This window comes from Bradyrhizobium sp. 137 (assembly GCF_023074095.1).
GTDB lineage: Bacteria > Pseudomonadota > Alphaproteobacteria > Rhizobiales > Xanthobacteraceae > Bradyrhizobium.
The window spans coordinates 57466-115136 of the sequence record NZ_JADPKU010000046.1 but is presented as its reverse complement, the minus strand read 5'-3'; the positions used below and the strand labels follow the sequence as shown (position 1 = coordinate 115136).

Here is a 57671-nt window from a genome sequence, read left to right as displayed (position 1 = left end):
CCACGACGATGCGGAGGTCTTCAGCGGCAATGCCGGCGAGCCGCAGTGCGGCGAGCTTGGCAATAGCGTAGTCTTCGCAATCGCCGGCGCCGCGCTGGAAGGTCGCAAGCGGCGAGCTCCAGACGTCATTGGTGCCGTCATTGACGGCCCGGATGGCGAAGTTGACGGCGCGGTTGGCCTCGCCCAGCCGCGCACGGCCGTCGCGATCACGAGCCTGGTCGACGATGGCGAGCAGCTTCAGGGCCGCAGGCGATGCGCAATTGTCCCGATCGCCATCGCACAGCGCGAGCTGCACCATGTCGTCGTCGAGCTTGTCCTTCAGCGCGAGCCATTTCCGTTGCAGGCCGCCCGACGAGATGGCGAAGGCGAACACGCCGAAGGGCTCGGCGGATTTGCGCACAAGGACGCCGGCGCCGGGCGACAGCAGCGTGCCGGCGCGAAGCTCGGCGGCCGATCCGAGCAGGACCAATCCGCACATAACAAGGATTGCGCGCCAAGCGCGCCAGCGACCAGCGGTCTCCATCTGACATCCCCTTCCGGGCTTCGCGAGATCCCTCTCGATCTCGACGTGCCGGCTTTGTTGCTTTCGGGCAGATAGTGCGAGATGGGCCGTTTTGTTCTGCTTAACGCGCCCGGCAGGGGTCACAAAACCGGGGAACAGGCTGAAACGCGCCTGCTCATATTGCGTAAAATTTTACGCAGGCAAGGGGGACGCCACCCACGCGAGAATGGAACTAATTGCAGGTGCTGATCGTGCGCTCGTAATTTCACGCCCTATGCCTAACGACCCGCTATTTCACGCGTTCTGTTAACTGGATCACAGATTTGGTTCCATGTTTGCCCCAGTGTGCTGCCGGGTATTGGAATAGAAGATGACACAAGTATTCGTTGCCTACTCTATACTTTAGAATACGTGAGGATCGACGAAATTAGCTCCAACATGGGAAAATTATACTTCCAAATGTTTGCGGTATTGCCGCGCATCCTCCAGGAGACTTGGTTCAACGGGGCCTGTGCGGCTCGGTGGACGCCGAATCACACAAGCAATAGATGGTTTCGCTAAGGACTTGGTAATGCTATGCAAGCTTAGGCAGTCGATACTTACTTAGATTTTAACCCTTTTTACGGTGCCCGGTTGAATTACGCTGGCAAATTTGACGCCACGATCTCTTTGGACGGCCCGGGTTCCCGTTTACCCGCCGATGTCCATGTCGATTTCTCTGCCAAGCCCTTTGTCGCAAAGGCACATGGCAATGTGCCCGATGGCGCGTTCGTTGTTCCTGACCCTAGCCTGATCTTCAACGGCGAGTTCAAGCGCGCAGGTCTCGACCTCGTGCTGTCCCATGAGGGTCGCGAGTTCGTCGTTCACGATTATTTCAGGGGCGACAAGCGGGCAGCGATCGCCTCGCCGGACGGCGCCCATCTCACCGGCGACATCGTCAATACCCTCACGGGCCATGTACAATATGCGCAGGCTGCGCCCGGCACCGCAGCGGCCCAGGTCATCGGTCACGTCACAAAACTCTCCGGCAGCGCGTCCGCGATCCGTAACGGCGTGTCGGTCATCCTGAACAATGGCGACAATGTCGAGAAGGGCGACGTGGTCTCGACCGGCGCCGATTCGACACTCGGCATCACCTTCATCGACGGCACCGTGTTCGGCCTGTCCTCCAATGCGCGGATGGTGCTGAACGAGATGGTCTACGACCCCAACGGGTCGAGCAATTCCTCGCTGCTGAGCCTGGTCGCGGGCACCATCACCTTCGTCGCCGGCGAGACCGCTAAGCACGGTGACATGAAGGTCGACACGCCGGTCGCCACCATGGGCATCCGCGGCACTGCGGTGCTGACCCAGATCAACTTCGTCGTCCCTGCCGGTGGCGGCGATCCGCAGCCGCAGGCGAGCTTCCAGGTGCTGGTCGAGCCGAACGGCACCACGGGCTCGTACATTCTGTTCGACAAGATCACGCTGCTGCCGATCGCGACGGTCAACCAGGCCGGCCAGATGATCCAGATCAGCGGCGGCAACATCTCGATCACCAATGCGCTGATGTCGCCGGACGTGCAGAAGCTGATCACGGACGTGTTCACGCTGAAGTTCACCGATAACAACAGCAACACTAAGCTGACCACGAACTTCACCGACACGATCACGCAGACCAGCGACGGGATCTTGATCAAGACCCCGGCCGGCTACATCGTGACCGCGGTCTTCACGAACTTCAATCCGCAGGGACAGGAAGCCCCTAGCAACTCTACGCCCACGGCCACCCGTGTTCCCGGCCAGCCGCTGGTGCAAAGCCTCGATTCCAGCGGCAATGTGAAGACCGCGTTCGCGCTCACCGAGCGCGCGGACGCCACGGGCGACACAACGCATGCCGACACTGTCTCAGGCCGGATCACCTTCGTCGACCAAAACCTTGGCGACCGGCCGTCGGTGTCGGTGAGCCTCGCCGAGGCGCCGAACTACGTCTACAAGAACGCCGGCCAGCAGGACGTCACCGGCTCGCTCACCGCGCTCCAGAAGCAGGACATCGCGGCGACGCAGATCCAGATCAGTGTCGCCGCCGATGGCGGCAACACCAACAACGGCTCGGCGGTCTGGACCTACACGATCCCCGACAACGTCTTCGACTTCCTCGCGGCCGGTGAAACGCTGACGCTGACCTACATGGTTCGCGTCGATACCAATTTCGCAGTGAGCCCGGAGTCCAAGTTCATCCCGATCACCATCACGATCACGGGAACGAACGACAAGCCCACCGTGGCGACATCGGGTGGCACCGTCATCGAGAAGGTCGGGACCGGCAACCAGGCTCTGGACACCATCACGGGCACGGTCAGCTTCACCGACGTCGATCTGACGGACCGGCCGATCGTGAGCGCGGCGCTCTCGTCGACCCAGCCGTTCAAATATCTCGATGCCGAAGGCAACGATATCAGCGCGACGCTGACGGCGGAGCAGCGCGCCGCGATCGCCGCCGTCGAGGTGCCGCTGACCGTGGTGCAGGGCGCGGGAAACAGTAACAACGGTTCGGCCACCTGGACCTACAGCGCTCCCGACCATCTCTTCGATTTCCTCGCCGAAGGCGAAAAGCTGATCCTCAACTACGTGGTGCAGGTCGATGACGGGCACGGCGGTGTGGTCAGCACGCCGATCACCGTGTCCATCAACGGTGCGGACGTCAATGTCGAGGGCACAAACGACCTGCCGACGATCGTCGAAGACTCCACGATCCCAACCGGCGCGGTGATCGAGGACACGGCGGGGACGCTCGCGGCGAGCGGCACGATTACCTTCAACGACCCCGATCTCACGGACACGCACACCGCGAGTTTCGCGCTGAAGTCGACGACGTCGAGCTCGCATTTACCCGGCTTCAGCGACGGCACCTCGCATATCGGCACTTTCGCGCTTGCGGCGGTGAGCGAAAGTCCCGGCGTCAGCACGCGAGGGTCCGTGGGCTGGACCTTTACGCTCCACGATAACGATCCGGTGCTCCAGTCGCTGGCCGAAGGCCAGACCATCAAGCAGGTCTACACCGTTACGGTCGACGATCATCACGGCGGGACGGTCACCCAGGACGTCACGGTGACCATTACCGGGACCAACGATGCGCCGACCGTTACGAGCGATGCCGACGCGGCAAGGGGGAGCGTCACCGAGGATGCCAGCACGACGCTGTCAACCTGCGGCACGCTGGCGATCAAAGATCTCGATCTGATCGACACTCACACCGCGACGGCGGTGTTCAGGTCGTCGACGTCGAGCGCGCAATTGCCAGGCTTCGACGACAACACGCCTCTCGGGACCTTCACGATCGATCCGTCGGTGGCCGAATCCAGCAGCGACACCGATAACGGTGCCACGCTGGGCTGGCATTTCGTGCTCAACGACAACGACCCGGTGCTCCAGTCGCTGGCCAAAGGGCAGACCATCACTCAAGTCTATACCGTCACTTTCACCGACGATCACGGTGCACAGGTTTCTCAGGACGTTACGGTCACCATCACCGGCACCAATGACGCGCCGACGATGACCAGCAGTGCCGCGGACGCCGCCGGAGCTGTGACCGAGGATACTTGCGCGACGCTGTCGATCGACGGCACGCTCGCGATCCAGGATCTCGACCTGATCGACGTTCACACCGCGCAGACCGTGTTGAAGTCGTCGACGTCGAGCGTTCATCTGCCGGGCTTCGACGACGGTACGCCACTCGGGACCTTCACGATCGATTCCGCGCTCGCGGAGTTCAACACCGACACCGATAATGGCGCGACGCTGGGCTGGCACTTCAGCCTCGACAACAACGATGCGGTGCTCCAGTCGCTGGCGCAGGGCCAGACCATCACCCAGGTCTACACCGTCACCTTCACCGACGATCACGGCGCGCAAGTCTCGCAGGACGTGACCGTCACGATCAACGGCGGCAATGACGCACCGACAATCACCAGCGATGCCGCCGCGGCAACGGGCGCGGTCACCGAGGATGAGGGCTCGTCGCTGTCGGCATGCGGCACGCTGGCAATCCAGGACGTCGACCTGATCGACACCCATACGGCACAGTGGTCGTTCAAATCGTCGTCCGTCAGCTCGGCTCTGGCGGGCTTCGGGACCGGTTCGCATATCGGCACTTTCTCGATCGATTCGTCGGTGGCTGAATCCGGTAGCGACGCCAGCAACGCTGCGACGCTGGGCTGGCACTTCACCTTGGACAACAGCGATCCCGTGCTGCAGTCGCTGGCGGAGGGACAGACCGTCACCCAGGTCTACACCGTCACGTTCGACGATCATCACGGCGGCACCGTCAGCCAGGACGTCACCGTCACGATTACCGGCACCAACGATGCGCCGGCCGTTTCCTATGTGACGTCGGACTACATGAATTTCGACGGCGAGACGATCGCGGTTGGCGACGTGCCGACGGTCGCCACTGATGACGTCACGCTGGACGGTTGGGTGAATTGGAGCGGGGCCGCCGATCCCGGCGACGGCCAGATCCTGTTCTACAACGGTAACACCTCGACCACCGGTTTCGGTCTCCTCGGTACGGTCAACGACGATGGTACCCTGGAGCTGCAGATTCTCGCAGGCGGCGTCGATATCGAAGATACCGGCGTGGCGCTCACGGCGTCGCAGTGGCACAACATCGCGCTGACCCGCGACAACGGCACCTTCACGCTCTATCTGGACGGAAAGCTCGAATATTCGCAGTCATGGGCGTTCAATCCGATCGACGGCAGCCCGTCGAATCCGTCGGCGTCCTACATGATGATCGGTGCGGCTAGTCATGAATGCGGGCCCGGCTATAAGGGGGAGGGCTTCACCGGCTCGATCGCCGATGTCAGCGTCTGGACCACCGCGCTCACGCAGACGCAGATCCAGTCGATCGATTTCACCGGCCTCACCGGCAACGAGGCGAATCTTGCCGCGTATTATCAGCTCGGCGACGGCAACGGGACCACGGCCGCCAATACGGTCAACTCCGCCCACAGCCTCGCGATCGAGGGTACTGCGGACTGGGCCAGCGGGACCTCCGGGCCGGGCGGCGCCGTTGCCGGTCTGATGGAAACCAATGCCGGCCAGCTCTCGCATGGCGTGCTGACGGTCTCCGAGGTCGACGCGAGCGACCACGTCACGGTGTCGGTCAGCCAGGTGCAGGTCTCTCTCGATGGCGTGCCGCAAACCGGCTGCGTCGGCGGGCTGTCGCATGCAGATCTTTTGAACTATCTCACCGTGCCGTCCGGCGACATCCTCGATGGCACGGCCACCTATGCCCAGTTCTCCTGGTGTTTTAATTCGGGCAGCCAGGCCTTCAACTTTCTCGCCGCCGGCCAGACGCTGTCGCTGCAATACACGATCGTTCCGTCGGATGCCGAGGGCGCTGGCACAGGCGCAATCGTCACTGTCAACATTGCCGGCAGCAACGATGCGCCGACGCTGTCCGATCTTCACATCGGCCCGCTCACGGACACCGCCGAGGACGACACCTTCTCCAACCTCACCGGGCAACTGGCCGGCACCGACTCCGATAGCGGCGAGACGGCGACGCTGACCTTTGCCGTCCTGAACGCGGATCACCATGCCACGACGACGGTTGCGGGACTGTACGGTTCGCTCACGGTCAACCCGGACGGCAGCTACAGCTACGTTCCCAATGCAGGGGCCATCAACGCGCTGTCGGACGGGTCCTATGCGGATATTTTCATGGTCCAGACCACGGACGCGCATGGTGCCACCGGCACGGCAACGCTCACGGTAGACGTGACCGGCGCCGACGACGCCAGCGGCCCGGTCATCGACACCACGAGCTTCTACGTTTGGCACGACGACGAGAGCAACACCGACTTCATCACCGGTCTCTCGTTCATCGACACCGATGCCGACGCTGCGACGGATGAGTTCCAGATCACGACCGTAACTGCACATGATCCGGACAGCAGTGTCGCCCCGGGGGCGGCGTGCGGCTCTCTCGATGACATCAACTTGGCCCTCGCGGATGGGGTCATTGATGATCCGGGCCAAACGCCGCCGGACAACGATCAGATCACGCTGACGCTGAAGGACAAAACCACCGGCCTGTTCGATACCGTCCAGTTCATCTTCAACGAGGCGGGGGATACCAGCCAGGGCATCACCCTGGAGGGCACCGGCGGCAAGGACGTCATCTTCGCGACCGACACCGGCGACACGCTGATCGGAGGGGCCGGCAAGGATCAGTTCGTGTTCTCGCCGGGTTCGATTGGTTATGGCCCCGAAAACTCCAATACGGATTTCACGCACACCATCATCGATTTCACGAGCGGGCTGGACAAGATCGACCTGCGGCAGTTCTCGGACGTCAACTCCGTCGGCAATCTCACTATCGTCCAGCAGCAGGGCTCCGGCGACTCGCTGGTCAACTGGCATCAGCAGTTCACGCAGCCTGAGGGCGCGCCGGTCACGGAGAACGAGTCGCTGCTGCTGAAGAACGTGATCGCGGCAAATCTCAAGGCCGGCGATTTCATCTTCCACATGACCTGATCGCCGCCCGGGAGCTCCCGCCAGCCGGCTCGCGGCCTGGCCGCGTCAAAAAATCCATGATCCTCGGCCGCCAGGGCATAGTAAATCGCGCGCGGACGCTTCATGATCAGTGCGCACGGCAGGAGGCGGGACAGGAAGCCCGACCGGCATGAAACGTCTAAAAATCCTGCGGCGGTGGTTTGCGCGCAAGTTCGGCTTTGCGCGGCTGATGTGCCTCGCGCTGCTGGTCCTGTTTGCCGGCGCTCGTCTCTGGGATCCGCCGCCGATTGAGGAATTGCGGCTGCGCACGTTCGATATGTTCCAGCTGATCGATCCGCGCCACAAGACGGCGCGGCCTGTTACCATCGTCGACATCGACGACAAGAGCCTCGCCAAGCTCGGGCAATGGCCGTGGCCGCGCACGCGAATTGCCGATTTGATCCAGAACCTCACCAGTAATGGCGCGGTGGCGATCGGCTTCGACGTGGTGTTCTCGGAGGCCGATCGGCTCAATCCGGATCTGGTCGCGAACCAGATGCGCTATCTCGACGACGCCACCCGTGCCAAGCTTCGCGAGCTGCCGACCAACGACCAGATCCTCGCTGAGGCGATCAAGGGCTCCCGCGTCGTGCTGGGCGAGACCGGGCAGCCGGCGATCTCCTCCGAACTCGACAAGTCCCTGCCCTTCACCGGCGTCGCCACGGTCGGCGAAGAGGGCGCCGAGCGCTTCCTGTTCGAATTCCCCGGCCTCTTGCGCAACGTGCCGGCCATCGAAAAGATCGCCGCCGGCCGCGGCCTGTTCACGATCAAGACCGAGCGAGACGGCCTGATCCGCCGCGTGCCGATGGTGATGCGCGCCCAGGGCAACATCATGCCTTCGCTCAGCCTTGAGATTCTGCGCGTCGCCACGGGCACGCCGACGCTGCTGATCCGGACCGACAAGACCGGCATCAGGGCCGTGCGCCTCAAGGGCCTCGAGATCCCGACCGACAAGAACGGTCAGCTCTGGGTACATTATGCGCGGCAGGATCCCTCGATCTACGTCTCGGCGGCCGACGTGCTCGACAACACCGCGCCGCCCGCCAAGCTCGCCGGCAAGCTGGTGCTGGTCGGCACTTCCGCGGTCGGGCTCAACGACATCAAGACCACGCCGGTGTCCTCGACCATGCCGGGGGTCGAGATCCATGCCCAGGTGCTCGAGAGCGTGCTGAGCGGCGCCGTGGTCTCCCAGCCGAACTATGCGCTCGGGGTTGAGCTGATAGCGGCGCTAATCATCGGCCTCCTGGTCATCATCTTCGCGCCGAATCTCGGACCGGTGCGCCTGGTGCTCGTGGGCGCGACCTTCGCCGCCATTCTGGTCGGCGTGTCCTGGTTCTTCTACGCGAAGTACCGCTACCTCATCGATTTTACCTATCCCCTGCTGTCGACCACGGCGATCTATCTGACGCTGATTTTTGCCAGTTTCGTGCGCGAGCAGCGGCAGCGCGTGCAGATCCGCGGACAATTCGCGCAATACATGTCGCCGGTTCTGGTCGAGCAACTCGTACAGTCGCCGGAGAAGCTCGTGCTCGGCGGCGAGGAGCGCGAGATGACGATCATGTTCTCCGACGTGCGCGGCTTCACCACCATCTCGGAGAGCTACAAGCACGACCCGCAGGGGCTGATCGCGCTGATGAACCGTTTTCTGACGCCGCTGACCGACGTCATCATCGAGCGCAAGGGCTACATCGACAAATACATGGGCGACGCCATCATGGCGTTCTGGAACGCGCCGCTCGACGATGCCGAGCACGAGGTCAACGCCTGCGAGGCCGCGATCCAGATGCTGGAGCAGATCGACGCGGTCAACAAGGAGCGCGAGCAGGAAGCCGCCGACGGCGGCCACGTCTACATTCCGCTCAATGTCGGAATCGGCCTCAACACCGGCATCGGCGTGGTCGGCAACATGGGCTCCGATCTGAAGAAGAACTACTCCGTGCTCGGCGACAGCGTGAACCTCGCCTCGCGCCTTGAGGGGCAGACCAAGGCATACGGCTTCCCGATCATCGTCGGCTCAAGGACGGCGCTCGCGGCCAAGGACAAGTTCGCGATCCTCGAGCTCGACTTCATCATGGTCAAGGGCAAGACCGAGCCGGAGGTGATCTATGCCATCGCCGGCCGTGAGGACGTGATGCATTCGGGCGCTTTCCAGCGCCTGCGCAACATCACCATCGAAATGCTCGGCTGCTATCGCAATCGCGACTGGCAGGGCGCACTGGACGCGATCGAGCGCGGGCGCAAGAGCGAAGACGCCGACACGCTGGAGAAGCTGTTCAGGCTCTATGAAGCGCGGATCAGGGATTTCCAGCTCACGCCGCCACCGGAAGGGTGGACCGGGGCTTATGCGCTGCTGACGAAGTAGTAGCTCGCGTCACCGCTCCCGTAGGGTGGGCAAGGGCGCGAAGCGCCGTGCCCAGCACCTCTCCTTGGGTCCGCTTGAAGAGGTGGGCACGCTCGCTTTGTCCACCCTACGACAGCGGGGCTTGTCGCGCCTCACTCCACCCCGATCGTCGTCAAATCCTGGAACCAGTGCTGCGCCTGCACGAACTGCTTGATCTTCGGCGAGAGCGCGTGCGGATTGGTGTCGTGGACCACCCAGACCAGCGTGGCATCGTTCACGATCAGCGCATGCGCCTGCGCCAGCAGAGCGTCCTGTTTGGCGGAATCGAACGTCTGCTTGGCCTCGTCGATCAGTGCATCGACCTCAGGGTTCTTGTAGCCGCCCCAGTTGACGCCGACCGGCGCGATCTGCCCGGAATGGAAGAAGCGGACGATGGCGTAGAGCGGGTCGGAGGTGACATAGGCGATGTTGTTGGCGGTAATGCCGGCGTTCATCTCGTCGGCCGCGCCTTTGCGCCAGTGTGTATATAATGTCTCGAGCTCGACCACCTTGAAGTCGATCTCGATGCCGATCTCCTTGAAGCTCTGCTGCAGGAATTCATTCATCGGCAGCGACAGCATCTGGCCGGTGCCGCCCTGCGCAACGATGAAGGTGGTCTTCAGTGGCTTCGCCTTGGAGTAGCCGGCCTCTTCGACCAGCTTCTTGGCCGCGGCGAGATCATATCTCAGCTCGAAGCTCGGCTTGCCGAACCACGGGCTGGAGGGATCAACCTGACCCTTGGCAGGTTTTGCCAAGCCGTTCATCAGGGCGACCACCCCCTCGCGATCGATCGCGAGGTTCAGTGCTTTGCGCAGGCGGATGTCGGTCCAGGGCGAGCCCGGCAGCACGCTCAGATGATAGTTCCAGACATGCGGCGTGACGTTGTCGACGAGCTTCATGCCGGCCGCTTTCAGCTGCGGCACGGCGTCTGGCGCCGGCGTCTCGATCAAATCTACTTGGCCGGCAAGCAGAGCGTTGGTGCGCGTCAGCGCCTCCGGCATCGGCACCAGCACGATCTTATCGGCCTTCGGAATGCGCTTCTTGTTCCAATAGTCCGAGTTCTTGGTGAGCTCGGCGAGCTCGCGCGGCACCAGTTTTGTCAATTTGAACGGACCGGTCCCGGAGGGTTGGCTTGCGAACCTGTCCCAGTCCTTTCCGAGCTTTTCGTATTGCGCCGGGCTCGATACCAGGAACCACAGCATCTGGTAGGGAAAGAAGGAGTCGATCGTCTTGGTGGTGATCTCCACCGCGAAGTCGTCGATTTTGGCGTAGCTCGCGACCGAGGGAAGGCGGGTCTTCACCTGCGCGCTCTGCCGCTTGTCGAATTGCGGCGCCTTGTCGTTGAGCACTTTGTCCAGATTCCAGATTACTGCATCGGCATTGAACTCGCTGCCGTCGTGAAACGTCACGCCTTTGCGCAAAGTAAAGCGCCATTTGGTCTTGTCGGTATCATCGACCTTCCATTCGGTGGCGAGCCCCGGCACCAGCCTGCCGGGGCGGTCGGCGACGTCCATCTCCCAGGCCACCAAGGGATCGTAGATCGTGTAGGCGGTGAACTGATAAGCACCGGCGCCGCGATCGGGCTGACCCGTCGTCAGCGGAATGTCCGCCATCGAGATGCCATAGCGCACCACCGTTTCGGCGCGCGCCGCCATCGCGGACAACGCTAGCGCAAGCACGGCGAGACAGGTCGACAATCGAATACGCATTGGCCCAAAGCTCCCAGGAGACGTCGGGGCCGAACTTGCAATCTTGATGCCAGAATAGGCAATGCCACGCGTTCACCCTCGCGCGACCCACAAGGACTTGTCGTCGCAGTGACAAATGGCAGAATAAGTTTCTCTCTGGCATAGCCATTGCATACGATTGCATCAAAAATAGTCATCCAAGCCGGAAAAGGATTGAGGCGATGCTTATCAAGAAGACCACACGCGCGGCATTGATCGCGGTGCTCGCTCTAACGACCGCCGCCGCATGGCCGCGCATGGCCAGTGCCGAAACCGTGCTGCGCATTGGCATGACCGCCGCCGATATTCCGCGCACCCTGGGCCAGCCTGACCAGGGTTTTGAAGGCAATCGCTTCACCGGCCTTACCATGTATGACGGGCTCACCGGCTGGGACCTGTCCTCGGCCGACAAGGCGAGCGTGGTAATCCCCGGCCTTGCCATCGAGTGGAAAGTCGACGATGCCGACAAGACCAAGTGGGTGTTCAAGCTGCGCCCCGGCGTCACCTTCCATGACGGCTCGCCGTTCAATGCGGACGCCGTGGTGTGGAACGTCGAGAAGGTCTTGAAGCAGGACGCGCCGCAATTCGACGCCAGCCAGGTCGGCGTTACGGCTTCGCGCATGCCGACGCTGGCGTCGGCGAAGAAGATCGACGACATGACGGTCGAACTCACCACCAAGGAACCCGACAGCTTCCTGCCGATCAACCTCACCAACCTGTTCATGGCGAGTCCGACGAAGTGGCAGGCCTTCTACGACAAGGCGGAAGGCCCTGACGCCAAGGCGAAGTCGCAAGCCGCCTGGACGGCGTTTGCCAGGGACGCCTCGGGCACCGGCCCGTGGAAGATGGCGAGCTTCACGCCGCGCGAGCGGCTCGAGCTGGTCAAGAACGCGAACTATTGGGACAAGGCGCGCGTGCCGAAGATCGACAAGATGGTGCTGTTGCCGATGCCCGAAGCCAATGCGCGCACCGCCGCGCTGCTCTCCGGCCAGGTCGATTGGGTCGAGGCTCCGGCGCCGGATGCGCTGCCCGAGCTCAAGCAGCGCGGCTTCAAGCTCTACGCCAACGAGCAGCCGCATGTCTGGCCCTGGCAGTTCTCGCGCGTCGAGGGCTCGCCCTGGAACGACATCCGCGTGCGCAAGGCCGCGAACCTCTGCGTCGATCGCGAGGGCCTCAGGGACGGCTTGCTTGCCGGCCTGATGGTGCCGGCGACTGGCACCTTCGAGCCCGGCCATCCCTGGCGCGGCAAACCGAGCTTCGAGATCAAGTATGACAAGGCGGCTGCGCAAAAGCTGATGCAGGAGGCCGGCTTCGGCCCGAACAAGAAGCTGACGGTGAAGACCCAGACATCAGCCTCCGGCTCGGGCCAGATGCAGCCGCTGCCGATGAACGAATATCTCCAGCAGGCGCTGGCCGAATGCTATTTCGACGTGCAGCTCGACGTCATCGAATGGAACACGCTGTTCACCAACTGGCGCCGCGGCGCCAAGGACGCTAGCGCCAACGGCGCGAACGCGACCAACGTCACCTATGCGGCGATGGACCCGTTCTTCGCGCTGGTGCGCTTCCTGCAATCGGGCATGGCGCCGCCGGTGTCGAACAATTGGGGCTTCATCAACAACCCCAAATTCGACGAGCTGGTGAAGAAGGCACGCCAGACCTTCGATCCTGCCGCGCGCGACGCCGCGCTCGCCGAGCTGCACGCAGCCTCCGTCGACGACGCCGCCTTCCTCTACGTCGCCCACGACGTCGGCCCGCGCGCCATGAGCCCGAAGGTGACAGGCGTCGTGCAGCCGAAGAGCTGGTTCATCGACTTCTCGCCGGTGTCGATCGCGCAGTAGTGCTCGCGACTTGCTCGGTGCACCCTCTCCCCTTCTGGGGAGAGGGTGTCTCGCCGCGCAGCGGCGAGACGGGTGAGGGGTTCTCTCCGCGGGAGCCTCTCTTGCATTCGGAATGATTGTACTCGCGGATAAAACCCCTCATCCGGCGCGCTGCGCGCGCCACCTTCTCCCGCAAGGGAAGAAGAAAGAAAGAACTCAACGTGCTCGCCTACATCGCCAGACGCATCGTCTATGTCGTCCCGATCGTCATCAGCGTGGCGCTGGTGTGCTTTCTGCTCGTGCACATCACGCCTGGCGATCCCCTGGTCGCCGTGCTGCCAGCCGATGCCTCGCAGGAGCTCGCAGCGCAGCTGCGCGCCGCCTATGGCTTCGACCGACCGTTACCGGTGCAGTTCGGGCTTTGGCTGCTGCGTGCGCTCCACGGCGATCTCGGCAATTCCATCGCTACCGGGCGTCCCGTGCTGGCCGAGGTCATGCGCGCGGTCGGCAACACCGTCACGCTAGCGATTGCCGCGGCCATCATCGGCTTCACCATGGGCATCCTGCTCGGCTTGATCGCCGGCTATTTTCGCGAGAGCTGGATCGACAAAGTCGCGACCTCCTTTGCGATCGCCGGTGTCTCGGTGCCGCATTACTGGCTCGGCATGCTGCTCGTCATCATCTTCTCGGTGCAGTTGAATTGGCTGCCCGCGATCGGCGCCGGGCCCAACGGCTCCAACTCGTGGGCCTGGGATTGGGCGCACCTGAAATATCTCGTGCTGCCTGCGATCACGACCTCGGTGATCCCGATGGGCATCGTCACCCGCACCGTGCGTGCGCTCACCGGCGACATTCTCAGCCAGGATTTTGTCGAAGCATTGCGCGCCAAAGGTCTGCGTGAAACCGGCGTATTCCGCCACGTCATCAAGAATGCAGCGCCGACCGCGCTCGCGGTGATGGGGCTTCAGCTCGGCTACATGCTGGGCGGCTCGATCCTGATCGAGACCGTGTTCTCCTGGCCGGGCTCCGGTTTCCTGCTCAACTCCGCGATCTTCCAGCGCGATCTGCCGCTGCTGCAAGGTACGATCCTGATCCTGGCGCTGTTTTTCGTGTTCCTCAATCTGCTGGTCGACATCGCGCAAGCCGCGATCGACCCACGCATCAAGCGGGGCTAGCGGGATGAGCGAGCTTCCGTTGTCCGCCACCAGTGACGCCGCACTTCAGGCCGCACCCACGACCAAGGCGCGCGGCTATTGGGCGACTGTCGGCCGCCGCATCATGCGCGACAAGGTCAGCATGGCCTGCGCGCTGGTGCTGCTGCTGATCTTCCTGTCGGCGATCCTCGCGCCATGGCTGGGTCTCGAAGATCCCTACAAGGGCTCGATGATCCGCCGCCTCCGCCACATCGGAACGACAGGCTATCCGCTCGGCACCGACGAGCTCGGGCGCGACATGCTGGCGCGGTTGATTTATGGCGGGCGGCTGTCGTTGGTCATCGGCATTTTGCCCGTGATCCTCGCCTTCTGCATCGGCACCTCGCTCGGCCTCGTCGCCGGCTATGTCGGCGGCAGGCTCAACACCGCGATCATGCGCACGGTCGACGTGTTCTATGCCTTCCCCTCCGTGCTGCTCGCCATCGCCATCTCCGGCGCGCTGGGGGCGGGCATCCTCAATTCCATCGTGTCGTTGACCGTCGTGTTCGTGCCGCAGATCACCCGCGTCGCCGAAAGCGTCACCACCGGCGTGCGCAACATGGATTTCGTCGAGGCCGCACGCGCGTCCGGCGCCGGCGCCTTCACCATCATGCGCGTGCACATCCTTGGCAATGTGCTCGGCGCGATCTTCGTCTATGCCACCAGCCTGATCTCGGTCTCGATGATCTTGGCGGCAGGTCTGTCCTTCCTCGGCCTCGGCACCAAGCCGCCGGAGCCGGAATGGGGCCTGATGTTGAACACCTTGCGCACGGCGATCTACGTCAATCCCTGGGTCGCAGCGCTCCCGGGCGCGATGATCTTCGCGGTCTCGATTTGCTTCAATCTGCTCTCGGACGGCCTGCGCAGCGCCATGGACATCAGGAACTAACGATGATGAGAGAGACGCAGACTTTCGCGGCGTTGATGGTGCCACACCTCTCCCGTAGGGAGAGACATAGGCCGCCTTCTGGGGCCGTTCTTAAGAACCCCGAAGCGAAGGTTCAGCTATGTTGTATCGTCAGACACAATCCGGGTGAGGGGCTCCGCTCTATCGAGTTTGCCGCGCCCCCTCACCTACGCCTTCGGCGCGACCTCTCCCCGATGGCGAGAGGTGGGAGCGTGCGGCAATGACGACGGATCAGCCAATCGAAATGCTTGAACCGGTCGAGGACCGCGGCGGCGTCGCGCAGCCGCTGCTTCAGGTCAATGGCCTGACAAAACACTTCCCCGTGCGCGGCGGCCTGTTCGCCACCAAGCGCACCGTGCGTGCCGTCGACAACGTCTCCTTCGCCGTCGCTAAGGGCGAGACCGTCGGCATCGTCGGGGAGTCCGGCTGCGGCAAATCGACCACCGCGCGCCTCTTGATGCATCTGATGCCGCGCGACACCGGCGACATCATCTATGATGGCATGATCGTCGGTCAGTCGCTGAGCTTGCGCGAGCTTCGCCGCGGCATGCAGATGGTTTTCCAGGATTCCTACGCCTCACTTAATCCGCGGCTGACGATCGAGGAATCCATTGCCTTCGGCCCCAAGGTCTACGGCACGGCCGATAACGCAGCGCGCACGCTGGCGCGCGAGTTGCTCGGTAAGGTTGGCCTGCGCCCCGAAAACTTCGCCAGCCGTTATCCGCACGAAATCTCCGGCGGCCAACGCCAGCGCGTCAACATCGCGCGCGCCCTGGCGCTGTCGCCGCGACTGGTGATCCTGGACGAAGCCGTCTCCGCGCTCGACAAGTCCGTCGAGGCGCAGGTGCTCAATCTGCTGGCCGATCTCAAACGCGAGTTCGGCCTGACCTATCTGTTCATCAGCCACGACCTCAATGTCGTTCGCTACATCAGCGACCGTGTGCTGGTGATGTATCTCGGGGAGGTCGTCGAGCTCGGCCCGGTCGACCAGGTCTGGGACCAGCCGGCGCATCCCTATACGCGCGCGCTGCTGGCGGCGATGCCGTCTTCCGACCCTGATAGCCGCACCGAGACGCCGCCGATCACGGGCGATCCGCCCAATCCGATCGACCCGCCCTCGGGCTGCCGCTTCCACACCCGATGTCCGTTTGCGGAGCCGCTCTGCGCAAATGCGACGCCAAAGCTCACTGCGCTCGATAATATGGGCCACGAGGCTGCGTGCTACATGGCGATCCCAGATTCAGGCCATAGCAGCGCGCCGAGGGAGAAGACCGCATGACGAGACCGACACCGAAAGAGATCAAGCCGATCGCACGGATCGCCGGCGTTCCCGTGGATGACGAGATCGCAACCCGCATCTCCAACTCCATCGGGCCTGCCTTCGAGGGCTTTGCGGCCATTGCCGGCACACTGCCGTTCGATCTCGAGCCCGCCGGGCATCTGCTCGCGCAGACGCAGAAGGTGTCGAAATGAGCACCGATCCTGCCTTGATGACGCTCACCGAGGTCGCGCGTGCGATCGCGATGAAGCAGGTCTCCTCGCATGAGGTCACACGCGCGTTGCTGCAACGCATCGCGCAATGGCAGCCGCATCTCAATGCCTTCATGTCCATCGAGGCGGAAGCTGCGCTGAAGGCGGCCGAGGCCGCCGACGCCGAGCTCGCCAAGAATAACGTTCGTGGTCCGCTGCACGGCGTGCCGCTCGCGCACAAGGACATGTATTACGACGCCGGCAAGGTTTCGACCTGCGGCTCGCTGATCCGCCGCCACTTCGTTCCGACCGTGACCTCCACCGCCTTGCAGCGGCTGAAGGATGCGGGCCAGGTCCGGCTGGGCACGCTGCACCTCGCCGAATTCGCCTACGGCCCGACCGGGCACAACGCCCATTACGGCCCGGTGCGCAATCCCTGGAACGTGGCCCACATCACCGGCGGGTCCTCATCCGGTTCCGGTTCGGCGGTTGCTGCGCGTTTGACTTATGCGGCGCTCGGCTCGGACACCGGCGGCTCGATCCGCATGCCCGCGCATTTCTGCGGCGTCACGGGCCTCAAGACCACCGTCGGGCGCGTCAGCCGTGCCGGTGCGATGCCGCTGTCGCAATCGCTCGACACGGTCGGTCCGCTCGCCCGCACCGCCGAGGATTGCGCGCTGCTGCTGGCCCTGCTCGCCGGTGCGGACCCCTTGGATTCGACCTGTAGCCACGAGCCGTTGTCGGATTACGTGGCTGCGACCAAGGGCTCTCTGAAGGGTCTGAAATTAGGGGTACCCGCGTCCTTCTATGTCGACGATCTCGACAGCGAGGTCGCGCGCGTGCTGGACGACACTATTGCCGTGCTCAAACGCGAGGGCGCCGACATCGTCACGGTCGAGCTGCCGGACCAGCGGCAACTGTCCTCGGCGAGCCAGCTCGTGCTCGCGGCCGAAGCCGCCGCGTTCCACAAGCGCTGGATGATCGAGCGTCCGCAAGATTACGGCGCGCAGGTCCTGATGCGGCTTCAGAACGGGCTCGCGGTTCCCGCCATCACTTATCTCGAGGCGATGCGCTGGCGCGGCCCAGCACTTGCTGCCCACAACGCGGCCACCGCGGCCGTCGACGCGGTGATCGCGCCGGCATCCCCTGTGCCGGCGCCGACAATCGAGGAGAGCGACGTCGGCGGCGGCCCGAACGCGCCGGCGCTGTTGCAGCGGCTGACGTTGTTCACCCGCCCGGTGAACTTCCTCGGCCTGCCGTCGCTCACGGTGCCGTCCGGCTTCAGCAAAAGCGGCCTGCCGATCGGCATGCAGCTGATCGGCCGCTCGTTCGATGAGGCCACCTTGCTCACCATCGGCGCCGCGTTCCAGCGCGTCACCGACTATCACGATCGATTGCCGAAACTTCCGTCATGACAAAACTCGTCGAGATCTCACGCCTCAACATCCGCTTCACCGGGGAGCGCACGGTCTATGCCGTGAACGATCTCAGCCTCTCGCTCGGAAACAGTGAGGTGCTGGGCCTGCTCGGCGAATCCGGCTCGGGCAAGAGCGTGACATTGCGTGCGCTGATGCGGCTGTTGCCGAAGAAGCGCACGCAGATTGCGGGCACGGTCAACGTGATGGGCCGCGACGTGCTCGCCATGAACGACGAAGAGCTTTCGTCCTTCCGCGGCCAGACCGTCTCGATGATCTTCCAGGAGCCCGCGCTCGCGCTCGATCCGGTCTACACCATTGGCGCGCAGATCGCCGAAAGCGTCGTGCGCCATGAAGGCAAGAGCTTTGCGGAAGGGCGGGCGCGAGCGCTCGAAATGCTCGAGGTCGTGCGCATCCCCTCGGCCAAGCGGCGGCTGGATGCCTATCCGCATGAGATGTCCGGCGGCATGCGCCAGCGCGCGATGATCGCGCTGGCGCTCGCCTGCCGGCCGAAGATTCTGCTCGCGGACGAGCCGACCACTGCGCTCGATGCCACCGTGCAGATCCAGATACTCTTGCTGCTGCGCGAGCTGCAGCGCGAGTTCGGCATGTCCGTCATCTTCGTCACCCACGACATCGGCGTGGCCATCGAGATCTGCGATCGCGTCGCGGTGATGTATGCCGGCCAGATCGTGGAGCAGGGGAGCCTGCGTGACATCGTCCGCTCGCCGGTGCATCCCTACGCCAAGGGCCTGCTCGCCTCCACCATCCACGGCGCCAAGCGCGGGCAGCGGCTCGAAACCATCCCCGGCACGCCGCCGTCGCTGGCGGAAAAACCCCACAATTGCTCTTTCGCCTCGCGCTGCAAGCTAGCCGAGCCGCGCTGCCTGGAGCAGTTGCCTGCGAATGTGGAGGTCGCGCCGGGCCGGGCGGCCAGATGCGTGCTGGCGGAGCCGGTGGTCGCGTCGTAGGCGGTAGCATTCATCTCGCAGCGTCTACCGTCGGGCGCGGCGAACACCCATTCAGACGCCATTCATCCGGCTTCGGTTCCATAGGCCATTCACGGAGAGGGACGTAACCGATGCACATTTCCAACGAAGGGCTGCTCGTCATCCTGTTCGTCGGCCTGGTTGCTGGCTGGCTTGCCGGGAAGGTGGTGCGCGGGACCGGATTCGGCATTATCGGCGACATCGTGGTCGGCATCGCCGGCGCCCTGATCGCAAGCTTCCTGTTTCCAAAGCTCGGTATTCGTCTCGGCACCGGGCTCGTGTCCGAGATCGTCTATTCCGCCATCGGCGCGGTCATTCTGCTTCTCGTGGTGCGACTGGTGCGCGGCGGGGGCCGGTTTTAGCCCGGCGTTCGCCGATTGGAACTTTCAGCCTTTTCCGGGAAGAGCCTGAAAGCCTGCAAGAAAAAGCCGCAAGCCTGTGAAATTCCGGACTTGCGCGGAAGGCTGCCAGGGGTAGATGTGGCTCATCGGGCCCGGATTAGGTCGACTGCGTTGGACGCGCGGAAAACGCGTTGTTAATCCGGGTCAAGTACCCTCAATTCGCCTTTGAAATCAGGGGGCTTTGCCCCTCACCCGAAAGAGATCAGACTGATGGCAGCCATCCCTGGCGTCCGCCGTTCAGAGCTCGGTGACGCCTTGCGAGCTTGTCGCTCGGCGTTCGTCGGCGTCGGCTTGATGAGCTGCATGATCAACCTGCTCTATCTGACCGGATCGATCTTCATGCTGGAGGTCTACGACCGGGTGCTGCCGAGCCGCAGCATTCCGACCCTGGTCGGCCTCATCATCCTCGCCAGCTTCCTCTACATGGCGCAGGGCGTGCTCGACATGATCCGCAACCGGATCTTGGGGCGGATCGGAACCGCGCTGGACGAGGCCCTCAACAAGCGCGTGTTCGACACCATCGTGCGCCTGCCGCTCATCGTCGGCAGCCGCAACGAGGGCCTGCAGCCGCTGCGCGACCTCGATAACGTCCGCTCCTTCCTCGGCGGCATGGGGCCAAGCGCGTTTTTCGACCTGCCCTGGCTGCCGCTCTATCTCGCCATCTGCTTCGCCTTCCACGTCCTGATCGGCGTCACCGCGCTTGCCGGTGCCATCATCCTGGTGGGACTGACGCTCGTCACCGAGTTCATGTCCCGCCAGCCGGCGCGCGAAGCGATGGGGCTTGCCGCCCAGCGCAACGATCTCGCCCAGGCCAGCCGCCGCAATGCCGAAGTCATGGTGTCGATGGGCATGGCCGGCCGGATGAATCAGCGCTGGAGCGAGGCCAACGAAAAATATCTCGCCGGCAATCAGCGGGCGAGCGACGTCGCCGGCGGCCTCGGCGCGGTCGCAAAGGTGCTGCGCATGATGCTGCAATCGGCCGTGCTCGCGGTCGGCGCCTATCTCGTGATCCATCAGGAGGCGACCGCCGGCATCATCATCGCCGGCTCGATCCTCTCCGCCCGCGCGCTCGCGCCGGTCGATCTTGCGATTGCGCACTGGAAATCCTTCGTCGCGGCCCGCCAGAGCTGGCAGCGTCTCACGCGGCTCCTCGAACAGATGCCGGCGCAGGCGATGCCGACCCAATTGCAGGCGCCCACCAGCCGGCTCTCGGTCGAAGGCGTCGCCATGGTGGCTCCCGGCGACCAGCGCCTCATCGTGCAGGACGTCACCTTCGCGCTCGCCGCCGGCAACGGCCTCGGCGTGATCGGGCCGAGCGGCTCCGGCAAGTCGTCGCTGATCCGCGCGCTGGTCGGCGTCTGGCAGCCGGTGCGCGGCAAGGTGCGTCTCGACGGCGCCGCGCTCGACCAATGGTCCTCCGACACGCTCGGTCGCCACATCGGCTATTTGCCGCAGGACGTCGAATTGTTCGGCGGCACCATCGCGCAGAACATCAGCCGGTTCGATCCCGAGGCCACCTCCGACGCGATCATCGCCGCGGCCAAGGAGGCCGGCGTGCACGAGATGATCATCAAGATGCGCGAGGGCTACAACACGCAGGTCGGCGAGCAGGGCGCCGCGCTGTCCGCAGGTCAGGCGCAGCGTGTGGCGCTGGCGCGCGCGCTCTACGGCAATCCGTTCCTGGTCGTGCTCGACGAGCCCAACTCAAACTTGGACACCGAAGGCGACGAGGCGCTGACCCGCGCCATCCGCTCGGCGCGCGAGCGCGGCGCCATTGTCGTCGTGGTGGCGCACCGCCCGATCGGCGTCGAGGCGGTCGACCAGATCCTGGTGCTGCGCGACGGCCGCATGCAGGCCTTCGGCCCGAAGGAGCAGGTCCTGGCCCAGGTGCTGCAGCCGCGCGTGTCGCCGCCGGCGCCGATCAAGATCGTCAGCGAAGGTGGAGTGCCAAAGTCATGAGCACGTTGGCGATCGGCGGCACGAAGCCTGCCGCGAAAAAGACCGTGCGCGATTCGATCAAGTTCCACCTGATGCTCGGCCTCGCCATCGTGGTGGTCCTCGTCGTCGGCCTCGGCGGTTGGGCTTCAACGGTGCTGATCTCGGGCGCGCTGATCGCGCCAGGGCAGATCGTAGTCGAGTCCAATGTCAAAAAGGTGCAGCATCCGACCGGCGGCGTGGTCGGCGAGGTGCGCGCCCGCGATGGCGACGTGGTCAAGGCCGGCGATATCGTGGTGCGGCTCGACGACACCGTCACCAAGGCCAACCTCGCCATCGTCACCAAAAATCTCGATGCCGCGCAAGCGCGCGCGGCGCGACTGCAGGCCGAGCAGCGCGGTCTCGACAAGATCGAATTCCCGCAAGCCCTCCTCGAGCGCGCCAACGATCCCGACGTCAGGGTGCTGCTCTCCGCCGAAACCAAGCTGTTCGACGTCCGTGTCAACGGCCGCACCGGGCAGAAGGCCCAGCTGCGCGAACGCATCACGCAGCTCAACGAGGAAATTTCCGGCCTCAGTGCGCAGGAGAAGGCCAAGGACCAGGAGATCGCGCTGGTGCAGAACGAACTCACCGGCGTGCGCGAGCTCTATGACAAGCGCCTGGTGCAGATCTCGCGCCTGACCCAGCTCGAACGCGACTCGGCGCGCCTCAACGGCGAGCGCGCGCAGTACATCGCTTCGCGCGCCCAGGCCAAGGGCAAGATCACGGAGACCGAGCTCCAGATCATCCAGATCGACAAGGACGTGGTCAGCGAGGTCTCCAAGGACCTGCGCGAGACCAACGACAAGATCGGCGAGCTGATCGAGCGCAAGGTCGCCGCCGAAGACCAGCTCCGCCGCATCGACATCCGCGCGCCGCAGGACGGCATGGTGCTGCAATCGACGGTGCACACCGTCGGCGGCGTCGTCACCGCCGGCGATGCCCTGATGCTGATCGTGCCGCAAGCCGACGACCTCCAGGTCGAGGCCAAGGTCAACCCGGTCGACATCGACAAGCTCCAGATCGGCCAGAAGACGCTGTTGCGCCTGTCCGCCTTCAACCAGCGCACCACGCCTGAGCTCAATGGCGTCGTTAGCCGCGTATCACCCGACGTCACCAGCGACCAGCGCACCGGCCAGAGCTATTACACCATCCGCGTCTCGATGCCGGCGCAAGAGATCGCCCGTCTCGGCGACGTCAAGATGATCCCGGGCATGCCCGTGGAAGCCTTCGTCCAGACCGGCGACCGCACCATGCTGTCATATCTGATGAAGCCGCTGCACGACCAGCTGATGCGGGCGTTCCGGGAGAAGTGACACCCGAAAGCGCGTCATCTCCACGACTTGGCTGTCACTTTGTTATAGTGCGATTGCAAACAGCAACCCAGCGGTCGACCATGCAATCTCCACCCTCCATCGCCACCGAATCCTTCTCCGACGCCGGCCTTGCCGTCGCCCGTCTCGAAGAGATCTACGAGCGCAACACGAAATTCCTGCGCGACCGGTTCGAGGCCTATGTTGGCGGCGAAGCGGTCACGACGCGGGTCCGGGCCTATTATCCCTTCGTCCGCGTCACCACCGCGACGCATGCGCGGCTGGATTCGCGCCTGTCCTACGGTTTCGTCGCCGGCCCCGGCGTGCACGAGACCAGCGTGACGCGGCCGGATCTGTTCCGTGCCTATCTCACCGAGCAGATCGGACTGCTGGTCCAGAACCACGGAGTTCCCGTCGAGATCGGGGAATCCGCCGAGCCGATCCCGATCCACTTCGCCTATCGCCGCGACATCAACATCGAAGCCGCCATCACCACCGGCGAGAACTCGGCCATCACGCGATCGCTGCGCGATGCGTTCGACGTGCCTGATCTTGCCACGATGGACGATTCGATCGCCGACGGTACCTTCGAGCTCCAGCCCGGCGCGCCCGAGCCGCTATCCCTGTTCCGCGCTGCGCGCGTCGATTACTCGCTGCGACGGCTCTATCACTACACCGGCACGGATCCCGAATACTTCCAGAACTTCGTCATCTTCACCAATTACCAATTCTATGTCGACGCCTTCGCGCAGCTCTGCCAGCAGCGGCTTCAGTCCGGCGAGGCCGGCCTCGAAGCCTTTGTCGCGCCGGGCAACGTCATCACGCGCAATGGTGGCTCGATCAGCGGCACGCCGCCATTGCGCGTGCCGCAGATGCCGGCCTTCCATCTGGTCGCGCCCGGCTATCGCGGCATCAGCCTGATCAATATCGGCACGGGCCCGTCCAATGCGCGCAACGTCACCGATCATGTCGCCGTGTTGCGCCCACATGCCTGGCTGATGCTCGGCCATTGCGCAGGCCTGCGCAACACGCAGCGGCTTGGCGACTACGTGCTCGCGCATGGTTATGTGCGCGAGGATCATGTGCTCGATCGTGAGCTACCGCTGTGGGTGCCGATCCCGGCGCTGGCCGAGATGCAGGTTGCGCTCGAGGAGGCGGTCGAGGACGTCACCGGGCTGGAAGGCTTCGAGCTCAAGCGGCTGATGCGCACCGGCACCGTCGCGAGCGTCGATAACCGCAATTGGGAGATTTCCGGCCCGGCGGTGATCCGCCGCCTGTCGCAATCACGTGCGGTCGCGCTCGACATGGAATCGGCCGCGATCGCCGCCAATGGCTACCGCTTCCGCGTCCCCTATGGCACGCTGCTCTGCGTCTCCGACAAGCCGCTGCACGGCGAGATCAAGCTCGCGGGCATGGCCAGCGAGTTCTATCGCCGTCGCGTCGGCCAGCATCTCGAGATCGGCCTGAAGGCGCTGGAGCGGCTCAAGCAGCAGGAATCGGAGCGGCTGCATTCGCGAAAGCTGAGGAGTTTCGCCGAGGTCGCGTTTCAGTAGCGCGTCCCTCCCGCTTGCCGGCAGGATCTGGCAGCAAGACTGTCGCACGCCCGACGCTGGCGTCTCAGTGAGAGCGCAATCATCCCGGAATATCGCCGCCATGACAGGGTTATCACGTCATCCGGGGCCGCAGAAGCAGGAGACAGGAATGATCACAGCGATGATCAGAATCGTCGTGCTGGGAACGGTCGCAGCGGCGCTGTTCGCTTCGCCGGTATTGGCCGCGGGCGGCGGAGGAGGCGGTGGAGGTGGTGGCATCAGCTCCACGGACCCTTATGCGGGCGCCTATTCGGATCAGAAAGCGCAGCCCAGCTACCCGAAACGCTCCAACCCAAGGGCAACCCAGAAAGGCAAGAAGCCGAACAACCAGTCCAGCATCGGTGATCCCGCATTCGCGGCCGGCTACCGCGCGGCCTATGACACGATCTACGAGCGCAACGATTATGCGGTCGCGATCGAGCAATTGAAGGCGCTCGGCCACGACGATCATCCGACCGTCGCCAATCTCATCGGTTACTCATATCGCAAGCTCGGCGACTACAAGCAGTCGCAGATTTGGTACGAGCGCGCGCTGAAGTCCGATCCGAATCACGTGCTGACCTGGCAGTATTATGGGCTTTGGCAGCTCGAGCAGGGCAACCGCGAGCAGGCAATGTTTCACCTGGACCGCATCGCTGCGATCTGCGGGCGTGATTGCGAGGAGTACAAGTCCCTGGCGACTGCGCTGGAGAAACCCACAGGCGCGGCCCTCGTTTACTGAGAACGCAGGGCGGGTCAGGCCCGCCGCTGTACGAAGCGCAGTCCGCTCGGCGTAATCCACTATCGCGACAATAGGTGGGTTACGCCTTGGGCTAACCCACCCCTAGACATGGTGACAAGCGAAGAAATTTTCAGCATTGTCCGGCGCGGGGGTTCGACCGGGACGACTTGATGCCACTCATGCGCGACAAGATCATTGGCCATGATCTCGAACGGCTGGCCTTTCGCTTCACCATGCTGAACGATGGCGATGTGGTGCAGTGCCAGATCAGCGACGCCGCGATGGACGAGCTCGCGGGCATGCAGGGCACCGAAAGCAGCGCGCGCCAGGCGCAATTCCTGTCGCTGCGCGAGACCATCGAGCGGATCGCGTCAGACCTCTACGACGAAGCGCCGCGGGTGAAGGGGCACGTGGTGCGGATCTTCACGCGGCATTTGGCGAGGTGAGATCCATTGAACCACGAGTACCAGCCCCTCGCCGTCGTTCTTCGAGGCTCTGTTTGCGATGGCAGGGCGGTCGCAACACTCCTCCCCTGCGGCCATCCTTCGAGACGCCCGCCTTCGGCGGGCCCTCAGGATGAGGGCGGAGTGTGCGGCAAAAGTTTCAACGAGCGCCAACGTGGCCTCATCCTGAGGAGATCGCTGGAAGCGGTCGTCTCGAAGGACGAGGCGTGCGCTCAGGCGCCTCCAAAAGTCATATGCGATCGCCCTACCTTGCGTCAGGCTTGCAGTTTCTTCAGCAACAACCTCAGCGCCGCTGCCGCGAACACCTGCATGTTGCCGAACCGGTCGTTGCTGCCCGTCTCCAGCGTCATCACCTCTGCCGTAGGGCCCGCCACCGCCATGCAGCTATGGCCGGCGGCGTCGCCGTAGCGGTTGCCGGTGGGACCGGCGGCGCCGGTTTCGGACAGGCCCCAGTCGCACCCGAAGCGCGTTCGCATCCGCTCGGCAAGCAGTTTCGCGTAGGGCTCCGATGAGGATCGAAAGCCCTTCATGCCGTCGTCCGAAATATCCATCAGCACGCGCCTCGCGTCGCGCGTGTAGACCACGGCCCCACCGAGGAAATAGGCGGACGCGCCGGGCACGGCGAGCAGGCTGGCCGAGATCAGGCCACCGGCCGAGGATTCTGCCACCGCAATCGTCTGTTTGCGCGCGATCAGTTTGGCCGCGACCTGTTCCGCAATGCCGACGAGTTCTTTCATGTCCCTCACCTCTGATCCTCGCAACTGTGCTCAGCCTTGCTAGCATAGACGGAAGCATTGGCCGAGTTGCAGGCGGCGGGCAGGCCTGCTTGAATGGCGGAGACAAAGCGGAGCGGCTAGGCGCTGCCCGCGAGAAGACGAGATTAAGAACTCCACAGGGAAACGTGAAGGAGATGTCATGGCGTCCCTGATCGCCGGCGCTGTCGATTGCGACGTGCATCCCGCCGTGCCGCATCTGACCAGTCTGCTGCCGTACCTGAACGATTATTGGCGCGATCAGGTGACGACGCGCGGCATGGTCGATCTCGTCTCGCAATCCTATCCGCAGAACTCGCCGATCGTGGCGCGGCCCGATTGGCGCCCCGAGAAAGGTAAGCCCGGCGAAAGCCTGCAGGATATGCAGCGCCACGTGCTCGATCCTTTCCAGCTCAAGCTCGCCATTTGCAATCCTCTGTACGGCGTGCAGATGGTGTTCTCCGAGGACATGCAGGCGGCCTTCTGCCGCGCACTGAACGACTGGCTCGTGAAGGAGTGGCTCGATCGCGATCCGCGCCTGCGCGGCTCGATCGTGATCCCCACGCAAAGCGTCGAGAAGGCGGTCGCCGAGATCGAGCGCTGCGCGCAAGATCGCCGCTTCGTGCAGGTGCTCATGCTGGTCATGGGCGACATACCGCTCGGCAAGCGTGCGCTGTGGCCGATCTATGAAGCTGCGGAGCGACTGGAACTCCCGGTCGGCGTCCACGCCGGTTCCGCCTACCACAATCCGCCCACTGCTGTGGGGTGGGGGTCTTATCACATCGAGGATTATGTCGGTCAGGCCCAGGCGTTCCAGACCCAGCTCACCAGCCTGATCGTCGAGGGCGTGTTCGCCAAATATCCGCGGCTGAAAATGGTGATGCTGGAGTCCGGCGTCTCCTGGATCGCCCCCTATCTCTGGCGCCTGCACAAGTTCTGGCGCGGGGTGCGGATGGAGACGCCCTGGGTCGATCGCGCGCCGCTGGAGATTGTGCGCAGCAACATTCGCTTCTCGTTACAGCCCTTTGATGCGCCGCCGGAACCAGAGACATTAATTCGCCTGTTTGATCATATGCAGTCGGACGAATTGGTCCTATTCTCCACGGACTATCCGCACTGGCAGTTTGACGGCCAGGACGCGCTGCCCGAAGGTCTGTCCCCCGATCTCGTGCGCAAGATCATGATCGACAATCCGTATGCGACGTATCCCCGCCTGACTTAGCCCGCTGCCAAAGGAGGCAAGGCGATGAATATCCAGTTTCGCGAAAGTCCAGAAGCTGCTTCCCCACTGACTGCGAAGACCGCGATCGCGGATTGCGACATCCATCCGGCCCGCGCCACCCACACCGAGCTTTATCCCTACCTCGCCAAACGCTGGCAGCATCACCTCGACATCTATGGCGTCCACGCCTATCAGGGCATGATGGAAGGCCCGCCCTATCCGAAGGCCCAGCCCAACGCCTCGCGCCGCGACGCCTATCCGCCGGAAGGCGGCCCGCAGGGCTCTTCGTTGTCTTTCATGCAGAAGCAACTGCTCGACCCCAACAACGTGCAGCTCGGCGTGCTCAATCCGCTCAACACCGGCCAAGGCATCCGCAATCACGAACTCTCGGCCGCACTGTGCTCGGCGATCAACGACTGGCAGATCGACAAATGGACCAGCAAGGACAAGCGCCTAAAGGCCTCGATTGTCGTCGGCAATGAAGATGGGCTGTCGGCCGCCGCCGAAATCCGCGAACGTGCCGGCGACAAGAATTTCGTTCAGGTGCTGCTGCTCAGCCGCAACGTCGAGCCGCTCGGGCAGCGCCGCTACTGGCCGATCTATCAAGCCGCAGAAGAAGCCGGCCTTCCCGTCGGCGTGCACGCCTTCGGCTTCGGCGGCAATCCGATCACGCCGTCGGGCTGGCCTTCTTACTACATCGAGGAGATGGTGGGACATTCGCAGTGCCAGCAATCGGCGCTCGCGAGTCTGGTTTTGGAAGGTGTGTTCGAGCGGTTCCCGAAACTGAAGATGGTGATGATCGAAGCCGGCTTCGGCTGGGCGCCGTCGCTGGCGTGGCGGCTCGACAAGGCTTGGCAGCGGCTGCGCAGTGAGGTGCCACATGTGAAGCGGCCGCCGTCGGAATATATCCGCGAGCAGGTGTGGTGGACAACGCAGCCGATGGAGGACCCGGAGTGCCGCGAGGAGCTGTTCGACGTCATCAACTGGATCGGCTGGGATCGCCTCCTGTTTGCGACCGACTATCCGCATTGGGACTATGATGAGCCCTCGCGCGTGCTGCCGGCCGGCGTCAGCGAAGCCAATCGCGAGGCATTCTATCTAGGCAATGCCAAGAAGCTCTACGGACTAGCCGCATGATCCGAAAAAGTGTGAAGCGGTTTTTCGATAAGATCATGCGGAAAACACAGATATGGCGCGTCATGTGATTGCCGCGGTCGACGAGCTTCCGCCGGGCACGCGAAAATTACTGGAGATCGACGGACGGCCGATCGCGGTGTTCAACGTCAAGGGCGAGTATTTCGGCCTGATGAACCGCTGCCCCCATCAAGGCGCGGCGCTGTGCGAGGGCCCGCTGATCGGCCTCGCGCAATCGAAGGATCCCGGCGAGATCCAATATACGAAACTCGGCGAGATCATCCGCTGCCCCTGGCACGGCTGGGAGTTCGACATCCGCACCGGCCAGTCCTATTGCGATCCTCGCCGCTTCCGCGTGAAGGCCTATCCGGCCCATGTCGAGCCGGGCGCGACCGTGGTGAAGGGGCCGTATGTCGCGGAGACTATCCCGGTGAAGGTCGAGAGCGACTACGTGGTGGTGGAATTGTAGCTCGAACTGCAACCGCAGCGGAGACGTGCTCCTTCGCCCCGTTTTTACGGGAGAGGTGAAGGAGCGTGCCTCCGGAGTGACCGTCAGTGTCCCGCCACTGGCTCCGGCACCGCATCGTATGTCGGTACTGCCTTGCCGCCGCCGCGATACACCGTCGACGCCGCGATGATGCCGAGGAGGGCTGCGAAGATCAGCCAGAAGCCGGGCGAAGCCTTGTCGCCGGTCCGCTCGATCAACCAGGTCGAAGCGAGCGGCGTGAAGGTGCCGAACAGCGCGGCGGCGAGCGCGAACGCAAGCGAGAAGCAGGTGGTGCGCACATGCGCCGGCACGATCTCGACGAGAGCACCGAGCATGGTGCCGCTGTAGACGCCGAAATAGAACGAAAACATCATCTCAACCGCGAGCAGCTTGCCGAAAGTCGGCGCCGCCACCAGCCAGTGCAGCGCAGGATAGGCGGTGACGAGCGAGAGGCCGGCGATGGCGAGCAGCACCGGCTTGCGGCCGATGCGATCGGACAGCGCACCGCCGACCGGATTCCAGATGAAGTTGGTGACTGCCACGAGCAGCGTGACCAGCAACGCGTCCTGTGTCGACAGCTTCAGCACGGTCTTGCCGAAGGTCGGCGTGTACACCGTGACGAAATAGAACGTCGTGGTGGTCAGGATCGCGATCATCATGCCGAGGATGACGATGCGCCAGTTGGCGAGCGCGGAGGCGAACACCTCGCTGGCCGTCGGGTGCTTCCTCATGGCGAGGAAGGCTGGCGTCTCCTCCAGCGTCCGCCGCAGGACGAAGATCAGCGGAATGATCAGGCAGCCGACGAAGAAGGGAATGCGCCAGCCCCAAGCGGCGACGGTGTCGGCCGGCATCATTTCGGAGAGGATAAAGCCGAGGATCGAAGCCACGAAGATCGCGACCTGCTGGCTCGACGATTGGAACGAGGTGTAGAAGCCGCGATTGCCGGGCGTTGCGATTTCCGCAAGGTACACCGACACGCCGCCGAGCTCGACTCCAGCGGAGAAGCCTTGCAGCAGGCGGCCGATCAGCACGATGACGGGTGCCGCGATACCGATGGTCGCGTAGCTCGGGCAGAATGCGATGACGACGGTGCCGAAGGCCATGATGCCGAGCGTGACGATCAGGCCCTGGCGGCGGCCGATGCGGTCGATGTATGCGCCGAGCACGATCGCGCCAACGGGACGCATCAAGGCGCCGAGCCAGAACACGCCGAAGGTGTTGAGCAGCGACGCCGTTTCATCGGTCGAGGGAAAGAACGCCTTGCCGATCGCGGCGGCGTAGAAGCCGAACAGGAAGAAGTCGAACTGCTCGAGGAAATTGCCGGAGGTGGCGCGCAGGATGGCGCCGATGCGCGACTTGATTGCGGGTGGATTGGTCGATGCGGCTGATCCAGCCATTGCGGTCTCCCCTTGTAAAGGCGTGGCCGGCCGGAACTCGTCTTCACGGCATGGCGACAGATTGATGCTGCGACAATCTGTCATACCCCTTCCCGCAGGGTGGGAGGTGAGTCAATCGGTTTTGCCGGGGAAGCTGATGATTTTCAGGCCTTGTTTTGCGTTGCGGCGATCATCCAGTCCCGGAAAGCGGTCAATTTCGGCGCTTCGCGGCGGCCCTCCGGCGAGACCAAGTAGAAGCCGGCATCGGCCGGCAGCGCGATCTTGAAGGGCACCACGAGCCGGCCCTTGGCGATGTCGTCCTGAACGTAGGAGGTCCGGCCCATCGCGACGCCGATGCCGTCGATCGCGGCCTGGATGGTCATGAAGATCATGTCGAAAGTGATGCCGGGCTGCCTGGCGATATCGGCTGGCAGGCCCGCCGCCGTCAGCCACAGCCGCCAATCGTCGCTGTTGGCATTCGAGGTGTGCAGCAGCGAATGGTTTCGCAGGTCTTCGGGCCGGCGTAGCGGCTTGTCGCCGCGCAGTAGGGAGGGACTGCACACCGGAAACAGCTCGTCCGCCATCAGCCAGTCGGCACGCAAGCCCGGCCACTGGCCGCGGCCGTAGCGGATCGCGGCATCGACGTCGTCGCGCTGGAAGTCGACAAGACTGGTCGAGGTGGTGATGCGGACGTCGATGCCGGGGTGCTGCTCCTGGAAATCGGTTAGCCGCGGCAGCAGCCATTTTGCGGCGAGCGAAGCCAGCGTCGACACGGTCAGCACCTTGTCGTCGTCCTTGCGTAGCAACCGGTCGGTGGCGAGCCGGAGATCGTTGAAGGCAGCGCGGACGCCCGGCAAATAGTCACGCGCTTCCGGCGTGAGCGTCAGCGCGCGGTTCTGCCGGACGAACAGGCGGATGCCGAGCTCCTCCTCCAGCCTGCGGATCTGATGGCTGATCGCGGTCTGGGTCACGTTCAGTTCGGTCGCCGCCAACGTGAAACTGAGATGGCGCGCGGCGGCCTCGAACGCTCGCAATCCGTTCAGGGATGGCAATCTGGCAGTCATTTGGCAGCAGGATGTATGACGTTATTTCATGCGGAAAGGTACAAATTGTCGTTTGTCGCGGCGCAGCAGCAGGCAGATATTAGCGCTCAGGTTAGCTCTAGGAGCTGAAGATGTCTACCTTGACCCAAAATTCGATGACAAATCATCATGCGCCGAGCCTGATCCACCAGATCGGCGACACCCTCCACATCTGGCACGAACGCTACCGGACCCGGCGCGAGCTCACCAACTGGACTGCGCGTGATCTGCAGGACGTCGGCCTGACTTGGAGCGATGTGGCTTATGAAGCCGACAAACCCTTCTGGCGGGCCTGATCGGCCGCCAGGCCGGCGCCGCCTGATCACAGGGGCGCCGGCGGTCCCTTTCCCTTTGCGGCATGTGTCATGAGTACGCTTCGTCTGGAAGACCTGAGGCAATATTCCGATACGCTGCGCACCCGGCAGGGTGAGACGCTCAATCTTCGCTTCGCCGAGCCGCGCGACACAGAGGAGCTCCAGCATTATTTCCGGTCGCTCTCGACCGGGTCCCGCTACAACCGTTTCTTCGGCGCGATCAGCGAATTGCCGAAGGGGCTCCTGCACGATTTCCTCGATGTCGGAGAGCGCGAGCGCTTCACCGTGGTGGCGACCATGATGGTCGACGGCTTCGAGACTATCGTCGCCGAAATGCGCTATGCGCTCCATGCCGAGGCCGCAGCGGTCGAGTTCGGCCTGTCAGTCGACGACCGCTGGCACGGACGCGGGATCGCCACTGCGCTTCTGAAGAACCTGGAATGCCGCGCCGCTGCGCTGGGCGCCGAGCACATCTTTGGCGAGACGCTGTGCTCCAACGAAACCATGATCTCGCTCGCCCGCAAATCCGGCTTCGCTTTCGTCAATCATCCCGACGATTGGAAGCTGGTGCGCTTCGACAAGAAGATCGCGGTCGCACCGAAAGACATTCCCTGTGCGAGTTGGCGCCTCGCCGCTCTTTCCCGTCAGGCCGACAGCCCCTCAGCCTCGGCCTGACACACTCCGAGCCCGGCCTGGCCAAGCCAGAGCCGGGCATTTTTTTGCCTTCACGCAGCCTTCTTCGGCCTACTTCCCCGTGAACACCGCCTTGCGCTTCTCGATGAAGGCCTGCACGGCCTCCTTGTGATCGGCGGTCGCGGTGAGGCGCACCAGCCGCTCGGCCTCGTGGTCGCGCGCGGTCTCGAAGTCGAAGAGCAGGGCTTCGTCGAGATTGTCCTTCATGTAGCGCAGCGCGAGGCGGGGGCCCTCGGCAAGCGATTTGGCCAGCGCGAAAGCCTCGGCTTGCAGCAAGTCGTCGGGCACGACGCGATTGACGAGGCCGATCGCCTCGCAGCGCGCGGCATCGACGCGATCGCCGGTGAACATCAATTCGCGTGCCCGCGCGGTGCCGACCAGCCGGGTCAGCAGCCAGGCGATGCCGTAATCACCGCTGAGCGCGATGCGGGCGTAGCCGGTGGCAACGAACGCAGATTGCGCGGCGATGCGGATGTCGCAGGCCATGGCGATGGCAAGCCCGGCGCCGACTGCGGGGCCGGGTAGGGCGGCGATGGTGGGCTTGCGCACCGACACCAGCGCGCCGGTGAGCAGGCGCTGCCGCTCCTGGAGATCGGCGATGCGATCCTCAAGCGACATCTCCAGCTTCTTTGAATCGCGATGCGCACCCATGCCCTTGACGTTGCCGCCGGCGCAGAACGCTTCGCCCGCGCCGGTGAGCAGCAGTGCGCCGACATCAGGGTTCTCGCCGCAGCTCCGGATCATCGTGCGCAGCGCCGGCGTTAACGTATCGGACAGCGAGTTGCGCGCCTCCGGCCGGTTCAGCGTGATGACAGCGACGCGCTCGCGGATGACGCAGAGCAGCTCGTTGGTACCGGTATCGATGGTGGTTTCCGTGGTCATGTCGCTCCCTCTCTTCGTCATGGCGAGCAGCCCGCGACAAATTGCGAAGCAAGTCTGCGCTGGCGACGAAGCAATCCAGTTTGTCTCCGCGAAGATATCTCGATTGCTTCGCTTCGCTCGCAATGACGATTGTTGTGACGTTATTGCCTCAAAACAGCGCCTCAAAACGTCTCAACCCATGGCCGCAGCTCCAGCTCCCAGCTCCAGGCGCTGCGCGGCTGCTGCAACACGTTCCAATAGCTCTGCGCGATGGCGTCAGGGTCGAGCATCGAGTCCGGCTTGTCGGCCGGCTCGGTCCGCGTCGCGCTGCGGATAGCGCCGTCGATGACGAAATGCGCGACATGGATGCCCTGCGGCGACAATTCGCGCGCCATGCTCTGTGCGAGACCGCGCAGCGCGAACTTGCCCATCGCAAACGATGCCGACTGCGCATAGCCCTTGACGCTGGCGGAGGCGCCGGTGAACAGGATCGCGCCGTGCCTGTTCGGCAGCATACGCTTGGCCGCCTGTTGCGCCACCAGGAAGCCGCCATAAGCGCTGACCGCGATAGCGTGCGCGACATCGGCAGGGACCAGATCGACGAGCGGTCCGCGCGTGCGCCCGCTGGCGTTGTAGACGACGAGATCGGGCGTGCCGATCTCGCGCTCGACCAGGCCGAACAATCGCTCAACCTCCTCTGGCTCCGTGGCGTTGCAGGCATAGGCTTTGGCCCCGGTCTCGGTGCAGAGCGCGCCCAGCTTCTCGATCTTGCGCGCGGCAAGGGCGACGCGGATGTTCTGGGCCGCAAGGAGCCTTGCCAGCGAGGCGCTCAATCCTTCGCCGGCGCCGACAATGAGCGCGATCCTGTATTTTGGGTGTTCCATGGCGTGATCTCTCGCAGACAAGGAGCCGTTGATCTAAGCATGGTCTGCGCGGACGACCAGCCGGGGGCGGTCACAATTCCGCAGAGTGAATTGCTCCCTCACGGCGATCATGCCTCCCTGACGATTTGCGGCTTTATCCGCATTCGCCTCTGGAGCATGATCGACATCATCCCAAGCGGCAAGCGCAAAAAATTGCCGGCGGGCGGAAACGAGAGGACGATCATGCACAAGCCCATCCCAGCGCCGCCAACACGTATCGCGGTCGAGCCGTCCGGCCTGCTGGCACCCGATACCACTGGCATGAATTTCTACCGCGCCGATCCCGCACTGACGGACCTCTTGCGCATCCATCTGCCGGACACGCTGTTCCGCCATATCGAGCCGCATCTCGATCGCCTCGGCGAACTCGCGGGCGGCCAGCTCGACGAATGCGCGCGGCTTGCCGACCGGCACACGCCCATCCTGCATCAGCGCGACAAGTTCGGCCGCGACATACAATGGATCGAGTATCATCCGGCCTATCGCGAGCTGGAGAAGGCCGCGTTCGGCGAATTCGGCATCCACGCGCTTTCGACGCGCAAGGGTATCATGGGCTGGCCGGACAAATATCCCGTGGTGGCCAAGCACGCCTTCACCTTCCTGTTCAACCAGACCGAATTCGGCATGGGCTGCCCGATCAACGTCACCGACGGCTGCGCAAAACTGTTGGCGAATTTCGGCAGTGAAGCGCTGAAGGCGAAATATCTGGATGGCCTGACCCAGACCGACATGAGCAAGCTGACCCAGGGCGGCCAGTTCATGACCGAGAAAGAAGGCGGCTCCGACGTCGGCACGCTGACGACGCGCGCGGTGCAGGAAGGCGACCATTGGCGCCTCTACGGCGAAAAATGGTTCTGCTCGAACGCCGACGCCAAGATCGTGATGCTGCTGGCGCGTCCTGAAGGCGCCGGCCCGGGCACGCGGGGCGTAGGCCTGTTCCTGATGCCGCGCTTCCTCGACGACGGCTCGCAAAACAGCTACCGGATCGTGCGTCTCAAGGACAAGCTCGGCACCCGCTCGATGGCTTCGGGCGAGATCAAGCTCGAAGGCGCGATCGCCTACGCCGTGGGCAAGCTCGACCGTGGGTTCGTGCAGATGGCCGAGATGGTGAACTCGTCGCGGCTCTCAAATGGTGTCAAATCCACCGCGCTGATGCGCCGGGCCTATCACGACGCGCTTGCCGTCGCGAAGAACCGCGTGGTGTTCGGCAATCGCATCATCGACCTGCCGCTCGGTCGCCGGCAGATGCTGAAAATCATGCTGCCGGTCGAGCAAGCGCTGTCGATGAGCTTCCTCACCGCCGACGCGCTTGACCGCGCCGAAGCCGGCAGCCAGGATGCGGCGGCGCTCTTGCGCATTCTCACTCCGACGCTGAAGTTCCGCGCCACGCGCGACGCGCGAAAGGTCTGCGGAGATGCGCTCGAGATGCGCGGCGGCATCGGCTATATCGAGGAATTCGCCACCGCGCGCCTGCTGCGCGATGCGCATCTCGGCTCGGTCTGGGAAGGCACCGGCAACATTGTCGCGATCGATGCGCTGCGGCGCGCGGTTGGCCGTCATGGCGCGGAGTCCGCGCTCGCGGCCGATCTGCATGCCCGGCTCGACGACAGCGTCTCCGTGCCACAGGCCTGGCGCGATAATCTGCGCGGCCTCACCGACCGCGCCGTCGGCTTCGCACGAGAGGTCGCGGCCAAGGTCGACAACGAGGCCGATGCGCGGCGCGCCACCAGCCTGCTCTATCATGTCGCGAGCGCCGTCGCGCTCGCCTGGGAAGCGCATCGCATCCACGACATGCGCGGCGACGCGCGCCGGCTGCTGCTGTCGCGGCTCGTGATCGACCATCGCGTCCTGCCGAGCGATCCGTTCCGGCTGACGGAAAATCCAGTGCAGCAGAAGATCGCCGCGCTGCTGCTCGGCGACCGCAACGCCACCATGAGCGAGGTTGGCGAACTGGTTCTGGCGGCGTAGGCTCCTTTCACCTCTCCCATAGGGAGAGGTGAGGAATGCACTCAACGAAACAGCATGAGGAAAGACCGATGAAGGCCGCCGTCCTCTATGAAATCAATCAGCCGCTCGTCATCGAGGACATCAGCCTGCCGAAGCCCGGCCCGCGCGAGGTCCTGATCCGCACCGCAGTTGCCGGGCTCTGTCATTCCGATCTGCACTTCATGGAAGGCCTCTATCCGCATCCGTTACCCGCGGTGCTTGGGCACGAGTCCGCAGGCGTGGTCGAACAGGTCGGCTCCGACGTCACTTACGTCAAGCCGGGCGATCACGTCGTCACCTGCCTCTCGGTCTTCTGCGGCACTTGCGACAATTGCACGACGGGGCGCACCGTGCTCTGCACCGACACGACGGTGAAGATGCTGCCGGGCGTCTCCGACCGGATGCAGTGGGCGAAGCCTGAGAAGCTGCACCAGTTTCTCAACCTCTCGTCCTTCGCTGAGCAGATGCTGGTGCACGAGAACGCGATCGTCAAAATCCGGAAGGAAATGCCGCTCGATCTCGCCGCGCTGATCGGCTGCGGCGTTATCACCGGCTACGGCGCGGTGGTGAACACGGCAAAGGTGACGGCCGGCGAGACCGTGGCGGTGATCGGCTGCGGCGGCGTCGGCATGGCCGCGATCAACGGTGCGCAGATCGCCGGCGCCGGCCGCATCATCGCCATCGACACCAATCCGGCCAAGCTGCAGCTCGCGACCAAGCTGGGCGCGACCGACATCATCAATCCCGCCGATGGTGACGTCGTGAAGCAGGTGCGCGACCTCACCAACGGCGGCGTGCATCATTCCTTCGAGGTGCTCGGCCGCAAGGAGACCGCCGAGCAGGCGTTCGGCATGCTCGCCTCCGGCGGCACCGCCACCATCGTCGGCATGATCCCGTTCGGACAGAAGATCGAGCTGCACGGCTTCGACTTCCTGCGCGAGCGCAAGATCCAGGGCTCCTCGATGGGCTCCAACCATTTCCGCGTCGACATGCCGCGCCTGGTCGACTTCTACCTGCGCGGGCGGCTACACCTGGAGGACTGGATCTCGGCCAAGCTGAAGCTAAGCGAGATCAACGAGGGCTTTGCCAACATGAAAGCCGGCAAGACGCTGCGCAGCGTGATCGTGTTCGATAGCTGACACAACGACTGTGTCATCGCCCGGCCTTGACCGGGCGATGACACACCCCGCGGCGGAACTTGCGTGAACGAACCGCCGCGGAGTACTGAATGCTCCGCCTTCGCGCGGCATGACAGCGCTGAGGATGCCGGCTGTTTGCCTAACTCACCGCGACACGTGCGCGGACACCGCCAGCCACTTGCCGTTCTGCTTCGCCCAACAATCGGTATATCGTCCGGTAGCATACTGGCCGTCCGCCATGGTGTAGCTCGTCGCGGCGTGGATGATGGCGAAATCGCCCATGATGCGGATGATGACGTCGTGCTCATGCAGATTGCGGATCGCGATCGGCCGCGCCGTCTGTTCCAGGAAGGCTGTGCGATCGACCAGCGTCTTGTCGGGATTGGAGCAGTAGAACTCCGGCGCCAGGATCTCGTCGAAGCGCTTGACGTCGCAGTTCTGGACCGAAGCGACATCGTCGCGGTTGAGCGCGGTGAGCTGTTCGAGATCGTTGCTCATGACCTCTCTCTCCTGCCATCCGAGATGCCCGTAGCGCTAGCCCCGGAATCTCGATGTTGTTTTTCCGCCGTCATTGCGAGCGAAGAGAAGCAATTCAGAAATGTCTCTGCGGGTACAGTCTGGATTGCTTCGTCGCAAGAGCTCCTCGCAATGACGAAAGCGACTAGTCATTGTACAAAGGCGGCGGCACGAACCCGCCGAACTCGCGCTCGATCAGCTCGGCGAGCTTCAGCGGCGTGCGATCCTCGAGGAAAGGCCCGATGATCTGCACGCCCACCGGCAGGCCGTCCTTCGACAGGCCGAGCGGAATGGCCGTTGCGGGCAAGCCCGTCAGTGTGGCGATGCCGGGCCAGGCAAGCTGGTCCGGATAGGCAAAGTCCTTGCCGTCGATATTGATCCGGCGCGTCTCCTGCTGGGGCGAATGATCATGCGGATAGGCCGCCGTCGGCATGATCGGACAGATCACCGCATCGAATGTCCGGAACAATTGCCGCCATTGCGCGCGCAGCCCGGCGCGGGCGCCCTCGTCGAACACCCAGGCCTGGTGCGTGGAGGTCATGCCGCGCAGCCGCTCGGCGGCAAGGCTCTTGTCCTCTGGTGAGAGCTGCGCCGCCCCGGCACGTGCGCCGGCGAGAATGTCCGGCGAAAAGAACGCGCCGAGAAAGCTCATCAGCATGCGCATGTAGAGGCGCGAGGCTTCCGTAAAATCGGGAAACAGCGGACTCTCGCGTGCGACGCTGGCGCTCATGCTCGCCAATTGGCCCGCCAGCTTGTCGATCGCGCCGCGAATGTCGGCATTCGCGGGCAGCAACGGGTGACTGTCAATCACGAGCACACGGAAATCCTTCAGCGTGTGATGTCGCGCCTCCGGCAACGCAAGCCTGTATCCGATGCCGAGGTCCAGCGGATCCGGCCCTGCCATCACTTCCAGGAGCAGAGGCAGATCGGCCGCACTCCGCGCCATCGGACCGATCACCGCCATGTCGCGCTCCATCGGGATGGCGGGAAATGGCGGCGGCGTGTGGCCGCGCGTCGGGCAGAGATTGTAGGTCGGCTTGTGCGCATAGACCCCGCAATGGAAGGCGGGCACCCGGAGCGAGCCGCCGATGTCGGAGCCGAGTGAGAGCGGTCCATAGCCGGCCGCCAGCGCCGCAGACGAGCCGCCCGATGAGCCGCCGGGCGTGCGGCCGAGATCGAACGGATTGTTCGTGACGCCATAGATGTCGTTGTAGCTCTGCCAATCCCCCAGGCCGACGGGAACGTTGGTCTTGCCGAGGATGATGCCGCCGGCGTTTTTCACCCGGGTGATCGACAGTGCATCTTCCGCGGGCTTGAAATCCTTCTGCGGCGTCCAGCCCCACGTCGTGGGTAGGCCGGCGACGTTGAAGGATTCCTTCACCGTGACGGGCAGGCCCAGCAGCGGTTTTCGTTCGCCGCGCGCCAATGCGGCGTCCGCCTCGCGCGCCGCAACAAGTGCGCGATCAAAATCGCGCACGCAAATTGCGTTGATCTTGCCGTCGTGACGTTCGATGCGGTCGATCGCGTCCTGGGTGAGCTCGACCGCGGAGACTTTCTTGGTGGTCAACGCGCTCGACAGCTCGACTGCGGTCTTGAAACTCCATTGCGATTTGGCCAAGGCATGCTCCTGTGCATATTTCGGAGGATGATGCGCAGTTTGGCCCAATGCCGCAGCGGCTGTTTGATCGCGGTTGACGCTGTCATGCCCGCCGTGGCGGGGTATGACAGCATCAGATAGGCTGAAAGGGTTGGCTGCCTTACAGCTGGCCGAGCAGCGCATCGCCGCCGGAGACCTCGACCTTGCCGGGCATAGCCTCGAGATTCAGCTTCTTCACCACGCCGTCCTCGACCAGCATCGAATAGCGCTTGGAGCGGATGCCGAGGCCGTTGGCCGAGGCATCCAGCTCCATGCCGATCGCCTTGGTGAAATCCGCATTGCCGTCGGCGAGGAAGATGGCCTCGTCGCGCTGGTCGGTTTCGCGCTTCCAGGCGTTCATGACGAAGGCGTCGTTGACGGAGACGATGGCGATGGTGTCGACGCCCTTGTCCTTCATGGCGTAGGCATTGAGGAAGATGCTCGGCAGATGCATCTTGTGGCAGGTGCCGGTATAGGCGCCGGGCACCGCGAACAGCGCGACCTTCTTGCCCTTGAAGATATCGTCGGTGGTCTTCACCTGCGGACCTTCCGCCGTCATCACACGGAATTTCGCCTCGGGCAGCTTGTCGCCAACTTGGATGGTCATCGTCAGTCTCCCTGAATATCGGTCCCGCCTTTTAGACCGTGGCGCGGGCCTGCACAATATTTGCGGGCGGCGGAAGCGGCGAGGCCCCGGTCGCTCACCGTGATGTCATCAGCCTGCAAAACCGCCGCCGTCGAGGAAGGCCTGCTCTTCCACAGTCGTGTCACGGCCGAGAAGGCGATTGCGGTGGGGGAAGCGGCCGAAACGCTGGATGATGTCGGCGTGCTCGCGAGCGTATTTCAGGTTCTCGGCATTGTCGGTGTTTTGAAACAGCGCGACGCAATGCAGCTGGTCGCTCAGGTGCTCGGAATGCATGAAGGGCAGATAGAGGAATTCGAGCAGGATGGGATCGACCTTGCGATCTGTGCCCCTTTCGATGGCGCGGCGGGCAACATCGCGCGCCAGCGCATCGCTGGCAAAGGCTTGCGGCGTGCCGCGGAACATGTTGCGGGGGAACTGGTCGAGCGCGATGACCAGCGCGAGCGCGCCCTCGTCACTCGTCTCCCATGATGCGAGCTCACCGGCGGCCGCCTTCTGCCACAGGCCGAGAAAGCGGCGCCTGACCTCTGCGTCGAAAGCGTCGTTGCGCTCATACCAGCGCTCGCGGCCGGCCTCGCGCCAGAAGGCGAGAACGTCGGATGGCGTGATGTCGCCGACCTTCAGCATGAATGAAAGCGGCCTTACGCCGCCTCCGCCTTCTTCTCGTCGCGCAGCTGCCGGCGCAGGATCTTGCCGACATTGGTCTTTGGCAGGTCGGTGCGGAATTCGATGTGCTTGGGCACCTTGTAGCCGGTGAGCTGCTCGTGACAGAACTTGATCACGTCCTCGGCCGTGAGGTTGGGGTCTTTCTTGACCACGAACGCCTTCACCGCTTCGCCCGATTTGGAATCGGGGATGCCGATCACGGCGCATTCGAGCACGCCAGGATGGGTCGCGATGACTTCCTCGATCTCGTTGGGATAGACGTTGAAGCCGGAGACCAGGATCATGTCCTTCTTGCGATCGACGATCTTGGTGTAGCCTTTCTCGTCCATCACGCCGATGTCGCCGGTGCGGAAAAATCCGTCAGCGGTCATCACCTTGGCAGTCTCCTCCGGCTTGTTCCAATAGCCCGACATCACCTGCGGACCCTTGGCGCAGATTTCGCCGGGCTGGCCGAGCGGGACTTCGTTGCCGTCGTCGTCGCGGATCGAGATCCAGGTCGAAGGCACGGGGATGCCGATCGTGCCCGAGAACTCTGTTGCCGTCGCCGGGTTGCAGGTCAGCGTCGGCGAGGTCTCCGACAGGCCGTAGCCTTCGGCGATGAAGCAGCCGGTGATCGCCTTCCACTGCTCGGCGACGGGGCGCTGCACCGCCATGCCGCCGCCGTTGGAGATCTTCAGCTTGGAGAAGTCGAGCTTCTTGAAGTCGGGATGATGCATCAGGCCGTTGTAGAGCGTGTTCACGGCCGGGAAGCTGTTGACCTGGTATTTCGCCAGCTCCTTGACGAAACCGGCGATGTCGCGCGGATTGGGGATCAAGAGATTGCAGCCACCGGCGCGCACCGCGAGCAGGTAGCAGGCCGTCAACGCGAAGATGTGATAAAGCGGCAGCGCACAGACGATCATGAGCTGATCGACATGCGGCGGCGCGGCGAGCGCCGGCTGGAGCCAGGCGTCGTTCTGCAGGACGTTGGCGACGATGTTGCGGTGGAGCAGGGCGGCGCCCTTGGAGACGCCGGTGGTGCCGCCGGTATATTGCAGGAACGCGACGTCGCCCGGCGAGAGTTTTGGCTTGCTGAAGGTCATGCCGCGGCCGGCGGAGAGCGCGTCGTTGAAGGACACTGCGCCCGGCAGCGACCAGGCCGGTACCATTTTCTTGAGGCGGCGGACGACGAGATTGACGATCACGCCCTTGAAGCCGAGCAGGTCGCCCATGCTGGCGACGATGACGTGCTTGACCTGTGTCTTCGCGATCACCTGCTCGACCGTGTGGGCGAAATTCTCCAGCACGATGATGGCCTCGGCGCCGGAATCCCTGAGCTGATGCTCGAGCTCGCGCGGAGTATAAAGCGGATTGACGTTGACCACCGCGAAACCGGCGCGCAGCACGGCGGCGGTCGCGACCGGATATTGCAGTACGTTCGGCATCATGAGGGCGACCCGCGCGCCGCGCTGCAGCCCGCGGCCCTGCAAATAGGCGGCGAGCGCGACCGACATCTGGTCGAGGTCGCGATAGCTGATCGACTTGTCCATGCAAATGAACGCCTTGCGGTCGGCGAACCTGGTGAAGCTCTCCTCCAGCAGGTCGACCAGCGATGCGTATTGCGTCGGCTCGATATCGGCGGGCACGCCGGGCGGATATTGCTTGAGCCAGATGCGCTCCATGGAAACTCCCCTCATCTAACTGAGCCCGTTGTGTCTCGGGCTTGCCTCGTTGCAGTCAGTATCGAGCCTGCCGGAACGGGTGGCAAGCCGTCGAGGCTTAGGGCAAAGGTCGGGGAGTAGCTACCGGAATCCTCACTGAGCGCGCTGCCGCAGGTGCGAAGTGCGGGCGCGGTCCAGCCGCGAGTGGCCGTTAACTGTTGTTGGCCGGCTTGGCGGCGGCAGGCTTGGTCGCGGCCTTGGGCTTGGCGGGCTTGGGAGCCTGATCGCCGCTTGCCGCCGGTTTCTCGGCGGGTTTCGCCGCCGCATCGTGCTTCGCTGCGGCATGCTTGGTCCCGGCCGGCTTGGCTGCGGCCTTCGCGTCGCTCTTGGTATCGCTCTTGGCCTCAGGCTTGGCAGCCGGCTTCGCCGCCGCCGTCGTGGATTCCTTGCTTGCGTCCTTATTCCCGTCCTTCGGCTTGTCGGCGGCGTCAGGCTTCTTGGCGACGCGCGACTTCTTGCCACGCGGCTTCGCCACCGTCTGTTGGTCGGCATCGGCCGCGACCGCGGCGATTAGCGCCGTGCCGGTGCGGGTCGGGCCGGTATAGACCAGCACGGGCTCCGTGGCCGCCGGAGCAGAGGCCATCAACTCGGAGGCCTTCATCAGGGGCGGCTGAAGGCCGGCCGTGAAGAAAGTGACCTGGGCTTCGCCGCCGGTGGCCGAGGCCGATCCGGTCGCCCCGCCATTGGCCGCGATCAACGCATCGTCGTCGTCGCTGGCCGGCCGCTTGCGGTTGGGTCCGCACATCTCGTCGCGCAGGTTCGGCGGCGAGGCGTCAACCGGCACGAGATTGTCGACGGTGCCGAGCGAGGGTCGTAGCCAGGTGAGATTGTCTTGAGCGAAGCCGCGCTCGAGCAACTGCGCCGCCTTCACCGCGCGCGCGGTGCCGGAATTGGCGCCCAGCACCACCGCGATCAGCCGGCGGCCGTTGCGCGTGGCCGATGCCACGAGATTGTAGCCGGAGGCGCAGATGAACCCGGTCTTGAAACCGTCGGCGCCGGGATAGCGGCCGATCAGCTTGTTGAAATTGCCGGTGATGCGCTTGCCGAAGCGGATCGCCGGGATGTGCACGAAGTACTCGTATTCCGGCAGGTCGCGCAGGAACGCGCGCGCCAGGATTCCGAGATCGCGCGCGGACGTGATCTGGCCGTCGGCGGGCAGGCCGTTCGGATTGACGTAGCTCGTCTGCGTCATGCCGAGCTTCTTCGCGGTGTCGTTCATCATCGCGGAGAAGCCGTCGATCGATCCGCCGACGCCTTCGGCAAGCACCACGGCCATGTCATTCGCCGACTTGACCATCATCATCTTCAGGGCGTTGTCGACCGTGAGCTGCGTTCCCGGGCGGAAACCCATCTTCGATGGCGACTGCGAGGCTGCCGTCGGCGACACCGTGAGCAGCGTGTCGAGCGTGAGCCTGCCGTCCTTGACCGCCTTCAGCGTCACATAGGCGGTCATGATCTTGGTAACGGACGCAGGGTACCATGGAATGGTCGCATTATCGGCCTGCAACACCTTGCCGCTGTCGGCCTCGATCAGCAGCAGCGCTTCGGCGCTCGCCGCGCGCGGAGCGAGCAATGCGGCGCATGCGAGGCTCGCAGCGAACAGGTTGAACAGCGACTTGCGAAGCAGCGGGCGAAGGGCGTGCACTATCCGATTCCGGTCCTTGGAGACCCCCCGGTTCCGGGCGGTTCTCGTGATCTGATGTTCGGTTTTGAAATCCAGCGCCGCCGCTTGCGGCGTCGCAAACCTATACCGGCTGATGCCTCGAGAATAGGGGGACCGGTGCGGTATTCCGCAATGAAATAGGCCGAATTTCGACGGTCCTATGGGGACTTGCTACGGGGATTTGACCGTGATCGCGGCAGTCTCTGCCGCCGTCACGCTGGCTCGTGCGTTTTCCTGAACCATGAACTGGGCCCTGGCGAGCTCGGCGAAATGGCCCCCTTTGGCCACGAGTTCATCGAAAGTTCCGCTTTCGATCACCCGGCCGGTCTCGAACACCAGGATCCGCGTGGCGTTGCGGATGGTGGATAGGCGGTGGGCGATCACGAAGGTGGTCCTGCCCTTCATCACTTCGTCGAGAGCGGTATTCACCTTGGCCTCGGTGACGGCGTCGAGCGCGCTGGTCGCCTCGTCCAGGATCAGGATCGGCGGATCTTTCAGCAGCGCGCGGGCGATCGACAGCCGCTGCCGCTCGCCGCCAGAGAGCATGCGGCCGCGTTCGCCGGCATTGCTCTCGAAGCCGCCGCTGCGCTCGATGAAGTCGAGCGCCTGCGCGCGCTCGGCCGCCTTGCGCATCTCGTCTTCGGTCGCATCCGGCTTGCCGACCAGCAGATTCTCCGCAATCGAGCGATTGAACAGCAGCGCCTCCTGGAACACCACGCCGATGTTCCGCCGCAGCGATGTTAGCGTGATCCCGCGCACGTCCATGCCGTCGATCCGGATGAAGCCGGATTGCGGGTCGAAGGCACGGTGCAAGAGGGCGATCGCGGTCGACTTGCCGGCGCCGGTCGGACCGACCAGCGCGATGGTCTGGCCGGGCAGCGCCGTGAACGAGAGGTCCTCGACCGCCGGGCGCTTGCCGTCATAGGAGAAGGTGACGTCGTTGAACTCGACAAGGCCGGAGAGCCTGCCGGCATCGATCGCGTCGGGGCGGTCGTGCACGGCGGGTACGGCATCGAGCACATTGAAGAATTCGCGCAGTCGCGGCGCCTCCATGAACACGTTGTTGATGAAGCTCACGACCTGTTCGAGCCTCTGGATCAGCATCGTCGCGAAACTCACGAACATCACGATCTCGCCGACGGATGTCAGCCCCCGGTCGTGCAGCGCGATACCTATGGTGAAGATCGTGAGCACCGTGATGGTGGTCGAGGCGCGCGTGATGACGGTGACGAGCGCCCACCATGACAGCACCGGCATCTGCGCGGCCAGCAACTCGTCGGCGACGGAGCGCAGCCCTTTGACCTCGGATTCGACGCGGACAAAGCTCTGCACCAGCGCGACGTTGCCGAGCGCATCGGAGGCGCGCGCAGACAGCTCGCTGTAGTGCTCCTCGACCTCCATCTGCATGCCGAAGGTCTTGCGCACCACGAAGGTCGTCAGCGCGGTGAAGACAATGCAGAGCACGAACAGCAGGATCGCGAGCCGCCAGTTCAGGTAGAGCGACAGCGGCAGCAGCACCACGACCGAGAGGATCGCGGCAAAATGCTCGCGGAAGAAGCCGAGCCATAGCCGCCACAGCGCGTCGGTGCCGTTGAGCATCACCTTCATCAGCCGGCCCGAATGGGTGCCGGAGTGGAAGGTCAGCGGCAGTTGCAGGATGTGCTCGAAATAGTCGGTCAGCACCGCCTGGCGCTGGCGGTGCGAGAGCCGATCGGCCTGCAAGGCCACGAGCGCGCTGCATGCAATGGTGAACAGCCCGAACACGACCCAGGCGGCCAGGAACGGCCAGGCCGAGTTCGAGCCGGCCACCGACTTGCCCGAGAGCACGTCGATGATCCGGCCGAACAGCACGGGCTCGGCGAATTGCGAGCCCGCCAGCAGCAGATTGGCAATCGCGAGCAGCCAGCCCAGCCGCGCTTCCTTGCCGAGCAACTCAAGAACGCGGGTGTAGAGACGGAGGATGGACATGCGGGCGAGGAACTCGGCGACGACGGACTTCGTATTCTAAGCAGGGATGCCGGCGAGATACAGCGGAAGCTTTCAGTTTTGCTCAGTTGATCACCCGTCCGGCCAGCGGCGGCAGGAATTGGTCGTCGAAGATCTCGGCCGCCGCCGGTCGATTGCGGAATTTGAAGTCCTGCGCGACCTGGCCGATCGAGCGCTCGAGGCGCGCCGGGTCGACGCCGCCGAGGCCGTTGCGCCTGACCTCGTCGGTCAGGATGTTGTCAGCGAGTGCGGTGCGCAGGCGCTCCAGCTCCAGGTTGCGGTCGCCGTCGTCGATGCGGCTGGCGGCCTCCTCCGCCGCGCGCCCCGGCTCCATGACGGTTGCGTTAACGCCCGCGATCAAGGCGCGGACGAAGCCCTTCACGGCATCCGGCTTTGCTGCGGCGAAGGCGGGATTGACCACCACGGCAAAGCCGTAGGCTTCGCAGCCGTAATCCGCATAGCGCAGCACGACGAGATCGGCTGCGGGCACGCCGCGGTCGCGCAGGTTCACCGCCGACAGGTAACTGAAGCCGGCGACCGCATCGACCTGGCCCGCGGAGAGGATCGGCTCGCGCACCGCCGCGCTGATCTTGTGGAATTTGACCCGCGATGCATTGATGCCGTTCTGCTGCGCCAGTGCCGGCCACAGCCGCATCGACAGGTCGCTGTCGGCGACGCCGACGGTCTTGCCGTCGAGATCGGACAGGAGGTGGATGCCGCGGCTCTTGCGCGCGACGATCGCATAGGGCGCGCGGTTGAACAGCACGAACACGGCCTTGATCGGCGCCGCATGGTCCTTGTCGCGAAAGCGGATCAGCTCGTTGATGTCGACGAGCGCGAGCTCGCTGTCGCCCTTGGCGAGGCGCGCGAGGGCTTCCGACGATCCGGCTGCGGTGTTGAAGGACACGCTGAGATGCTCGACGCCGAACCTGCCGTCCTTTGCGGCCAGGAAGAACGGCGCCATGCTCGCGTCCAATGGGCGATCGAAGGTGAAGTGAATTGCAACGGATGGGACGGCGGTCTCGGCCACGCTCACATCGCGTGCAATTAGTGTCGCAAGCGAAATCGAGAGAGCCAGCAGGCAACGAAGAGCGATCGTCTTGAATTCCGACATCAATTGCGCCGGTCCGGCATTGTTATGGTTTCGTGACGCTCGCAGCGCCGGCTGGCGATCAGTCTTTCCGCGCCAACATGAACGGCGGATGAGCGGCGATTGCGGCATCGTTACGCAACCCCGTTCAGCTTGCGTTGGGGTTGGGGAACCCAACTTAGGTTATGCGGGTTTGAGAGGCATGAGCCTGTCCGCAGGCGTCCATTCCAGGTCCCAAAGGAGGGCCCAAGATATGTTTGAGCGATTCTCCACGTTTGCGGGCCGAAAGGCCGTTCTTGCCACCGCGACGGCGCTGGCGCTGACCGCGATTGCTCCGACCGCTTCATACGCCGGCGGCCGCCACTGGCATGGCGGCGGAGGCGGCGTGGCCGCAGCTGCAGCTTTGGCCGCCATCGGCACAGGTCTCGCCATTGCCGCCACCCGTGATGCCTATGCCTATGACTACGATCCGGGTTATGGCTATTACGGCGGGCCAGTCTATTACAGCCGCCCTGCTTACGGTCCCTATTATGGTCCGGGCCCCAACTACCAATATCAGCGCTATGGCGGAACGGCTCCGTCCGAGTTCTGCGGCCAAGGCTATTACACCAGCTGCTACTAGCCGCCGGCCCTATGCGTAACGCCGACAGGCCGTCGCGCTTGCTGCGCCGGCCTGTCGTTGCTTTTATTGCCGGGCGTTAACGCGCTCGCCATTGCTTTAGAGTAGTTTGAGTACCATGAGTGATTCGCTTGAGCGGCTATATCTGGCTGTGCTCGCGGCCAGAGATCTTGATCCGGCAACATCGCGCACGGCCCGGCTGTTTCAGCGTGGCCCTTCCAAAATGGCGAAGAAACTGGCCGAAGAGGCCATCGAGGTCGTGATCGATGCGGTCAATGGCGATAGCGAGGCCGTGATCCGGGAGAGCGCCGATCTGCTCTACAATCTTACCGTGCTGTGGGCGTCGGCGGGGGTGCGTCCCGAGGACGTCTGGCGGGAGATGACGCGGCGTGAAGACATGCTCGGCATCGCCGAGAAGCTGCCGAAATCACCGGTGAAATTGCCCAAAGTTGCGTCACCGCGCATTGCCTCAAGGCGGCCAATTGTCGCGATCGAGGGCCGTGCCGCGCGAAAGCGCCATTAAAGCGCGACGAAAACGTCACAAAACTCGCGATGGACAAATCCGTCCCATGGTGCTTCATCGCGGCGCCATGCTGAAACGTATCTACGACTGGTGCATCGACGCCGCCCACAAGCCCTACGCGCTCTGGATCATGGGAGCCGTGTCCTTCGCCGAAAGCTCGTTCTTTCCGGTCCCCCCGGATGTGATGCTGATCCCGATGTCGCTGGCGCGCCCGCAGCGCGCCTGGGTCTATGCGGCGATCTGCACCGCGACCTCGGTGCTCGGCGGCATCGTCGGCTACGCCATCGGCGCGCTGCTGTTCGACTCGGTCGGCCAATGGTTGATCCAGGTCTATGGCCTCGGCGGCAAGGTCGATGCTTTCCGCGCCTCCTATGCGGAATGGGGTGCGATCATCATCCTGCTCAAGGGGCTGACGCCGATCCCCTACAAGCTCGTCACCATCACCTCGGGCTTTGCCGGCTACAACATCGTCCTGTTCATCTTGTGCTCGATCGTCGCGCGCGGCGGACGCTTCTTCGTCGTCGCGATCCTGCTCAACCGCTACGGCGACTGGATCCGGGTCAGGATCGAGAAGCATCTCGGATTGTGGGTCGCGATCGGCGCGATCGTGCTGGTGCTCGGCTTCGTCGTCGCTATCAAGTTGATCTAAGGGTGCGGCGGCTTTGCCACCGGGCCGGCTTCGGCTACGGTTGCCGTCATGATGGGTCGATCCGGCAATCCGGTCCTGCGGCTGGGGACGCTGATATTCGTCGTGCCTTGGCTCCTGCTTGGTGCCGCCACGCCGGCGTGGACGCAAGCTGCGCCCGCGCTCGGCCTCCAGGAGCAGGGGACGCAGGCCGCGCCGCCGCCGTCGACGCCCGCTCCTTCGGCGCCGCCGGCGCGCGAGGAAAATCCCGGGCTGATCAACGAAATGGGCAAGCTGTTCGACAAGCTGCCCTCGATCCTGCCGCCGATCAAAAGCCCGGGCGAGACCATGAACGATTTGTCGCGACTGGCGAAACCGTCCACCATGGTCTCGGGGCGCGTGGCCTGTCCGGCCTCCGCGAACGGCGCGCCCGACTGCAAGCAGGCGGCCGACCAGCTCTGCCAGAGCAAGGGCTATAAGGAAGGCAAGAGCCTGAACGCCGACTCCGCCGAGAAATGCTCGGCCAAGGTCCTGATTCCGGGCCGGCAACGCAAGCCGGACGATTGCCGCACCGATACTTTCGTGACCAGCGCGCTATGCCAGAACTGACGTGATCGACGTTGCGCGCATGCAACAAGGAGCGCCTATGAGCCGTACGGAGCAGGACTTCCTCGGGCAGCGTGACATCGCCGACGACATCTATTACGGCGTCCAGACCATCCGCGGGAAGGAGAACTTCCACATCACCGGCATTCCGATGAACCAGGAGCCTTACTTCGTGAAGGCGCTTGGTTACGTGAAGAAGGCGGCCGCCATGGCCAATCGCGATCTCGGCGCGATCGACGCCAAGGTTGCGGACGCGATCATCCTGGGCTGCGACCGCGTGATTGCCGGCGATATGATGGACCAGTTCGTCACCGACTTCATCCAGGGCGGTGCTGGCACATCGACCAACATGAACGCCAATGAGGTGATCGCCAACCTCGCGCTGGAATCGCTCGGCTTTGCGAAGGGCGATTACCAGCACGTCAGCCCCAACGATCACGTCAATTACGGCCAGTCCACCAACGACACCTATCCGACCGCCTTTCGCCTGGCGCTGATCCTGCGGCTCGAGAGCTACATGACGGCGTTGCGCCAGCTCCAGGAAGCTTTCTTCGCCAAGGGCCGCGAATTCGACCGTGTGCTGAAAATGGGCCGCACGCATCTTCAGGACGCGGTGCCGATGTCGCTGGGGGCCGAATTCCGTGGATGGGGCACCACGATCGGCGAGGAGGTCGATCGCATCTCCGAGGCCCGTGCGCTGCTGCGCGAGATCAATCTCGGCGCCACTGCGATCGGCACCTCCGTCACCGCCGCCGTCGGCTATCCCAAGCTCGCGGTCCGGCACCTGAGCGCGCTGACCGGCGTCGAGTTCGTTCTCGCCGGCGATCTCGTCGAGGCGACCTCCGATACCGGCGCCTATGTGCAGCTCTCGGGCGTCCTCAAGCGCACCGCCAGCAAGCTGACGAAGATCTGCAACGACATCCGCCTGCTCGCCTCCGGTCCGCGCGCCGGCTTCAACGAGATCAACCTGCCGCAGCTTCAGCCGGGCTCTTCGATCATGCCTGGCAAGGTCAATCCCGTCATCCCCGAGGTGGTCAACCAGACCAGCTTCCTGGTCATCGGCCTCGACACCACCGTGACGCTGGCCGCAAGCGCCGGCCAGCTCCAGCTCAACGTGATGGAGCCGGTGATCTCGTTTGCGCTGTTCTTCTCGATCCGCACCATGGAGCGCGCCGTCAACAGCCTGCGCGAAAATTGCGTCGTCGGCATCACCGCCAACGAGGAGCACACCCGCAACATGGTGCTGAACTCGCTCGGTATCGTCACGGTGCTGAAGCCGCTGCTCGGCTACAAGCAATGCGCCGAGATCGCACGCGAGGGCTACAAGAGCGGCAAGTCGCTGCACCAGATCGTGGTAATCGAGCGCAGGCTGCTGACGCAGGAGAAATGGGACGAGATGTTCTCGTTCGAGCGGCTGATCAATCCGGATTTGATTTCGTAGCTGTCGGCCATCCGCAGCTCTCGCCTGCATTTTGAGGAGCCCTTGCGACGAAGCAATCCAGCGTCCCTCGGCGCAGACAGTCCGGATTGCTCCGCGGCGCTCGCAGTGACTTATGAAGCGCGAATTCCGCGCCTTGGAATTGCGGTAACCGCATTCGCCACGGCGCCAAAACACAATACTTGACAGTGGAAAGATTGCCTTGTTGGTATAATCCCAACCGTGTGACCGCCAAGAGAGGACCGTTCCGCAATGTCCATGCCTGCCTTGTTTAAGGGGCGCCTGTCGATCCCGGTGATCGGTTCGCCGCTGTTCATCATCTCGGTGCCTGATCTCGTGATCGCGCAGTGCAAGGCGGGTGTGGTCGGCTCGTTTCCGGCGCTGAACGCGCGGCCGCCGGAATTGCTCGACGAATGGCTGGCGCGGATCACCGAGGAACTCGCGGCCTATGACCGCGCGCACCCCGACAAGCCGTCGGCGCCGTTCGCAGTCAACCAGATCGTGCACAAATCGAACAACCGGCTCGATCACGACATGCAGCTCTGCGCCAAGTACAAGGTGCCGATGATCATCTCCTCGCTCGGGGCGCGCGAGGAGCTGAACCAGGCCGTGCACGGCTGGGGCGGCATCGTCTTCCACGACGTGATCAACCAGAAATTCGCGCACAAGGCGATCGAGAAGGGCGCCGACGGCCTCATCCTGGTTGCGGCCGGCGCCGGCGGCCATGCCGGCACCATCTCGCCGCTCGCCTTCGTCGCCGAGACGCGAAAGTGGTTCGACGGGCCGATCGCGCTGTCGGGCGCGATCGGCAACGGCAAGGCGATCCGCGCCGCGCGCATCCTCGGTGCAGATTTCGCCTATATCGGCTCGGCCTTTATTGCGACCAAGGAAGCCAACGCCGTCGACAAGTACAAGGAGATGATCGCCGGCTCGAGCGCCGACGACATCGTCTATTCCAACCTCTTCACCGGGGTGCACGGCAATTATCTGAAACCCTCGATCCTCGCCGCCGGGATGGATCCGGACGACCTGCCGACCTCCGATCCCTCCAAGATGAACTTCGGCACCGACGCCTCCGGCGAACGCGCCAAGCCGAAGGCCTGGAAGGAGATCTGGGGCTCGGGCCAGGGCATCGGCAGCGTCGAGGGCATCGTGCCCGCCGCCGAAATGATCGCGCGCTTCAAGAAGGAATACGACGAAGCGATCGATCCGCCGTTGTAATCGCGCCGAGCTCGAGTGCAGCATGCCTCCCATCTACCGCGTCGACGGCAACAGCGTCGTCACCAGCCCGGACGCCGCCGGACCCTGGGACCGTCGCATGCAGCACGGCTCGGCGCCGGCATCGCTGGTGACGTGGGCGGCCGAGCGCATTCCGACCCCTGTTCCGATGGACATCGCGCGCGTCACGATCGATCTGATGCGTCCGGTGCCGGTCGCGCCGCTCACGATTGCGACCGAGGTTTTGCGCGAGGGCCGCAAGATCCAGCTCTGCGAGATAAAGCTGCTCGCCGACGGCGTGCAGGTAGTCGGCGCCACCGTGCTCAAGATCAGGCGGCAGAGCCTGAACCTGCCCGATGACGTCAAGGAGCTGTCGGTCACGTTGCCATCGCCGGAGGACTCCCTGGTCGAGGACGGTCATGCCGCCACCAGCCCGTTCGTGCGAGCGGTCTCCATGCGTGCCGCGCGCGGCCGGTTCGGCCAGGCCGGCGCCGGCGCGATCTGGTTTCGCGTCGATCATCCCCTGATCGCGGGCGAGGCGATCTCGCAGGCGATGCGCGCCGTGGTCGCCGCCGACTTCTCCAACGGCACCGCCTCGACGCTCGACTTCCGCGCCTGGACCTACATCAACGCCGATCTTACCGTGAGCTTGTCGCGGCAGCCGGTGGGCGAGTGGATTCTGCTCGATGGCGACTCCTGGATCGGCCCAGAAGGCGCGGGGCTGGCAATGTCGCGCTTGGCTGACCGGCAGGGCTATTTCGGCCGGGCGGTGCAGAGCCTGGTGATCGACAAGCGGTGAGGGGCAAGCCCGCGCCTCAGCTTCGCTGTCATGCTCCGCGAAGGCATGGACGCTGCGTCGCATCTCGCGACATTCGCTCACCCCACCATCCGGTCGCGCCCGCTCCAGAAGCCGGCGCGCAGCACCTTCTTGTCGACCTTGCCGACGCCGGTCATCGGCAGCTGCTTGACGAACTGGATCTGCTTGGGCGCGTGCGCCGAGCCCTTGCGCGTCTTCACCAGGTTGATCAACTCGTCCGGATCGGGCCTTGCGCCCTCGCGCGGCACGACGATGGCGGTGACGGCCTCGCCCCATTTCTCGTCGGGAATGCCGACGACAGCGACCATGGCGACGTCGGCATGCTGCGACAGCACGTCTTCGACTTCGCGCGGGAAGATGTTGAAGCCGCCGGAGACGATCATGTCCTTCTTGCGGTCGAGGATGAACATGTAGCCACGCTCATCCATGCGCGCGATGTCGCCGGTGTGGACCCAGCCGTTCTTCAGCGTCTCGGCGGTGATGTCCGGCCGCTTCCAGTACTCGGCCATCACGTGCGGCGCGCGCACGCAGATCTCGCCCGGCTCGCCCGTCTTCACCTCCTGGTCGTTGTCGTCGAGGATCTTGACCTCGCAGGCCGCGATCGGGAAGCCGCAGGACAGGAACAGCTCCGGTGTCTTGGGGTCGTGATCCGCCTTGCGCAGCACCGAGACGGGATAGCATTCGGTCTGCCCGTAAAGCTGCGAGAACACCGGCCCGATGCGCTCGATGCCCTCGACCAGCCGGCTCGGCGACATCGCGGAGGCGCCATAAAGCACCAGCTCGAGCGAAGACAGATCGGTCCTGCCGAGCGCGGGATAATCAAGCAGCACATAGATCATGGTCGGCACGAGCAGCGTGAAGTTGATGCGCTCGCGCGCAATCGTCGCCAGCACGGCCTCGGGATCGAAACTCTTGAGCATGTGCACGGTGCCACCGCGCATCAAGGTCGGCAGCACCTTCGTGCCCGCGACATGGCTGATCGGCGCGACCGTGAGATAGCGCGCGGTGTCGGGGATCTCGAAGTCGGCGAGGATCGCGCCGGCAGCTCCGGCGTTCTCGCGGTGATAGCGCAGCGCGCCCTTGGATTTACCGGTCGTGCCGCCAGTGTAGTTCAGCGTGGCGAGATCGTCAGGCCCGGCGAGGCACCGCGCGCTGGCGTGGCCCTCGATCTCGATCGCCTGCAAGAGGTCGACGCCGTAGTCCGCGGATCCCATGGTGAAGACCGCCTTGAGCCGGCCGGCCTTCGCGGCGAGTTCGCCGCCGCGGTTGCGGAAGGCGGCCGCATCGACCACCAGCATCTCGGCCTCGGAATCCTCCAGCTGAAACAGCTGGTCGTCCAGCGATCCCAGAGGATGCAGCCAGGTGATGCAGAGCCGCGCCAATTGCGCAGCAACGCCCGCGCACCAGCTGTCGGCGCGGTTGGCGGTGAGGAAGGCGACGCGCGCGCCGGGCTGCAATCCAAGCCGCATGAACACAGCCTGCATGCGTCCGATCAGGTCGATGGTGCCCTGATAGCTCAGCGATCCCTCAGGCCAGGCGAAAGCGGTGCGGTCGGGATAGCGCGACAGTGCCCGTAGCGTCTGCGCACAAGCCGGGGACGATGCGTGGAGCGGATCGGACATATGTTTCCTGTTTCCTCGTTGCTTTGTCATCGGCTTCTGGCGTGCCAATGTTGCTGATGAGGCTAGCACAGCGAATGCGGGATGGAACGACGAAGCCCGCAGGGAGGCATGCATGCCGGCGGATCGACTGCAACGTTTCCGCGATCGTCTCGCTCTGCCGCTGATCGCGGCGCCGATGTTCCTGGTGTCGGGGGTCGAGCTGATGGTCGCGGCCTGCCGCAACGGGGTGATCGGCAGCTTTCCGAGCGCGAATTGCCGTAGCGCGGAACAGCTCGACGAATGGCTCACGGCGATCGAAGCCAGGTTGCGGCAGCACGAAGAGCAAACCGGGCGCAAGGCGGCGCCGCTTTGCCCGAATCTGATCGTGCACCGTTCCAACGCGCGGCTGGAGCAGGATCTCGCCGTACTGCTGCGGCACAGGCCGGAGATCGTTATCACCTCGGTCGGCTCCCCCGCACAGGTCGCAAAGCCGCTGCATGATGCCGGCGCATTGGTGTTGGCGGATGTCGCCTCGATCCGCCACGCCGAGCGTGCAGCGGAAGCCGGTGTGGACGGGCTGGTGCTGCTCACGGCAGGCGCCGGCGGGCAGACCGGCTGGCTCAACCCGTTCGCCTTTGTCCGCGCGGTGCGCGCATTCTACGACGGCATCATTGTGCTTGCGGGCGGCATCAGCGACGGCCGCGCGCTGCATGCCGCCGAAGTGCTCGGCTGCGATCTCGCCTACATGGGCACGAAGTTCATCGCGACGCGCGAGAGCATGGCCGATGACCGCCACAAGCGGATGCTGGTCGAGAGCAGCGCCGACGACGTCCTGCTCACCACCGCCTTCACGGGACTGCAGACCAGCATGCTGAGGCCGTCGATCGTGGCCGCAGGTCTCGATCCCGACGACCTGTCGGCGCACGGGGCGATCGACATCGCCAAGGACATCGACGTCGCCGCCCGCGAGAACCGGCCAAAACGCTGGCGCGACATCTGGAGTGCTGGGCATTCGACGTCGGGCGTGACCGACGTGGTGACCGTGGGCGATCTCGTTGCGCAGACGCGCGCGGAATATCGCGAGGCCGGCGGGCTGTAGTCCCCGTACAAATCCGGAGTCCTAGAGAGGCGCCGTCTCCCGATCACGATTAATCCCGCGCTCTTCCGTCCCGCTCACTTAACGGCAGATTAAGAAAAGGTCCCTTTCAGACCCATTAAATCTCATTAATTAACTCCCAAAAAGGTCATTATCTCCTTGGTCCAATGAACTTTTTCTGTTCAAGACCATTAACCTTGGTTAAGATCCGTGAAGGGCTCGGAGTTAATTGAGAGTTAATTACTGGACTTACAGGGCATGGGAATAAATTCCTAACAGAGCGATCGGTTCGTCATGGCACGCCCTCGAAGCGATGGGAGCCCGGCAGCGGCTCCGGACAAACGCAAACTGAGCAACTTCGTCATCAACTCTCTCAAGCCGAGGGCGAAACCCTACACGGTGTGGGACACGAGCATGCGAGGGTTCGCCCTCGTGGTCCACGCGTCGGGCAGGAAAGTCTGGAAGGCCATCTACTCTCGGAGGGGGCGACCACGGTGGTATCACATCGGCGATGCATCGGTCATCAGCCTCGCAGATGCCCGCCAACTGGCAGGCACCATCCTACTGCGGGCGAGCAAGGGTGAGGACCCGCAAGCCGAGCGCAAGGCGGAGCGGCTGTCCGGGACATTCGAAGAGCTGGCTGCCAAGTATCGCGACTACGCCGAGCACAAGAAGAAGCGAAACAAGAGCTGGGAGCAACCTGACTATCTCGTCAAGAAGCATCTCCTGCCGCGATGGGCCAAGCTTCAGGTCACCGACATCAAGCGATCCGACGTGAGGACAATGATGGCCGCGATTGCGGCACCGATCGTCGCCAATCAAACGTTAGCCGCCGCGTCCGCGATCTTCACGTGGGGCGCGAAGGAAGAGTTGATCGCGTCGGGGTTCGTCAATCCCTGCATCGGCGTCGAGCGCAACGCGACCAACGAGCGCGAGCGGATCTTGGCAGACAGCGAGCTACCGAAATTCTGGGCCGCGTTCGACGACGCGGGTCTGGTCAAGAGCAGCGCGCTGAAGATGATCCTGCTCACCAGGCAACGACCGGGCGAAGTCAGCCACATGCGGGTAGAGCACCTCAAGGATGGCTGGTGGGAGATGCCGGGTGAGCGGGACGTCAGGCTGGATTGGCCCGGGACGAAGAATACCAAGTCAAACCGGGTCTGGCTCTCGAAGACGGCACGAGAGATCATCAGTGCGATGGATGCGACCGGCTTCGTGTTCACAGGTCAGCGCGGTGGAGCGATCTCCGGCCTCGATAAGGCGATGCGGGATATCTGCAAGCAGCTCGGAGTTGAACGAGCAACGCCGCATGATCTCCGCCGGACCTGCGGCTCCACCATCACCGGTCTCGGTTTCGGCAGGGACGCGATGGATCGCATCCTCAATCACGTAGAGGGTTCGACCACAGATATCTACGATCGCCACAAGTACGCGAAGGAAGATCGCAAGATCATGGAGAAGGTGGCGAGCAAGATCATGGGCTGATAGGACGGCCGGGAACCCAGAAATAATATTTACTAGTTAGTCCTGAATAGGTTATATTAAGGACAAGCGGTGACCGCCGCGATCAGCCCGTGCTTCTCGCGCCCAGCGAGGCTTATAAATCCAAATCGGGGCGCCCACTTGAGCCGTGAGGTTCGTGGGCGTTTTTTGTTTTTTACGCCCCGCTTTCGGCTCCTCATTAGGAGTCCGCTTCAAAATGAAGAAGCCAAAACCTGAAACCAAAGTCCGCCTCGTGTTCAAACCTGAGGTGCTAGATCGCGTCGGCGTATCTTATCCCCTTCTTTGGGATTGGATGCGGACCGGCAGGTTCCCCATGAGCCGCGAGGTCGGTGGGAAAGTTGCATGGAT

General features: G+C 63.9%; 48 protein-coding genes (2 of these 48 only partly in view). 32 read left to right on the top strand and 16 right to left on the bottom strand.

Annotated elements, in window-relative coordinates:
• Positions 1-523 carry the 5' portion of a transglutaminase-like cysteine peptidase gene (locus IVA78_RS12110; RefSeq protein ID WP_247421652.1) on the bottom strand. Its footprint begins 209 nt before the window's first position, so 523 of the gene's 732 nt are visible here — the first part of the coding sequence; its start codon is at positions 521-523; the stop codon falls past the left edge of the window.
• A 732-nt stretch (positions 524-1255) separates the two neighbouring features.
• Here IVA78_RS12110 and IVA78_RS12105 point away from each other — a divergent pair.
• A complete protein-coding gene (locus IVA78_RS12105) occupies positions 1256-7024 on the top strand; it encodes a VCBS domain-containing protein (RefSeq protein ID WP_247465423.1) in 5769 nt (1922 codons plus the stop codon).
• Positions 7025-7172: 148 nt separating this feature from the next.
• Positions 7173-9404: an adenylate/guanylate cyclase domain-containing protein gene (locus IVA78_RS12100; RefSeq protein WP_247421647.1), complete on the top strand. Its 2232-nt coding sequence runs from the start codon at positions 7173-7175 to the stop codon at positions 9402-9404.
• A 131-nt stretch (positions 9405-9535) separates the two neighbouring features.
• On the opposite strand, the gene IVA78_RS12095 is transcribed toward IVA78_RS12100, so the two are convergent.
• On the bottom strand, positions 9536-11131 hold the full coding sequence (locus tag IVA78_RS12095; RefSeq protein WP_247465420.1) for an ABC transporter substrate-binding protein: 1596 nt from the start codon (positions 11129-11131) through the stop codon (positions 9536-9538).
• Between the two features lie 200 nt (positions 11132-11331).
• Between IVA78_RS12095 and IVA78_RS12090 the strand changes: the two genes are divergently transcribed.
• From IVA78_RS12090 to IVA78_RS12030, 13 genes are all read left to right on the top strand, one after another.
• Positions 11332-12990, top strand: a complete 1659-nt coding sequence (locus IVA78_RS12090) for an ABC transporter substrate-binding protein (RefSeq protein WP_247421643.1) — start codon at positions 11332-11334, stop codon at positions 12988-12990.
• A 200-nt stretch (positions 12991-13190) separates the two neighbouring features.
• The gene (locus IVA78_RS12085) at positions 13191-14144 is read left to right on the top strand and encodes an ABC transporter permease (RefSeq protein ID WP_247421641.1); all 954 of its coding nucleotides are present in this window, start codon (positions 13191-13193) and stop codon (positions 14142-14144) included.
• 4 nt (positions 14145-14148) lie between these two features.
• Positions 14149-15051: an ABC transporter permease gene (locus tag IVA78_RS12080; RefSeq protein ID WP_247465417.1), complete on the top strand. Its 903-nt coding sequence runs from the start codon at positions 14149-14151 to the stop codon at positions 15049-15051.
• Positions 15052-15289: 238 nt separating this feature from the next.
• Complete coding sequence (locus tag IVA78_RS12075; protein ID WP_247465415.1) at positions 15290-16348, top strand: oligopeptide/dipeptide ABC transporter ATP-binding protein; 1059 nt, start codon at positions 15290-15292, stop codon at positions 16346-16348.
• Positions 16345-16542 carry a hypothetical protein gene (locus IVA78_RS12070; protein WP_247465413.1) on the top strand — a complete coding sequence of 66 codons (198 nt, stop codon included), beginning with the start codon at positions 16345-16347 and terminating at the stop codon, positions 16540-16542. The genes IVA78_RS12075 and IVA78_RS12070 overlap by 4 nt, the downstream gene beginning before the upstream one ends.
• A complete protein-coding gene (locus IVA78_RS12065; protein WP_247465410.1) occupies positions 16539-17954 on the top strand; it encodes an amidase in 1416 nt (471 codons plus the stop codon). The genes IVA78_RS12070 and IVA78_RS12065 overlap by 4 nt, the downstream gene beginning before the upstream one ends.
• Complete coding sequence (locus IVA78_RS12060; protein WP_247281696.1) at positions 17951-18925, top strand: ABC transporter ATP-binding protein; 975 nt, start codon at positions 17951-17953, stop codon at positions 18923-18925. Before IVA78_RS12065 ends, IVA78_RS12060 begins: the two co-directional genes overlap by 4 nt.
• A gap of 110 nt (positions 18926-19035) precedes the next feature.
• Positions 19036-19305: a GlsB/YeaQ/YmgE family stress response membrane protein gene (locus IVA78_RS12055; protein ID WP_247281695.1), complete on the top strand. Its 270-nt coding sequence runs from the start codon at positions 19036-19038 to the stop codon at positions 19303-19305.
• A gap of 249 nt (positions 19306-19554) precedes the next feature.
• On the top strand, positions 19555-21303 hold the full coding sequence (locus IVA78_RS12050) for a type I secretion system permease/ATPase (protein WP_247281694.1): 1749 nt from the start codon (positions 19555-19557) through the stop codon (positions 21301-21303).
• Entirely contained in the window at positions 21300-22634 is a 1335-nt protein-coding gene (locus tag IVA78_RS12045) for an HlyD family type I secretion periplasmic adaptor subunit (protein ID WP_247465407.1), read from the top strand. The genes IVA78_RS12050 and IVA78_RS12045 overlap by 4 nt, the downstream gene beginning before the upstream one ends.
• Positions 22635-22714: 80 nt before the next feature.
• Complete coding sequence (locus IVA78_RS12040) at positions 22715-24184, top strand: AMP nucleosidase (protein ID WP_247465400.1); 1470 nt, start codon at positions 22715-22717, stop codon at positions 24182-24184.
• A 148-nt stretch (positions 24185-24332) separates the two neighbouring features.
• Entirely contained in the window at positions 24333-24944 is a 612-nt protein-coding gene (locus tag IVA78_RS12035) for a tetratricopeptide repeat protein (protein WP_247465398.1), read from the top strand.
• A gap of 170 nt (positions 24945-25114) precedes the next feature.
• Entirely contained in the window at positions 25115-25390 is a 276-nt protein-coding gene (locus IVA78_RS12030) for a DUF1488 family protein (RefSeq protein ID WP_247281690.1), read from the top strand.
• Positions 25391-25662: 272 nt separating this feature from the next.
• Here IVA78_RS12030 and IVA78_RS12025 read toward each other — a convergent pair whose 3' ends face one another.
• On the bottom strand, positions 25663-26145 hold the full coding sequence (locus IVA78_RS12025; protein ID WP_247278968.1) for a CinA family protein: 483 nt from the start codon (positions 26143-26145) through the stop codon (positions 25663-25665).
• Positions 26146-26323: 178 nt separating this feature from the next.
• On the opposite strand from IVA78_RS12025, the gene IVA78_RS12020 reads away from it, so the two are divergent.
• From IVA78_RS12020 to IVA78_RS12010, 3 genes are read left to right on the top strand one after another with little or no spacing between them, the layout of a single operon-like run.
• Positions 26324-27382 carry an amidohydrolase family protein gene (locus IVA78_RS12020; RefSeq protein ID WP_247278967.1) on the top strand — a complete coding sequence of 353 codons (1059 nt, stop codon included), beginning with the start codon at positions 26324-26326 and terminating at the stop codon, positions 27380-27382.
• Between the two features lie 24 nt (positions 27383-27406).
• Positions 27407-28519 (top strand): amidohydrolase family protein, encoded by a 1113-nt coding sequence (locus IVA78_RS12015; protein WP_247278966.1) that lies wholly within the window; start codon positions 27407-27409, stop codon positions 28517-28519.
• Positions 28520-28571: 52 nt separating this feature from the next.
• Positions 28572-28985 (top strand): Rieske (2Fe-2S) protein, encoded by a 414-nt coding sequence (locus IVA78_RS12010; RefSeq protein WP_247278965.1) that lies wholly within the window; start codon positions 28572-28574, stop codon positions 28983-28985.
• An 83-nt stretch (positions 28986-29068) separates the two neighbouring features.
• On the opposite strand, the gene IVA78_RS12005 is transcribed toward IVA78_RS12010, so the two are convergent.
• Both IVA78_RS12005 and IVA78_RS12000 read right to left on the bottom strand, forming a co-directional pair.
• The gene (locus IVA78_RS12005; RefSeq protein WP_247465396.1) at positions 29069-30400 is read right to left on the bottom strand and encodes an MFS transporter; all 1332 of its coding nucleotides are present in this window, start codon (positions 30398-30400) and stop codon (positions 29069-29071) included.
• Positions 30401-30543: 143 nt separating this feature from the next.
• Positions 30544-31443, bottom strand: a complete 900-nt coding sequence (locus IVA78_RS12000; RefSeq protein ID WP_247278963.1) for a transcriptional regulator GcvA — start codon at positions 31441-31443, stop codon at positions 30544-30546.
• A gap of 110 nt (positions 31444-31553) precedes the next feature.
• Between IVA78_RS12000 and IVA78_RS11995 the strand changes: the two genes are divergently transcribed.
• Together IVA78_RS11995 and IVA78_RS11990 are read left to right on the top strand one after the other, a co-directional pair.
• Positions 31554-31757 carry a DUF1127 domain-containing protein gene (locus IVA78_RS11995; RefSeq protein WP_247278962.1) on the top strand — a complete coding sequence of 68 codons (204 nt, stop codon included), beginning with the start codon at positions 31554-31556 and terminating at the stop codon, positions 31755-31757.
• Between the two features lie 69 nt (positions 31758-31826).
• Positions 31827-32450, top strand: coding sequence for a GNAT family N-acetyltransferase (locus IVA78_RS11990; RefSeq protein WP_247465394.1), 624 nt, complete (start codon positions 31827-31829; stop codon positions 32448-32450).
• A gap of 69 nt (positions 32451-32519) precedes the next feature.
• On the opposite strand, the gene IVA78_RS11985 is transcribed toward IVA78_RS11990, so the two are convergent.
• Both IVA78_RS11985 and IVA78_RS11980 read right to left on the bottom strand, forming a co-directional pair.
• Entirely contained in the window at positions 32520-33350 is an 831-nt protein-coding gene (locus IVA78_RS11985) for an enoyl-CoA hydratase (RefSeq protein WP_247308127.1), read from the bottom strand.
• 161 nt (positions 33351-33511) lie between these two features.
• Positions 33512-34213 carry an SDR family NAD(P)-dependent oxidoreductase gene (locus tag IVA78_RS11980; protein ID WP_247278959.1) on the bottom strand — a complete coding sequence of 234 codons (702 nt, stop codon included), beginning with the start codon at positions 34211-34213 and terminating at the stop codon, positions 33512-33514.
• Between the two features lie 222 nt (positions 34214-34435).
• Between IVA78_RS11980 and IVA78_RS11975 the strand changes: the two genes are divergently transcribed.
• Positions 34436-36220, top strand: a complete 1785-nt coding sequence (locus IVA78_RS11975; RefSeq protein WP_247465393.1) for an acyl-CoA dehydrogenase family protein — start codon at positions 34436-34438, stop codon at positions 36218-36220.
• A 68-nt stretch (positions 36221-36288) separates the two neighbouring features.
• Complete coding sequence (locus IVA78_RS11970) at positions 36289-37377, top strand: Zn-dependent alcohol dehydrogenase (protein ID WP_247419356.1); 1089 nt, start codon at positions 36289-36291, stop codon at positions 37375-37377.
• Positions 37378-37521: 144 nt separating this feature from the next.
• On the opposite strand, the gene IVA78_RS11965 is transcribed toward IVA78_RS11970, so the two are convergent.
• The 8 genes from IVA78_RS11965 to IVA78_RS11930 form a co-directional block, all read right to left on the bottom strand.
• Positions 37522-37875: a nuclear transport factor 2 family protein gene (locus tag IVA78_RS11965; protein WP_247465392.1), complete on the bottom strand. Its 354-nt coding sequence runs from the start codon at positions 37873-37875 to the stop codon at positions 37522-37524.
• Between the two features lie 163 nt (positions 37876-38038).
• Positions 38039-39511, bottom strand: a complete 1473-nt coding sequence (locus IVA78_RS11960) for an amidase (RefSeq protein ID WP_247465391.1) — start codon at positions 39509-39511, stop codon at positions 38039-38041.
• A 139-nt stretch (positions 39512-39650) separates the two neighbouring features.
• Entirely contained in the window at positions 39651-40136 is a 486-nt protein-coding gene (locus tag IVA78_RS11955) for a peroxiredoxin (protein ID WP_247419363.1), read from the bottom strand.
• Positions 40137-40244: 108 nt separating this feature from the next.
• Positions 40245-40799 carry a DUF924 family protein gene (locus IVA78_RS11950; protein WP_247419366.1) on the bottom strand — a complete coding sequence of 185 codons (555 nt, stop codon included), beginning with the start codon at positions 40797-40799 and terminating at the stop codon, positions 40245-40247.
• 14 nt (positions 40800-40813) lie between these two features.
• Positions 40814-42499 carry a long-chain fatty acid--CoA ligase gene (locus IVA78_RS11945; RefSeq protein ID WP_247465390.1) on the bottom strand — a complete coding sequence of 562 codons (1686 nt, stop codon included), beginning with the start codon at positions 42497-42499 and terminating at the stop codon, positions 40814-40816.
• A 190-nt stretch (positions 42500-42689) separates the two neighbouring features.
• Positions 42690-44183 (bottom strand): D-alanyl-D-alanine carboxypeptidase family protein, encoded by a 1494-nt coding sequence (locus IVA78_RS11940; RefSeq protein WP_247465389.1) that lies wholly within the window; start codon positions 44181-44183, stop codon positions 42690-42692.
• Between the two features lie 189 nt (positions 44184-44372).
• Entirely contained in the window at positions 44373-46169 is a 1797-nt protein-coding gene (locus IVA78_RS11935; protein WP_247465388.1) for a glucan ABC transporter ATP-binding protein/ permease, read from the bottom strand.
• An 82-nt stretch (positions 46170-46251) separates the two neighbouring features.
• Positions 46252-47301 (bottom strand): ABC transporter substrate-binding protein, encoded by a 1050-nt coding sequence (locus IVA78_RS11930; RefSeq protein WP_247419372.1) that lies wholly within the window; start codon positions 47299-47301, stop codon positions 46252-46254.
• A 229-nt stretch (positions 47302-47530) separates the two neighbouring features.
• Between IVA78_RS11930 and IVA78_RS11925 the strand changes: the two genes are divergently transcribed.
• From IVA78_RS11925 to IVA78_RS11895, 7 genes are all read left to right on the top strand, one after another.
• On the top strand, positions 47531-47899 hold the full coding sequence (locus IVA78_RS11925; RefSeq protein ID WP_247419374.1) for a hypothetical protein: 369 nt from the start codon (positions 47531-47533) through the stop codon (positions 47897-47899).
• 115 nt (positions 47900-48014) lie between these two features.
• Positions 48015-48419, top strand: coding sequence for a phosphoribosyl-ATP diphosphatase (hisE, locus tag IVA78_RS11920; protein WP_247278947.1), 405 nt, complete (start codon positions 48015-48017; stop codon positions 48417-48419).
• Positions 48420-48465: 46 nt separating this feature from the next.
• Positions 48466-49068: a YqaA family protein gene (locus IVA78_RS11915; RefSeq protein WP_247278946.1), complete on the top strand. Its 603-nt coding sequence runs from the start codon at positions 48466-48468 to the stop codon at positions 49066-49068.
• Positions 49069-49116: 48 nt separating this feature from the next.
• The gene (locus IVA78_RS11910) at positions 49117-49653 is read left to right on the top strand and encodes a hypothetical protein (protein WP_247419376.1); all 537 of its coding nucleotides are present in this window, start codon (positions 49117-49119) and stop codon (positions 49651-49653) included.
• Positions 49654-49690: 37 nt separating this feature from the next.
• The gene (locus IVA78_RS11905) at positions 49691-51091 is read left to right on the top strand and encodes an aspartate ammonia-lyase (protein ID WP_247278944.1); all 1401 of its coding nucleotides are present in this window, start codon (positions 49691-49693) and stop codon (positions 51089-51091) included.
• 249 nt (positions 51092-51340) lie between these two features.
• Positions 51341-52309 carry a nitronate monooxygenase family protein gene (locus tag IVA78_RS11900; RefSeq protein WP_247419380.1) on the top strand — a complete coding sequence of 323 codons (969 nt, stop codon included), beginning with the start codon at positions 51341-51343 and terminating at the stop codon, positions 52307-52309.
• Positions 52310-52331: 22 nt separating this feature from the next.
• On the top strand, positions 52332-53105 hold the full coding sequence (locus tag IVA78_RS11895; protein ID WP_247419382.1) for a thioesterase family protein: 774 nt from the start codon (positions 52332-52334) through the stop codon (positions 53103-53105).
• Between the two features lie 77 nt (positions 53106-53182).
• Here IVA78_RS11895 and IVA78_RS11890 read toward each other — a convergent pair whose 3' ends face one another.
• Entirely contained in the window at positions 53183-54745 is a 1563-nt protein-coding gene (locus IVA78_RS11890; protein WP_247419384.1) for an AMP-binding protein, read from the bottom strand.
• A 112-nt stretch (positions 54746-54857) separates the two neighbouring features.
• Between IVA78_RS11890 and IVA78_RS11885 the strand changes: the two genes are divergently transcribed.
• The 3 genes from IVA78_RS11885 to IVA78_RS11875 all read left to right on the top strand — a co-directional run.
• Positions 54858-55823, top strand: coding sequence for a nitronate monooxygenase (locus tag IVA78_RS11885; protein ID WP_247465385.1), 966 nt, complete (start codon positions 54858-54860; stop codon positions 55821-55823).
• 291 nt (positions 55824-56114) lie between these two features.
• Positions 56115-57305, top strand: a complete 1191-nt coding sequence (locus IVA78_RS11880; protein WP_256468118.1) for an integrase arm-type DNA-binding domain-containing protein — start codon at positions 56115-56117, stop codon at positions 57303-57305.
• 214 nt (positions 57306-57519) lie between these two features.
• Positions 57520-57671: the 5' portion of an AlpA family phage regulatory protein gene (locus IVA78_RS11875; RefSeq protein ID WP_247460061.1), read on the top strand. The gene runs 88 nt beyond the window's last position; the window shows 152 of its 240 coding nt (coding positions 1-152); it begins with the start codon at positions 57520-57522; the stop codon falls past the right edge of the window.

Excerpts from the sequence above, each read along its gene's own strand:
- IVA78_RS11915 (WP_247278946.1), top strand. The coding sequence starts at position 48,466 with ATGGTGCTTCATCGCGGCGCCATGCTGAAACGTATCTACGACTGGTGC.
- IVA78_RS12025 (WP_247278968.1), bottom strand. The coding sequence starts at position 26,145 with ATGAAAGAACTCGTCGGCATTGCGGAACAGGTCGCGGCCAAACTGATC.
- IVA78_RS11970 (WP_247419356.1), top strand. The coding sequence starts at position 36,289 with ATGAAGGCCGCCGTCCTCTATGAAATCAATCAGCCGCTCGTCATCGAG.
- IVA78_RS11895 (WP_247419382.1), top strand. The coding sequence starts at position 52,332 with ATGCCTCCCATCTACCGCGTCGACGGCAACAGCGTCGTCACCAGCCCG.
- IVA78_RS11995 (WP_247278962.1), top strand. The coding sequence starts at position 31,554 with ATGTCTACCTTGACCCAAAATTCGATGACAAATCATCATGCGCCGAGC.
- IVA78_RS11980 (WP_247278959.1), bottom strand. The coding sequence starts at position 34,213 with ATGGAACACCCAAAATACAGGATCGCGCTCATTGTCGGCGCCGGCGAA.
- IVA78_RS11955 (WP_247419363.1), bottom strand. The coding sequence starts at position 40,136 with ATGACCATCCAAGTTGGCGACAAGCTGCCCGAGGCGAAATTCCGTGTG.
- IVA78_RS12005 (WP_247465396.1), bottom strand. The coding sequence starts at position 30,400 with ATGGCTGGATCAGCCGCATCGACCAATCCACCCGCAATCAAGTCGCGC.
- IVA78_RS11885 (WP_247465385.1), top strand. The coding sequence starts at position 54,858 with ATGCCGGCGGATCGACTGCAACGTTTCCGCGATCGTCTCGCTCTGCCG.
- IVA78_RS11945 (WP_247465390.1), bottom strand. The coding sequence starts at position 42,499 with ATGGAGCGCATCTGGCTCAAGCAATATCCGCCCGGCGTGCCCGCCGAT.
- IVA78_RS12070 (WP_247465413.1), top strand. The coding sequence starts at position 16,345 with ATGACGAGACCGACACCGAAAGAGATCAAGCCGATCGCACGGATCGCC.
- IVA78_RS12095 (WP_247465420.1), bottom strand. The coding sequence starts at position 11,131 with ATGCGTATTCGATTGTCGACCTGTCTCGCCGTGCTTGCGCTAGCGTTG.
- IVA78_RS12015 (WP_247278966.1), top strand. The coding sequence starts at position 27,407 with ATGAATATCCAGTTTCGCGAAAGTCCAGAAGCTGCTTCCCCACTGACT.
- IVA78_RS11975 (WP_247465393.1), top strand. The coding sequence starts at position 34,436 with ATGCACAAGCCCATCCCAGCGCCGCCAACACGTATCGCGGTCGAGCCG.
- IVA78_RS12035 (WP_247465398.1), top strand. The coding sequence starts at position 24,333 with ATGATCACAGCGATGATCAGAATCGTCGTGCTGGGAACGGTCGCAGCG.
- IVA78_RS12045 (WP_247465407.1), top strand. The coding sequence starts at position 21,300 with ATGAGCACGTTGGCGATCGGCGGCACGAAGCCTGCCGCGAAAAAGACC.
- IVA78_RS11925 (WP_247419374.1), top strand. The coding sequence starts at position 47,531 with ATGTTTGAGCGATTCTCCACGTTTGCGGGCCGAAAGGCCGTTCTTGCC.
- IVA78_RS11930 (WP_247419372.1), bottom strand. The coding sequence starts at position 47,301 with ATGTCGGAATTCAAGACGATCGCTCTTCGTTGCCTGCTGGCTCTCTCG.
- IVA78_RS12075 (WP_247465415.1), top strand. The coding sequence starts at position 15,290 with ATGACGACGGATCAGCCAATCGAAATGCTTGAACCGGTCGAGGACCGC.
- IVA78_RS12050 (WP_247281694.1), top strand. The coding sequence starts at position 19,555 with ATGGCAGCCATCCCTGGCGTCCGCCGTTCAGAGCTCGGTGACGCCTTG.
- IVA78_RS11900 (WP_247419380.1), top strand. The coding sequence starts at position 51,341 with ATGTCCATGCCTGCCTTGTTTAAGGGGCGCCTGTCGATCCCGGTGATC.
- IVA78_RS11935 (WP_247465388.1), bottom strand. The coding sequence starts at position 46,169 with ATGTCCATCCTCCGTCTCTACACCCGCGTTCTTGAGTTGCTCGGCAAG.
- IVA78_RS11880 (WP_256468118.1), top strand. The coding sequence starts at position 56,115 with ATGGCACGCCCTCGAAGCGATGGGAGCCCGGCAGCGGCTCCGGACAAA.
- hisE (WP_247278947.1), top strand. The coding sequence starts at position 48,015 with ATGAGTGATTCGCTTGAGCGGCTATATCTGGCTGTGCTCGCGGCCAGA.
- IVA78_RS12055 (WP_247281695.1), top strand. The coding sequence starts at position 19,036 with ATGCACATTTCCAACGAAGGGCTGCTCGTCATCCTGTTCGTCGGCCTG.
- IVA78_RS11965 (WP_247465392.1), bottom strand. The coding sequence starts at position 37,875 with ATGAGCAACGATCTCGAACAGCTCACCGCGCTCAACCGCGACGATGTC.
- IVA78_RS12065 (WP_247465410.1), top strand. The coding sequence starts at position 16,539 with ATGAGCACCGATCCTGCCTTGATGACGCTCACCGAGGTCGCGCGTGCG.
- IVA78_RS12020 (WP_247278967.1), top strand. The coding sequence starts at position 26,324 with ATGGCGTCCCTGATCGCCGGCGCTGTCGATTGCGACGTGCATCCCGCC.
- IVA78_RS11990 (WP_247465394.1), top strand. The coding sequence starts at position 31,827 with ATGAGTACGCTTCGTCTGGAAGACCTGAGGCAATATTCCGATACGCTG.
- IVA78_RS12030 (WP_247281690.1), top strand. The coding sequence starts at position 25,115 with ATGCCACTCATGCGCGACAAGATCATTGGCCATGATCTCGAACGGCTG.
- IVA78_RS12010 (WP_247278965.1), top strand. The coding sequence starts at position 28,572 with ATGGCGCGTCATGTGATTGCCGCGGTCGACGAGCTTCCGCCGGGCACG.
- IVA78_RS11890 (WP_247419384.1), bottom strand. The coding sequence starts at position 54,745 with ATGTCCGATCCGCTCCACGCATCGTCCCCGGCTTGTGCGCAGACGCTA.
- IVA78_RS12090 (WP_247421643.1), top strand. The coding sequence starts at position 11,332 with ATGCTTATCAAGAAGACCACACGCGCGGCATTGATCGCGGTGCTCGCT.
- IVA78_RS11950 (WP_247419366.1), bottom strand. The coding sequence starts at position 40,799 with ATGCTGAAGGTCGGCGACATCACGCCATCCGACGTTCTCGCCTTCTGG.
- IVA78_RS12080 (WP_247465417.1), top strand. The coding sequence starts at position 14,149 with ATGAGCGAGCTTCCGTTGTCCGCCACCAGTGACGCCGCACTTCAGGCC.
- IVA78_RS12040 (WP_247465400.1), top strand. The coding sequence starts at position 22,715 with ATGCAATCTCCACCCTCCATCGCCACCGAATCCTTCTCCGACGCCGGC.
- IVA78_RS12060 (WP_247281696.1), top strand. The coding sequence starts at position 17,951 with ATGACAAAACTCGTCGAGATCTCACGCCTCAACATCCGCTTCACCGGG.
- IVA78_RS11905 (WP_247278944.1), top strand. The coding sequence starts at position 49,691 with ATGAGCCGTACGGAGCAGGACTTCCTCGGGCAGCGTGACATCGCCGAC.
- IVA78_RS12100 (WP_247421647.1), top strand. The coding sequence starts at position 7,173 with ATGAAACGTCTAAAAATCCTGCGGCGGTGGTTTGCGCGCAAGTTCGGC.
- IVA78_RS12000 (WP_247278963.1), bottom strand. The coding sequence starts at position 31,443 with ATGACTGCCAGATTGCCATCCCTGAACGGATTGCGAGCGTTCGAGGCC.
- IVA78_RS11910 (WP_247419376.1), top strand. The coding sequence starts at position 49,117 with ATGATGGGTCGATCCGGCAATCCGGTCCTGCGGCTGGGGACGCTGATA.
- IVA78_RS11985 (WP_247308127.1), bottom strand. The coding sequence starts at position 33,350 with ATGACCACGGAAACCACCATCGATACCGGTACCAACGAGCTGCTCTGC.